Source organism: uncultured Pontibacter sp. (genome assembly GCF_947492645.1).
GTDB lineage: Bacteria > Bacteroidota > Bacteroidia > Cytophagales > Hymenobacteraceae > Pontibacter.
In genome coordinates this window covers 229,264-285,411 of the sequence record NZ_CANLMZ010000009.1, presented here as the reverse complement: position 1 = coordinate 285,411, position 56,148 = coordinate 229,264, and the positions used below count along the sequence as shown (strand labels likewise).

Here is a 56,148-nt window from a genome sequence, read left to right as displayed (position 1 = left end):
GCTATAGCGTATTTTTCAAAAGCCTCCTAAACTAATTCGGTCACCTGTTTCCTCTCTTGTACTTAAATTGCCAGAGAAGTTCAGGCCCGGGTACTCTGTGTTACACCTATAAAGTATAAAGCTATACTGTATATGCATTAAGGGCGATTGGAGGTTTACTCTTTCAATGACTTTATCGCTATCCCGTGGATCTTAAGTGCAATGTATTTATCAATGCTTGTGAAACTATATCTTTTCTGCTTGGCCTGCTTGATGAATTCTTCATTCACGCCATGAATCCTGGCTTCCATCACCTTCTTCATACTAAGGTCTTTGTAACGCATAGCATGTACCTCCTTTACATATTCCTCGCTAACACCGTGAATCTTAGCCTCCAGTACTTCCTGCATGGTAGGCTTCCTGTTGCTATACTTCTGATAAAGTCTACATAACTTAGGTAAACCTTCTCCGAGTTGCAATGAAAATTCTGTATGTATGAAAGACAGGAAACAAGACTTTAAACTCAGGACTAGTATTTATTCTAGCCCTGAGTTTACCATTAAAGACCTGATCTAAATCAATTGAAACTAACTAGTTATAATAAGCGGCTTTTACCACTACTCGAACCTCAAATTAAGTATAGGGTTAACTCTTGCTGCCTTCAAAGCCTGGTAGCTGATCGTGAGAAAGGCGATAATTGCAGCTATCAGGCCGGCTACCAGGAACACCCAAATAGGAATCTCAATGCGATAGGCAAAATCTTGCAGCCATAGGCGCATGGCGTACCAGGCAAGCGGAAAGGCTACAATGGCTGCCACTACAACCAACTTCAGAAACTCCTTCGAAAGTAAGGCTACAATAGTAGCATTGTCAGCACCCATTACTTTGCGAATTCCTATTTCTTTTTTTCTGCGTTCTGCCGCGTATGCAGCCAAGCCAAACAATCCCAGGCAAGCCACAAAAATGGCGATACCGGTAAAAATCAAAAGCAGGGTTTTAAGTTTATCTTCTGCCTTATACATCTTCTCAAAGTTATCATCCATAAAAATGTATTCCAGCGGGTAATCGGGTACGAACTTATTCCATACTTCTTCCACTCCTTTTATAGATCCAGCCAGGTTACCAACGTCCATTTTCACGGCAACTTTCCAGTAGGCACCCGGGAAAATCTGAAGCACTGTTGGCTCCATTTTATCGTAAAGGCTTTTGAAATGGAAGTCTTTCACTACGCCAATAATCTTACCTTCTTTAGTAGAGTCAGGGTTGATGTTATTCCATACTTTCCATAGCAAGGGCTGCCCTAAAGCGTTTTCAGGCGTACCGTAGCCTAGCTCCCTAACGGCAGTTTCGTTTATCATAAAGCCATGGTCAGCATCGGTAGGGTACTGCCTGGAGAAGGGCCGCCCTGCCACTACCTGCACGTTTAGTGTATTGATATAATCATGATCCACCATTAACTGGGTTACCGAATGGCTTACTGTTTTCCCATCTTTCGGTACAATAATACCGTCTCCGGCAGTTGCGTCACCCGGGAAGCCATACCCTATCGACACGTTTTTAACTCCTGGTGTCTTTAAAACTTCGCTTTTAAAAGCCTCATAATTCTCGTACAGGTTATCTCCCCTCATCTGGAAAAACATGATCTGTTCTTTATCAAAACCCAGGTCTTTGTTGTGCAGGTAGGATACTTGTTTATAAACAACAAATGCGCAGATAATCAAGAACACAGACAAAGAAAACTGCACCACAATCAAACCATGGCGCAGCCATTGTATTCTGCCAATGCGGCTTTCGCTAACAACGGCACCTTTAAGCACCCGCACCGGGTTAAACCCTGAGAGCACCAGCGCAGGATAAAAGCCTGCCAACACACCAACAACTAACGTTAAGGCAAGCAGCACCAGCAGTAGTTCAGGTTGTGCAAACACATTAAACGTCATTTGCTTGTCTGTAAAGGCATTAAGCAATGGCAAAAGCAAAGAGGTAAGTGCTGCAGAGAAAATAACGCTGATCAGCGTAAGCAGAATTGTTTCGGCTAAGAACTGGAAAACCAACTGCCCTCGGTGGGCTCCTATTGCTTTACGCACCCCCACTTCCCGGGCTCGCTGCATCGACTTGGCAGTAGCCAGGTTAACGAAGTTAAAGCAAGCAATCAGCAGTATAAACACAGCTATCACACTAATGGCATTTACATAGGTAATGTTGCCCTTGTAAATCTGGTCGTGTTTAAAGCCGGCAGAGTATAAGTAAATTTTATTTAGTGGCTGAAAAACAGGTGTGTATTCATAGGCTTTATTTGTTTCAGCGTCTACCTGTTTCTGTATTACTTTAAGCAACTTGGACTGGGCTGATAGTGCATCAGCTCCTTTTTGCAGTTTAACATACGTATAAAACTGCTGCCAGCCCCAGCTTTTCATTCTTTCTGGCGGCAGCTCTGCAGCTGCCATCGGAAGTATAAAGTTTACAGGTAAGTGAAATTTATTTTCGCTACTGAAAACACCTTTTACCAGGAACACCTGCTTATTTACAGCTACCTCTTTTCCTACCGGGTCTGTATTACCAAACACCTTTTCCGCAAACTTGTCTGATATGACAATAGATGATGGGTCTGCCAGCGCTTTTTCCGGAGAGCCATATACAAATGGCAGCTGAAACACTTCAAAAAAAGTAGGATCTGTAAAGAAACGCCCTTTCTCGTACATGCGCTTCCCTCCTGCCTCTATCAGGTTATTTGCATCAAACTGAAGCATCAGAATACGTGCAACAGTCTCTACCTCTGGTATACCTTGCTCCAGGGTGGTGCCAAACATAGGAGGTGTAACTGCTAAAACCTCAGCGGACTCAGTAGCCGACATGTCGTTATAAATACGGTAGACCTGCTCTCCCTCTGGCAAGAACTTGTCGTACTGCAGTTCATCGTACACAAACAACCCGATAAGCATACAGGCGGTAAGGCCCAGCGCCAAACCAGAGATATTTATGAAAGTAAACCCCTTATGCATAAAGAGATTCCGGTAGGCAGTAGTGAAGTAGTTTCTGAACATAGTTTTAAGGGGCTACAGGTCTAAGTTTTGATTTCATTTCCTCATAAAAACGGTATCAGAACATATGCCACAAGTATAAAAACCTGTAAAACAATCATTTAACGCACAAGCAATTAATTGAGCATGTGCAGAATCGCGCATAAGGTGTGCGATTTTGCACACCCTTCATTATAATAAATCCCTAAAATAGTTGTGTTACAGCGTATTGCAAGTATGGCATAATTATAGTTTATTTAGCTACTATACATACCGCCCTATGCAATTAAAGAAAGCATCCATACTTATCATAGACGATGACACAGACGTGTTGACTGCAGTACGCCTGTTAGTGAGGCCGTATGTAAAGGAAATCGTAGCTGAGAAAAACCCGGAGCAAATTCCGTCTCTGCTAAAAAATAACAGCTTTGATGCCGTTCTGCTGGACATGAACTTTAAAAGCGCCTTGAACACCGGCAACGAAGGCTTGTATTGGCTAAAGAAGATAAAAGAGCTAAAGCCCGAAACTGCCGTAATTATGATCACCGCTTACGCCGATATAGACCTGGCTATCCGCTCGCTGAAAGAAGGAGCATATGATTTTGTGGTAAAGCCCTGGCATAACGACAAGCTACTGAGCGCACTCACAAACGCTATCAGTCAGAAGGAAAGCAGCGTGAAAGGCACTACCAGCGCAAAGGCAGCAGTAAAAGGAAATGGCACCGAGCTGCTTGGAGAATCTGAGGCGATGCAGGACATCTTTCTGAAGATTAAAAGAATAGCCCCTACTGATGCAAACATACTTATACTTGGTGAAAACGGCACCGGCAAAGAACTCATAGCAAAAGCCATACATGAGCAGTCGTTGCGTGCAAACAAGCCTTTCATCAAAGTAGATGTCGGCGCGCTGACAGAGTCGCTTTTTGAAAGCGAGTTGTTCGGGCATAAAAAAGGAGCCTTTACCGATGCCCGCGAAGACCGGGCAGGCAGGTTTGAGGCAGCACATGGCGGCACCATTTTCCTGGATGAAATTGGTAATATATCGCTGCACCAGCAATCTAAATTACTGAGTGTGTTGCAGAACAGGCAGGTACTACGCCTGGGCTCTAACGAACCCATAGACATAGATGTGCGCCTGCTTTGTGCTACCAATGTACCGCTGGCAGAACTGGCAAATGAGGCCCATTTTAGAAAGGACTTGATTTATCGCATCAATACAGTAGAAATAATGGTGCCACCACTCCGCAAACGTGCAAACGATGTGTTGCTGTTGGCGAAGCACTTTATGGGCGTGTATGCAGCAAAGTATATGAAATCTGTTCCGGAGCTTTCGCAACAGGCAATGCAAAAGCTTAAAGCTTACCACTACCCAGGCAATGTGCGCGAACTGCAATATGCCATAGAGCGCGCTATCATTATGGCAGATGGCTATGTTCTGGAGCCACAGGACATACTTTTCTCCCCCATAGAGTCTGCCCCGGCTAACGAAGCCATACTACAGGAATCGAACCTGGAAGAACTGGAGAAAGCTACCATACACCGGGTTATGGAAAAGCACGGCGGCAACATGACAAAAGCAGCTAAAGAACTCGGTATTACCCGTACTGCGTTGTACCGTAGATTGGGCAAGTATGAAATATAAGTCTTTCGAAGCAAAGCTAATTTTTAGGGTAGTCCTGCTCCTAGTCACGCTCAGTTTGCCTGCCCTCGTTATACTTAAACGTTTGCCAGAGTTGCTGGTGTTTCTGCTACCGGTAATTATATTCCAGGTAGTAGAGCTTATTAAGTTTTTAAGGCAGGTACAAGCTGAATTTAACCAGTTTGTAGAGTCGGTGCATTACCGTGATTTTTCGAGGTTTTTTAATGAGAAGCATGCACCCATCCAGTTGGAGATGCTGCGGAAAGGATTTAATGAGATCAACTCAACTTTAAAGGCAATCAGCACCGAAAAAGAGAGCCAGTTCCAGAACCTGCAGAAAGTAATGGAGTTGGTAAATACCGGTATTATTTCTTACAAGATGGATACCGGGGAGATGGTTCTGATGAATGAGCCCTTGAAAAAACTACTGCACCTACCTTTTATGCAGTCCATTCATTACCTGGCTAAGCGCGACCCCACTTTGTACGAAGACGTGGTGCATTTACAAACAGGGCGCAGTAAGATAGCCACCGCCAATACGGCTCACTTCGAGAAAAATTCCTTTAAAGTGCTCTTAGCTGCTACTGCCTTTCAGCATGAAGGAGAAAAGTATAAATTGGTAGCCTTCCAGAATGTGAATGAGGCCCTGGATGAAACAGAAGCACAGGCGTGGCAAAAGCTACTTAACGTGATGACCCACGAGATTATGAATTCCGTGGCACCCATCTCGTCGCTTGCGCAAACGCTGAAGGCACGACTACAGGAAATAGAAAGCAGAAACCCCACACCAGAAGATGTAGAAGACATGCAAGTTGGCATAGAAACAATAAAACGCCGCAGCGAAGGTTTACTGCGTTTTTCGGAAACATACCGCAACCTGAGTAAGATAAACCAGCTCAGGCTCGAGACGGTGTCAGTACAGGAGCTTTTAGCAAATCTGCAGCAGCTGATGCAACCCACCCTGGCTCAGAAAAACATCCGTTTGGTTATACTTGTAAAAGACCCTGCCTTAAAAGTACAGGCCGATACTAATTTGCTGGACCAGGTCCTGATCAACTTACTCGTTAATGCCATGGAGGCAGTTAAAGATAATCCCGAACCTGAAATCATACTTGCCGCTTACCAGGATTCGGAACAGAGAACAGTCATAAAAATAACCGATAACGGCATTGGTATGTCCAAGGAGGTGCAGGAAAAAGTATTTATTCCTTTCTTCAGTACAAAGAAGCAGGGAAGCGGCATAGGCCTTAGCCTATGCAAGCAAATTGTGCTGCTGCACAAGGCCACCATACAACTACAATCCGCAGAGGGCGAAGGCACCGCCTTTACACTAAGATTTAACAAAGCCTGACCCAACAATTAGGTTTTATATTGGCGCCTCAGAAAATAAAAACCAGTTTAATGACTTTAATACAAGAATTGTAAACTTTTTATTGTATCTTGTAAAAAATAATGAACAAATACACCCCTACAAATGTAGTAAGTGTATAATAAACAACATCATATGAATAACGGAACAGTAAAATTCTTCAATGACCTGAAAGGGTTCGGGTTCATCAAAGAAGAAAATTCAAATCAGGAGTACTTTGTGCACGTTTCTGGTTTAGTTAATGAAATCAGAGAAAACGACAAAGTTACTTTTGACCTACAAGAAGGTAAAAGAGGACTAAATGCAGTAAATGTTAAGCTTGCTTAGTCTGGCGATATAACTCATTTGAAAAAGCCTTACGTTCTGTAAGGCTTTTTTATTTGTCTTATCAAGCCCCGGATGCGCCTCTAACAATCTGATCCGCTATCATAGAGCAATTTTAAAAAAAACCTGAGATGAACAGAAAATATTTAGTTGACACAACAACCCGTGAATACCTGTGCGTTGCATTGCAAAAAGGACAGGAATGGGAGCCAAATAACCAGGACTCTCTATCAAGTTTCATGGACTCCAGATCCAACAAAGATAACCCTGACTTCGAACTGGTGTCGGGTGAATACAATGACAATTCCTTCTTCGAGAAGTGGATACGTAACGGCACTAACTTCCTATTTCGCTATTAAGCGGTGTTTTCCGTATAGTATATAGTGCCAAATAATTAATAACTTAAAGCAAACCATGGGTAGATCGCAAGAAACGTTTAGTAAAAAAGAAAAAGAGAAGAAAAGACTTAAAAAGAGACAGGATAAAGAGGCCAAAAAGGAAGACCGCAAGGCTAACTCAAACAAAGGCCAGGGCTTAGATGATATGCTTGCCTATGTTGATGATAACGGCAACATCACCTCTACTCCTCCAGATCCTACAAAGAAGAAGAAAGAAATTAAGCAGGAGGATATCCAGATTGGCGTGTCCAAGCAAGAGGAGCCTGATCCGGCTGATCTGATCAGAAAAGGAACAGTAACTTTCTTTAACACATCAAAAGGCTATGGCTTTATCAGGGACCATGATACACAGGAAAGCATTTTTGTGCACCAGAACGGTTTAACATGCCCGATAAAAGAAAACGACAAAGTTACATTTGAAGTAGAGAAAGGCCAGAAAGGCTTGAATGCTGTTAATGTAAAAGCCGCTTAATACTACCTGGCATAATTGTTAACCCGGCTTTTCCCGCCTTCGGTAACAATTATACTTATCCTATTCGCTTATACTAACATACACAAAGGTACTTACTTCTCAGTAAGTGCCTTTCCTGTTTTATAGATGTGCCATTAAGTGTATTGATGCAATCAGTTGGGGGGAGGGTAGCAAGCGCAAATGCGTCAGGTGTGTTCTCAGAATGCTTAAAAAAAGAAAAGGGCTCCCGTAAAGGAGCCCTTTCTATATTATTGAAATGAATTATCTAGTAAAACTTTTCAACTTTTTAGCCACCCTTTTTTACGGGGTAATTCACACCAAGGTTACAGAATGTATAAAAAAAGATGCAATTTTTTTTCTGACCCTCTAATTTTAAGTCTCTATAGGGCATAACCGTAGCTAATCATATCCCTGTTAAGGTTACTATACTTTAAAATAACGGGTTTCAATAGCTAACAGCTCCTTCTATAGCTATTTAAGGCAAAGGTAGAAATTCATGAGCTTTTCCGCTATTGGTTAGCAACAAGTCTACTATAAAGTCGATAGGTAGCAATTTAAGGTCAGGCTATAACTGACAGACGTCTTACTCTGGCTCTTTCAACTCTATACTGCCCAATCTTCGTACAATAACTCCCGACACAACCGACAGCTATGGCGAAGAAAAAGAATAAAACAGCATCTAAGAAACTGACTGCAAAAGACCTGATGAATATTGGCTTTCCTTCTGGTAAACCATTGAGCACAGCACTAAATATCGTTCATACTTATTTTACCGAGTTAGGCAAGAACCACCAGATAGAGCTGGTCCAGGATGTACTGACGGCTCCGGAACAATATAAAATGCATGTAACACTTGGCCCGCTGGCACAAGCCATACTTGCGCACAAAGAAATTGCCCCCATAAACCTTATATCAGAAAACATACCCTATAAAATTTACGGAGCCGAGGGAATTGAAGAAGGAGCATTAAAACAAATGGAAATAGCCATGCGCTTGCCAGTTACCGTGGCTGGAGCCTTAATGCCTGATGCACACCAGGGCTATGGACTTCCGATTGGCGGGGTGCTTGCGGTTGAGAACGCCGTGATTCCTTATGGTGTGGGCGTGGATATTGGTTGCCGCATGAGCATGAGTATTTATAACATACACCCGGGTTACATAGACAAAAAACGGGACGAGCTGAAAAAGATTCTCCTTGATAACACACGTTTTGGCTTTACCTCATTTAAAAGGCCAATGGAGCATGAGATCATGGAGCGTCCGGAATTCCAGGAGATACCGATCATACATGAATTAAAGGACAGAGCTTATAGCCAATTAGGCACATCAGGGGGCGGCAACCACTTTGTAGAGTTTGGCATAGTGGAAATACAGGATGAGCAGAATGAATTTAACCTGCCACTTGGCTCTTATTTGTCGGTACTCTCCCACTCCGGCTCACGTGGGCTGGGTGCCAATATTGCTGGCTACTATACCAAGGTAGCCATGGATAGCTGTAAATTGCCGCAGGAGGCTAAACACCTCGCCTGGTTAGACCTGGACTCAGAAGCAGGTCAGGAATACTGGCTGGCCATGAACCTGGCCGGCGATTATGCCTCTGCCTGTCACCACCAGATACATGCCCGTATGGCTACTGCCTTGGGAGAAACTCCCCTGGCCACAATCGAAAACCACCACAACTTTGCCTGGAAAGAAAAGAATGCCAAAGGCAATGAATATATCGTGCACCGTAAAGGAGCTACACCAGCCGGTAAGGGAGTGCTTGGCATCATTCCGGGCTCTATGGCTACACCGGGCTTTATAGTGCGTGGCAAAGGCGAGGCTGCCTCCATTAACTCGGCTTCGCATGGTGCCGGACGTGTTATGTCCCGAACGCAGGCAAAGAAGACACTAACCAAACCGGAGGTGCATAAATTTATTCAAAAGGCAGGCATAGAGGTAATAGGTTCGGATCTGGACGAAGCGCCAATGGTATACAAAGACATACACCAGGTGATGGCAGCCCAGCAAGGCCTGGTAGAGGTTGTTGGCACTTTTCACCCGAGAATAGTGCGCATGAACGGCGATGAAAAGTATATGGAAGTAGATTGAAGTATAACACACGTGGATGGCTGCCACCTAAGCCATGCCTTTGAAACTACTTATGGCTGTAAATTGAGCTGTAAAAAAGTGCATCAGGAGGGTATAAAAACAATAAGGGATCCCGCCAAGGATCCCTTATTTTATATTGAAAGGTTAATTAGGTAAAATTAAACTTTTCAACTTTTTAGCCACCCTTTTTTACGGGGATAAGTATGGCAAGGTTACAAAGTGGTAAAAATTAATGCAATTTTTTTTCTGGCATTCGCGCTTTCATCGCATATTAGGCTCTAAAAGGGGTTTTTAGCCCTAAAAGAATTTAAATTATATTTATAAACGAGTGCAAATTAAAAATCCTACCCTTCAGCCCCTGCACCACTTCCCTCCTTTACTTAAAGCGTTACTAAACTACACTTCTTGCAATTAGTGCAAAAAGAGAATTGGAGCAATGCGCTGCTTAGTAACATGGAGATCAGCTTAAGCCATACTTTACTGGATGCATGCGGTTGATGACTCGCCATAGCACGAAGTATGATTCAGGTTTTGATCAGGAAACTCCCTTTTAATAAGGCGGCTTGGCAGCAGCAAATGACCGGAACTTGTTTTAAAACCATGAGAATATGAAATATTTCCCTTATTTTGAAGGACACAAACCTTACCTAAACTAAAACAAAGCAACCAGAGGCCCTGCTACCCTCTTTCTACCTTATGGAAAAACTCATTAGTACGATTAACGACATTGTCTGGAGCGAAGCGCTCATTTTTCTTTGCCTGGGAGCAGGCGTATATTTTTCTATTGTTACCAAATTCCTGCAGGTTCGCTACCTCCGCGAAATGGTACGCCTGCTTTTCAAAGGCGAATCATCAAACAAAGGCGTTAGTTCGTTTCAGGCTTTCTCGATAGCAATTGCCGGCCGCGTGGGCACTGGTAACATTGCCGGTGTGGCAACAGCCATAGCCATGGGCGGACCAGGTGCTGTTTTCTGGATGTGGATGATCGCTTTTCTGGGTAGTGCCTCCGCTTTTATCGAAGCCACGTTAGGCCAGATATACAAGCAGGTAGAACATGGCGAATACAGAGGCGGCCCAGCCTATTACATCGAAAAAGGACTTGGCGTGAAGTGGTATGCCGTAGTTTTTGCGGTGGCTACTATTATAAGCATGGCACTATTCCTGCCCGGCGTTCAGAGCAATAGCATTGCCACCGGCATGAACACAGCCTTTACCATACCTACTGCAGTAACCGGCGCAGGCATATGTGTATTTTTGGCGCTTATTATTTTTGGCGGTGTAAAGCGTATCGGTAAGGTAGCCCAATATGTGGTTCCGTTTATGGCCGGCGCATACATCCTCATGACCATCGTTATTATTGCGATGAATATAACAGAAGTACCCGCTGTGCTCAGCCTGATCGTACGTTCTGCGTTTGACCTGGAGCCTGCTTTTGCCGGTGTATTCGGTATGGCTATTTCGTGGGGCGTGAAGCGCGGTATTTACTCAAACGAAGCCGGACAAGGCACAGCACCACATGCCGCCGCCGCCGCCGAGGTAAGCCACCCAGCCAAGCAAGGCTTGGTGCAAGCGTTTTCGGTTTACGTGGATACGCTGTTTGTTTGTACAGCAACAGCTTTCATGATCTTGTTTACGGGGCAGTATAACGTGGTAAACCCTGAAGGTGGTTTTATAGTGGAGAACCTGCCTAACGTAGCCTTCGGGCCAGAATATACGCAGCAGGCAATTAATACCTATTTCCCTTCCATGGGTAGCGGCTTTGTGGCTATTGCCCTGCTGTTCTTTGCGTTTACAACCATTATGGCCTATTACTACATCGCCGAAACTAACCTGAGCTACCTGGATAAAAAAGGAAACAAGTGGTTGCTATGGACTTTGCGCACGCTGCTCCTGGTAGCAACTTTCTATGGTTCAATAAAAACGGCAGAGTCAGCGTGGATGCTGGGTGATATCGGGGTTGGTATTATGGCCTGGTTAAACGTGGTTGCCATTATCTTACTCCGAAAACCGGCACTTCGCGCCTTAAAGGATTACAGCGAGCAACGCAAAGCAGGTAAAGACCCCGTATTTAATGCCAAAAAGTTAGGAATCAAAAATGCGGAAGAATGGCAGAAGGAGGGGCAGCCCGAAAAAGAGTTATTGACGGTATAAACTATAACGGCATGCAATTATTTGGTAAAGCAGGTTCAGCAGAACCTGCTTTACTTTTTTTAGCAACCGGGCACATGCATGCGCCAGACTTATACTTATACTGTTAAAACACTATTCGTGCCGCCGTACTCATTCGGGTTTTCGCTGTCGGCATCCGGGTCGTTTCGCCATTCGGTACCATTTACGAGATATTTAAATTCATGTATACTGTTCTTGGGCAGCGTCTGAACACATTCAAAAATGCCATTCTTTTTCCTGCTCATGGCAAGTGGTTTATCCCAATCGTTGTTCAGGCCTAAAATTTCAACTCTATCCGCATCTTCTATACTTACTGCAAACTTTACCTTGCATTGGTCTTTTGTTTTCAAGTATGTTTTCTGAATCATTTTCTTTCGGGTTATTGCATTAAGGTTTACTTCAATTTAACTTACTGATGTTGCCAGCGGTATAGTACAGGTGTAACCAAACTGCAGTACTCCTGCCGTGGTAAAAAATTGCTGGCAGTTACCTTTACTCTAACAAGCGCTTTTTTGTTAATGTCTTATGCAGTAAAGCTTTAAAAAGAAAACGCTAACGTACACAAGCAAGTCTGCAGGCAAGGGCTACAGTATAAGTTGTCCTTAGCTTCGCCTAATTATACGCAGGCTAAACTTCTGCTGCTTTACGCCAACTTATCCTAGCAAATCACCCACCTGAAGTATAAGCTTTGAGAGGGACCAAACTAGGTTTAAAGTATACCCGATTTAGAGGGAACAGGTGGCTAAATGTAACTTTATCAATCTCTTACCTCGTAAACAAAGTATATTTTATGCTCTCATCCCAACTGATATTGAGGGCATAATGATTTTTAATTTAAATACTTTAGATAATGAAAAAGTTAATTTTAGCAGGAGCCGTAGTATTTGCATCATTTGGTTTTTACGCCTGTGGGGGTAACGAAGGTACCACTCAAGGAGAAATGGACGGTACTGTAATTGATTCGGATACGACTGTATCTGAGTTAGAAGTAGAGCAAACTGTCCGTGATGTGGATACAACCGTTACAACAGAAACTGAAACAATAGACCCAAATCAGAACCAGCAATAAACTGTAGTTCTCCTGAATAAGAAATAAAAGTTGATCACATAAGGTGGAGGAAAGGCTGAAAGGTCTTTCCTCCATTTTTTAAAGCTTAGAATACTTCACAAACTACAGCTCTCCTGCTATCAGTTCGTTTAAGAATTTAAGCAACGGATTTTGTTTTTTGACAAGTGCCTCCTTTTTTACTCCTGCTCCAGTTCTTCAACTGCTTTTCGCGGGCAATCGCATCATCCGGGGTAGTATGTCGCTCGTAATAGATTAGGGTTTAACAGTTATACCTTCCAGCAAAAGTTTTACTATCTCCGGAGTTTTGATAATGTTCATCCAAACGCCGAGGCAGCTCATTAGTGACTCCTATATAAAAGGTAGAGCGGGTAGTGTTGGAAGTAATATAAACGAAGTATTTGCTGTTGAACATAGCTGTAGGTCGAGCTTGGTGAACTATACAAATATTACAGTAGTTCCTTTTGCATAACATGAGTAACTACAAATCAACCATTCTATAAATTGATGTCATCCCGAGCGCAGCCGAGGGATCTTATGTGTCTTCAAAACAAAGCTATACTACATTACCTCATTATTCCTGGTAAAGAAAATCGACAATGTAACACTCAATTATACTGCTGTATAAGATCCCTCGGCTGCGCTCGGGATATCAAAAAAGGTCTGACACTCTAATATTTTCTAAACTATCTAACTAACTCCCCTCTCCCACTTCACATCCGGAAACACCACTTCCAGTTGCCGCTTGATCACTCTATAATTGCCTTTCCAGAAAGTAGCCAGGTCAGATACGGTGGTGATCGGCTTCAGGTCCGGCGTAAGCAGATGCAGCTCTACTGTCATCTCACCCTCATCTACGGTAGGGCTTTGCTCCCACGCCAGTATATCCTGCAGGCGTATCTCCAGCTTAGGCTGCGTGCCGTCCGGTTTATACGCCAGTTCTATACTTGATCCATCCGGCAATATTATACTTGGTGGTGCCAGTACATCCAATCTTGCCAGTTTAGTCTCTTCTACAAACTTCTGAAGTATAGGCAACAGCTCCAGTTCCATCAGTTCATCCGGGTGCTCGATGTCAAACAAGTATGATTTGAGCCAGTCCCAGTTGGTCATCAGCAACGTAGCTGTGCTTACATCTGGCCATCCTTCTGCCGGACGCCATTTGCGCAGACTCAGCACGCGGTTTTGCCATTGCGTTACTTCCTCGTTAAAGTCCAGCAGGTGCTCGCCTTCCAGCTTAATAGCCTCCGATATGGCCGGTACGCGGTGCTTCTCATCAGGTGGCGGCAGCGGCTTGCTTTGCAAAACGATGCTACCAATGCGTGTATCCATAGAAGCGGTGAGTTCGCCGTCGTTTACGTCCCAATGGTATACTTCCTGCTGCTTTACGAGTGGTGCTAAATCTCTTGGGTTGAGTGGTGAGGCCAGGAAAATACGGCCCGGGTTATCTTCATTGCCAGCGTGCAGGTGCGCAATGGCCAGCCAGGGTTCGTGCGCCAGGTCGTCGCGGTGGCCGGCAGACGCATACTTGCCGTTTGCCAGCTGGAACTGCGCGTTGTTTCCCGGCCGGGCGTAGGCGATGCGCTCGGGATAGCAATGCGTGAGCAGCACTCCGGTTTCATATTCATCAAAGGTGCCGTTATCAGGCTCAATCGTAAACAGCTGACGGTACGAACGGGCAATCTTTTCGATCTTGCCGAAACGCTTGCCCTGCCCCTGCTCTTTTCTATACCTTCTAAGGGCTTCAATTCTTAAATTAATATCGATGCCGGCGTTGCGGTCCAGCGGGTCGCGCTCTTCCAGGATGGCGGCAATATCGCTTGCCAATGCCACCTGGTCGGTTTCTTCGGCTTTAAGCAGCATGTGCGCGATGCGTGGGTGGCAGGGCAGCGTGTGCATGCGCTTGCCATGCTCGGTTATGCGGCCGTTCTCCAGCGCCTGCAACTGGTGCAGCATTTCGGTGGCCGATTGCAGGGCAGCGCGCGGTGGCGGGTTCAGCCAGGTAAGGCCACGGATATCGGTGATGCCCCATTGCGCCATGTCGAGCACCAAGTTGGCCAAGTCGGCTTCCATGATCTCGGGGGTGCGGTGCGGGGCCATACGCTCCTGCGTAGTTTTACTCCACATGCGGTAAGCCGTACCTGGGCCCAAACGACCGGCGCGACCGGCACGCTGGTCGGCGGCGTCTTTGGAGATGCGCACCGTTTCGAGGCGCGACAAACCGGACTTCGGATCGAAGCGGGAGGTTTTGCCGAAGCCCGTATCCACTACCACCGAAATGCCTTCTATGGTTAAGCTGGTCTCGGCTATACTTGTGGCTAGTACCACTTTGCGTTTGCCTTCGCGGTTGGGCATAATGGCGGCGTATTGCTTATTAAAAGGCAGCATCCCGAACAGCGGGTGTATCTTAAAATCGCGAAGCTGCCTGCGTAGTAACTCTTCTACTTTCCGGATGTCGTTTTCGCCGGGCAGGAACACGAGGATATCGCCTTCCTGCTCCTTTGCTGCCTGCTGAACCACTTTGGCTGTCATTTCGGGCAGCATGCGGTCGTCGGCGTCGCCGGTGTAAAAGGTTTCGATGGGGTATTGCCGCCCCATACTTTGCGCCACCGGGGCCTTGAGCAGACTCGTGAGCTGGGGCATATCCAGGGTGGCCGACATCACCATAATGCGCAGGTCCGGGCGAAGCGTGTGCTGCGCTTCCCGGCTCAGGGCCATGGCTACATCGGCATGGATGCTGCGCTCATGAAACTCATCGAAGATCACGATGCCCACACCCGTAAGCGAGCGGTCGCTGTGGATCATGCGGGTAAGGATGCCTTCGGTTACGACCTCGATGCGGGTTTGCTCGGAGATGCGCGTCTCGAAACGGATGCGGTAACCGACGGTCTGGCCTACCTCCTCGCCCAGCAGCTGTGCCAGGCGCTCAGCAATGGTTTTGGCCGCCAGTCGCCGGGGCTCCAGCATCACGATCTTCTGATCTTTCAGCCAGGGCTCGTCGAGTATAGCCAACGGCAGCAAGGTGCTTTTACCGGCTCCGGGAGGTGCATTTACGATCAGCGTATTCTGCGCCGCCAGGTGCTCCCTAACAGCAGGTATAATTTCCCGAACGGGTAGGTCTATGGTAAATGGATTGAAGGGCAAAGCTTGATTTGATACGTTCAGCTAAAGATGTTACCTGAAATTATTTATTTTATATTAACTAATAATAGCAGGTATAACATTATTAGATTCATTATATATTCTAATCCTTGAATCAGAAGTTATTAAAGGACAATTATGTACCATAGCTGTTGCTAAAATGATTTTATCATGATTGTCAAAATTGAATTGGATATTATCAATTATAATAAATTTCTCTAGAACTTCTTTATCAATTTCTAAAATTGCTATATTATCCTTTCCCCTAATTAACTCATAAATCTCAAGTCTAATTTCTGCAGCCAGCTCTGCATCTTTAAACCATTTATGAAATATTTCCACAAAAACTATGCTCGGAATAATCAAATTAAACTTAGAATGATTGATAGCTTTATCAATAATATCTAAGCCTGATTTTGAAATTGTCTTAGGAACATTGAATATGTGTGAGAAATACGAAATAAGGGAATTTGTATCAAGGACAATTTTATTTTTCATAGTAAAAACAAACAGCTTGAAGTAAATCTTCTTCTAAGCTTGAATTCGCATTACGTGGATGTTTTGTCATTAGTAAATGAATAAAGTCCGAATCAAATTCTTGTCTAGAGAAATACATTTCATCACTTAAACCATAAACGAAATCAATAATATCAGCACAAGCATATGATTTCTTCAAGTATGTTTCTAAAATTTTAGAAAAGAAGTAATTAAATCCAACAATCTCCACATCCCAATAGTTACAAGTACTATTGATAACTTCTTCTAAAAGTTCGTGATCCACAGGATAATTTTTGTTGAATAATCTATTTTCTATCAGTTGCTTAAACTCATCCTTTCTAAGAAAATAATATTTCATAATTGACTATTCTTGCTGCGCTTTATCCCAAAGATTAGTTGTCTCTTCGTCTTTTATATTTTGTATTAATGATGAATCAGCACTTGTAACCACTTCATTTATTTCATTTACAAATAATTCATCTATAACATCTCTATCCACTTCACTAGCTTTATCTAATAAATGGCTAGCTCTTCTAAGTATCCCAGCTGCATTCAACTCGGCTAATTCTGCGATTCTTAAAATAGCTTCTTTTGTAAAAGGCGTATAATCTTCTGAATTAGTTTCCGTTAATCTATATTCTGATAAATACTTTTGTACTAGTAACAATGCATCCTTGCCTTCTAATTTGTTAAAATAAATAACATGGTTTGCGTTATTATTAATAGTAGAGATGGGACTTCTCTGTTCCATCCCAGTATCACTCCAAGCTTTTTCTAATAGTCGTTGGACGCCAGCGTGTAATACAAGAATTAGATTATAAAATCCAACCTTAGCATTAGTAGAAATACCATCAAAAAAATTTGATCTAAGTTCTAAGGCAAATTCCCTTTTTTGCCTATCACTTTGAAAGTCTGGAATTCTTTCAAAATCATCAATAATCACATAGGCGCCATTAAAGCCACATCCTATAAAAAAGTTTACTAAATGTGTAAAAATGAACTCTAGTCTTTCTCTTCCAACTTTGAGGCTTTTATAATAGTCTTTAAAGTTTTGTTGAGTGATTATAAAATTTGCATTATAATTATTCAAATCTTTATAAAGGGGAAATTCTCTAGGTATAGAAACTAGAGCATCTCCTTTAAGTATCTTATTAGTTACTTTATTAATTTCAATAGAATTATTATTGTACCATTCTGCATCATTTAACAATTTAACCACTATTGCTTCATCTTCTATTTCTTCAAATATTTGCTCTTTGTCAGGATACAATTCGAGTATAGCTTGGAGCCTTAAGGTAGCTAAACAGTAGTTTATTATGTTAGAATTAAGCACAGACTCAAAGAATAAGTCCAGCACACTATAGAATGTGCGTGTTCTACCACTAGGCTCAGGGCTTATATAAATTCCAAAACACTTGTTTACATCATTAGATAAATCAAGGCTATATTCTTTATTTATCTTCTTAAGTAAATTAAGGCAAAATGAAGATTTGCCATTTCCTCTTCCTATATAAGATGTATCTAGTATGTAGCCTATTCTCTGATGATTTGGATCTGATTGGGGAACATTTAAAAAGTATTTCTTTACTTTCTCAAATTCTTCGTCTCTTATTCTGCTTTCAAAAATTTCCCCATTATATCTACTGTCAGTATTTTCTTTATTTACAGATGGGTTGGTAGGAAATGGATTTTCTTTAAGATTGTATTTTTCATACCGACTTAATGTCTGTAAAACTGGTGATTTAGGCTTTTTTAGTAAGTTCTTCATAATTTATCTACTGAAATCAATAGCAATAATATTTTTATATTTACCATTCACAAGTACAGGTTCTCGTTTTAGATACATTGCATTTGTCTCATAAGGTAAACGGTCTGCTTCCAGAGCTATCTGAACCCGTGTGCTTCCTTTTAAGCTCATCAAATATGCTTTCTCAAGGAAGTCATTAAATATATAACTAGCAATTCTCATACGATAACATACTTTCTCTCTAATATCAGGCAAGCTTACAAAATGGCTTCTTTGTATTGTTTTTATATCATAATATGCTTCGCTGAGCAATTTAACAAACTGGTCCTGATTCTCTTCTTTATTCCAATTTGGTTTATGAATGTACAATTTTTCGTCATTAGGATAATCAAATGCACATACGAAGTCATTACTTCTTATTTTATTAATAATTATTGATGTTGGATATACAATCCTACCACTTACACCAGGAAAAAAGTCTGAAGTATGTATGATGCCTATTTGTTTTGCTCTTTCAACCCAAATATTGAATGTATCAAAAGAGTATTCATACTTGTATATTTGTTTAAGAAAATAATTAAGCCAGTAGTTTCTAATTTTTGTTATTGTTTCATTAAACTTATTGTGTTCAAATTTATCATTCTTATCTAGTCCAATTAATGACAAGTTTGTCAATTCTGAAATAAGTTTTTCCTCTGCTTCACGTAAGCTTTTTCTTTTACTTAAATATTTAACTATATCATCTTGAAGTCTTATAGTTAACGATTTTATGTAATCTAAAATATGGCTATTCGTAGTCATTTTAGGTTTCTCAAAGCCTAACTTTAATGGCGAATAGACTGGAAAAATCATTAAACCATTTTTATTCTTATTCTCTTTATAGCAAAGGCTAACTAATTCATAAAAAGCATATGTATGCGACTCCATTAACTTCAGTAGATAGTTATAAAAGTGAAGGTTTGACTTCACGAATTCACCTAAAGCATATCTACCTTTTTCAGAAATGGTATAGTGACTTTTAGTTTCTCTTATTAGATCATAATTTATTGCTTCTATCAGAACTTGATCAAAAGTATAATGATACCTATTCAATTGCTGGGGTGAAAAACTAATACTTTCATCGAGAGTGAGTTTCTTATATTTTGATTCTCCAAGCTGAAATTTATCCTTTAAAACCCTAAACTCTTCAAATGCTTGAGTCTTACTACTATACTTATCGAAACTCTTGAGAACAATATAAAAATATTCTAAAAGGTAAAACTTCTTAGCTAAACCTGGTTGAGATTTAAACAGCCTAAGCTTATTATCCATTACATTTTATAAATACAGTAATTATTTTTCTTCAATTATACACAAATATATAATTATGAATATTAAAATTTTAAAGTATTAAATTTCAGCACCCGCTTGCGCGAGCTTGTAGCTGATGTTTTCAGAGTATCAGTATTAGCAACAAGAACACACTAGAAGACGATGAATGAATACTATAAAGTATTAAAAGCGGGGCTACAAGTTTATGCACTAGCCCCGCTTTTATAGTATGTTTTCTGCAGCTTACAGCCCTTAGGCCTCCTGTTTCTGAGCAGCCAATAGTTGATCGAGATTTTCCATGGCCGCAGTCAGGCCTTCTTTAAAGCCCATCTGGATGGTGGTTTCGAGTTGTGACAGGTCATCGAATGTGATCAGGTTCTCTACTAAGGTAACCTCCTCTTTGGGTGTAAAGCTTACCTCCCAATCTGATTGCGGCATTTGTGTGTTTACCACGCCTTCGGCATTTGCAAAACCATCCATTGCGGTAAAGCGCCTTTTAGGGTCAATGGTCTTGTAATTCGCCAATGCCCAATGCTCTTCGCCTTCGGGGCCAACCATGGCATAGTGCCAGTAGCCACCTTCCCTGAAGTCCATCGTTTTGGTGCGGGCTTTCCAGGGTTTAGGCGCCCACCATTGGTCCAGGATCTCGCTTTTTGTGTAAGCATCCCACACAAGCGGGAGCTCTGCTGCAAACTCTCTTTTAACGGTGATCGTGTTGTTTTCTTTGTTCACAGAGAACTCGAATGCAAGGTCGTGTTTCATGGCTTATTTTGTTTTATGTTAGAAAATATCGTGTCGAGTTGGTTGAAGCGGTCTTCCCAGATTCTCCGGAACTGTTCCAGCCAGTTGTCTATTTCTTTCATTTTAGTAACTTCCAGCTGGTAGTAAATTTCGCGCCCCTGTTGTTCCTGTTTTACAAGCTGGCATTCCACAAGTATCTGTAAGTGCTTTGAAACAGCCTGCCTGCTGGTGTCAAAATGTTCGGCTATAGCATTCGGCGTCATAGCCTGCAAGGCAATTAAACCAATAATGGCCCTTCGGGTAGGGTCTGCTATCGCCTGGAAAACGTCTCTTCTCATCGCTGGATTAAAATATGCAACCGTTTGTTTGCTAATATACGTGCAATTATTCGGTTGCATTATTTATTTTTGATTTATTTACATGGTAACATACTGTATATGGGGTTGTTATACCTTAAAACCTTTGATGTTTGTTTGATTTGAATGTACCCTTCCGTTGGCAGCATCTTACAGGGCCTGCGCTATTCTACGCGCTGTATCTTCAGTATAAGTTGCGCTGTAAGTGTAAGCCTTCCCGCTGCCCCAGGGTTGTCAATTTAAACGAGCACTATCTGTAACGTTTACAGTCGAGGCTTTACAAGTATAGAGGTATGCATTAAAAGCCAGCCTTAGCGGTAGCCGCATGTATACGTATCCGGGAGGTCTCGCTCTAAATATCCTTGTTTGTCTGAACAAAAGTACCCCAGGAATGCCACAACCTGGGCTATCGTAAAAGAGTAAACGGTAGATAAACTTTTATTACCCTGGCCCCACAGCATACCCCGGAAGAGATCAACTCTTATTTTATTGAGCAAATAAAAGATTATGCCATATTCGCGATGGATACAACAGGTATTATTACCACCTGGAATATGGGCGTACAAAACCTGAAGGGGTATGAAGCAGACGAGTTTATTGGCGAATATTATGGCATGCTGTTTCCGGAGGAGTACCAGAAAGCGGGGCTACCGGAACAAGAGCTCAAGTTGGCTTTGAAAGATGGCGTATATGAGGCAAAAAACTGGCGCAGGCGTAAAGACGGCTCCTTGTTCTGGGCTTCAGTAAAGCTTACGACTATATATGCCGATGGGAAACACATTGGCTATACAAAGATAACCGGCGAACTGAACAGAAAAAGTTGCAGGACCAGCTGGCCGAACGGCAGCAAAGCGCCCTCGAAAATAAAAACACCGAACTGAAGCGCATCAACCTCGACCTCGACAACTTTATTTACACAGCCTCGCATGATCTCCGGTCCCCGATCACGAACATTGAGGGTTTAATGGTGTTTCTGAAGGATGAGCTTACTGCGGCGGATGCGCTGAATGAAGATACAGAAGAACTGCTGAAACGGGTAGTAGATTCCGTAGACCGCTTTAAACGCACCATCGCCGACCTGACTGAGATCAGCAGAATGCAGAAAGGGTTTACCGAAAGCGCCGCAGACGATATCATCAACATACAGGACGTATACGATGATATTGTAGCCGACCTGGCCATACCGGCGGGCCTTAAAACCTGTTCGATACATACCAACCTGGAGGTGCACCAGCTTAAGTTTTCCCGCAAAAATTTCCGGAGCATCCTGTTTAACATGATCAGTAACGCTGTTAAGTTTCAGCACCCGGACCGGGGATGCATGATCACGCTATCCACCCGACTGGAAGAACCTTATGTTGTACTAAGTATAAAAGACAATGGCATGGGCGTAAATGAGAGCCAGCAGGAGCAGCTGTTTACCATGTTTAAAAGGTTTCATGACCATGTGGAGGGCACAGGTGTCGGGCTATACATGGTAAAGCGCATCCTGGAGAACGCAGGCGGCAAAATTGAGGTTACAAGCACCGAAGGAAAAGGTTCTGAGTTTAAATTATACTTTAAGTCTGCTATGTGAGTTATCCATTTAGCAAAAAAGCACTCCTGTTCTATTTACCACGCTTTACGGCTAACAAGCAGCTTATACATGACAGAAACTGAACCCGCCAAATATCGCCAGGTAAACACTATCCTGGTGGTTGATGATGATGAAAACTGGTGCTTTATCTCTAAAAGGCTACTGCGCCAGGCAAACGCTTGTGATAAGATCATAACGGCCCAGAACGGTTTAGTTGCCTTATCAGCGTTGAAGGACCTGGCTGCACAAGGCGGTAAAATGCCAGCTATTATTCTGCTCGATATTAAAATGCCCGTACTGGATGGTTTCGGATTTCTGAAGGCCCTGGAAAGCGAAACCCACCTGGACCTAAGCGAAACAAAAGTTTATATCTGCAGCAGTTCCTTGCACCCCAGAGACAAACAGACAGCGGAGGACTTTGCAGTTGCCGGCTTCATCACCAAACCTTTAACAAAAGAAATGTTAACGGATATCCTGCGATAAACCCTCTGCCCTTAGCAGCTTTTAGAAAGTATGGAGCAGCCTCCGCAGCACCACTACCTGGCCCAGGTGGTAAGCATTGTGTTCGGCTACCAGGGTAGCTTCGCGCAACAGCGTTTGCCCGCTGCCATGCGCAAACGGTTTTAAAAGATCGTTCTTGGGGTCCTGTACCAGTTGTATCATTTCTTCCAGGTCGGTGGCCAGGGCGTCGATGGTGCGGTGCAAATGGGCTTCGTTTTCGGGAGCAGTTTCCTGGGGCCAGTAGTCGTCGGGCCAGTTAGGTTCCTGGTAATTGGGGTTACAGCAAAAGTCCAGTATGTCGTGTTGGGCAAAGCGCAGGTGCCCGAGTAATTGCCAGATCGTATAAGGGAGCCCTTTCACTTTTTTACCGGCATCTTCTACAGAGATTCCCTCCAGCAACTCTGCCCGCGTCCGGAAAGCCTGGCCACCCCGGAGCAGCGTTACTACTTGCTCCCGCAGTTGTTTTTCCTGTTCCATTGCTTGTGTTTTATACTTCTATCCTACTCAAACCAGGTGGTAAAAGTTAAGCCCCATTGGCAGCTGCAAGGCCAAAGTATGGCTCCGGTAAAGTATAAAGTCATGCCTGTGCTGCGCCCTTATTCCTTAACAAAAGCCTGTTCCGCTTATATGCGGGCCTGGTAAGTATACAACTGGTAGTACCGTCCTTTCTTTTCCAGGAGCTCTTCGTGTTTTCCCTGCTCGGCAATGTGGCCCTGCTCTATTACCAGAATCTGGTCGGCCTGACGTATCGTGCTCAGGCGGTGTGCGATCACGAAGGTAGTGCGGCCCTGCATCAGGGTTTTAAGGCTGGCTTGGATTAAACTTTCGCTTTCGGTGTCGAGGTTCGAGGTGGCTTCGTCAAGTATAAGGATGCGCGGGTCGGCAAGTATGGCCCGCGCAATGGCGATGCGCTGCCGCTGCCCTCCTGATAATTTTACGCCCCGCTCCCCGATCAAGGTATCCAGCCCGTCCGGAAAGCGGTCGGTAAACTCCTGCACGTGCGCTGCCTGCACGGCCTGCATCAGCTGCGCCTCCGTTGCGTGCGGCCTCGGAAAAAGAATGTTGTTCCGGATACTGCCTTCAAACAAAAAATCATCCTGCAACACAACACCCAACTGGCTTCTGTAGCTTTGCAAACTGATGGTCTGCAGGTCGTGGCCATCTACTGTGATCAGGCCGCTGTCGGGGTTTAGGAAAGATGCAGCAAGACCCGCTATTGTTGTTTTACCGGAACCGGATGTACCTACCAGGGCGGTAACAGAACCGGCAGGCGCTGTAAAACTGATCTCCTTCACTACGTCCTTCCCGCTTTCGTAGGCAAAAGCTACTTTATCAAAAACAATGGCCCCATGCAAGGGATTCAGCTGTAAGGTGCGGCTTCCGTACTCGTCTTCGAGGGGCGTGTTCAGGATTTCCTGCGTGCGGTCCAGGCCTGCGAAGGCCTCGGTAAACTGGCTCCCGATATTGCTCATCTGCAGGATAGGCGCAATCATGAAACCCAGGTATAACGTAAAGGCCAGGAAATCGCCAAAGGTCAGCTCATCGTTCATAATCAGGTAACCCCCTATCCCCATAATGCCGGCCGAGGCAAACCCCAAGAGCAAGGTAGCCGCGCTGGTTACCATACTTGTTGTTACCAGGCTCTGCTTCACATTCAGGAAAAGCCGGTTTACGCCGGCCTCAAACGTTTTTATCTCCTGCTCTTCGGCGTTAAAACCTTTTATCACGCGTACGCCTCCCAGGGTTTCAGTCAGCCTGCCAGTTACTTCGGCATTAATCACCCCGCGCTCCCTGAAAATGGGCCTGATCTTACCAAAAGCCTTTGTCGAGATGATCCCGAAAATTGCCACCGGTATAAGCACAAAACCCGTCATTAAAGGGCTGATGTAAATAAGCAGCACCAGGCAGATAAGCGACGTAAGTACCCCGCCGATCATCTGTGCAAAGCCAGTTCCTACCAGGTTCCGCACGCCTTCTACATCCGTCATGATGCGCGACACCAACTCACCGGTTTTGGTGTTATCGAAGAAGCGGATAGGCAACTGCATGATGTGCCTTTGTACTTTGGCCCGCAGCTGCGAAATCAGGTGCTGTGCCTCCACGCTGAGTATCTGGGTAAGGGCAAACGATGTAATGGACTGGATGATGATGGCCACCAGCACCGCCCCGATAAGCCACTTCAGCATGGTGCTGTCGCCGTTCGGTATCACATCGTCTATCAGAAACTTACTTGCACCCGGCAATACAAGCCCGGCCAGCCTGCTGATGATGATGAGCACCAGCCCTATGCCAAGGTATTTCTTGCGCGGCCAGATAATAGTCTTGAAGACCTGGGCTATAGTTACGTTTTTAAGTTTCTTAGATTTTTGCATCGTATTTATTTGAAACCTCGCTTTATAAAGTAGCCTGGTTTGCCATGCGAGAAGTATGGTCAGTTTTTGTTAAAGTGCAAGTTAGCGCTTTTCAGGCTTAGTTGTAGGGAATGCCGGTTTTTCGGGTGATAGCGCCTCAACTGTAAGCATACTTTATTCCACCGGATGCTGGGCGCTGGTTCACAGATTTATTACTATCCACGATGAGCGTACTCGCTGCACAGTAAGCAGGTTTATAGTTCCCCGGTTAGTTTTCAGCGAACATGAAGGGTGCAGCTTACAGGCTGAAGAGTAACAAATAAATCCTGCACCTGTTTGCCTCCGTTACAAACAAAAAAGTATACACGTTAAGTATGAAACCAACTTACATCAGAAAACTTACGGCAGCATTGTGTTTGGCGGCAGGCCTGTGGTTGAGCGGCTGCCAGGCCAGTACTACACCAGCTGCCTCCTCCGATACCGTTACAAGCGCTTACAGAAGTATGGCTCCCGAACGGGTGGATATACGGGGCAGCATCATACAAAGCAGGTATGACCAGGGGCAGGTAATGCTGGAGGTGGAGGGCTTTTCTACAACACCGGATTCCCGCTATACCAGGGCGTATGTGCTGGTGCTGCCCACTACCCAAATGCTCGACAGCAAAGGCCAACATATCAGCCTGAGCGAATTACGCCAAGGGCAGAACGTAGCTATTTTGTTGCGCGGCGGTGGCCGTGGAAACGCTGTGGGATTGGGTGTGGCACGCAAGCTATGGCTGGAAGAGCCTTTTTAAGGTGTCACCAGTTAGGGAATTTGCACAAGTATGAAGATGTCATACGAAGTAGTCACGCCACGTTATAAGCGTGCAGTTAAGGTTCAGACTCGCGCAGAAAGGCAAGTATTTCCTGGTTTACTTTGTCGGGTTGCTCGTGGTGCAGCCAATGGCTTGCCTCGTCCAGAAAAATAAGTTTGCCCTGCGGGCACAGGCTTATACTTGGTTCAGCCATTTCAGCACCCAGCGCTGTATCTTTCATGCCCCAGAGCATAAGGGTAGGCAGGTTGATTTTACGCCTCAGGTTGAGATGCGTGTGCTTAAAAGCCCTGTACCAGTTAATCATGCTGGTTATAGCTCCCGGCTGCTTCCAGGCTTCTTTGTAGGTAGCAAGCTCTTCTTCAGAAAAAGCGTTTGCGTTTGCGGTGCCCGTCATACTTTTTTCGAGCATCGTGTAGTTTAGCACCTTCGCCGCTTGCTCAGGTAATACGGGCACTTGAAAAAAGGCGGTATACCAGCTTCGGAGCATTTGCCGTGGGTTGTTCCGGAGGTGCTGCAGCATAACGATAGGGTGCGGCATGTTCAGGATTATGAGTTTATGCAGCAGGTCCGGGAAATGCATTGCCACAGACCAGGCTACCACGCCACCCCAATCGTGCCCCACCAGCACTACTTTTTCTTTACCTAAAGCTGCTATTAGACCAACAATATCTTCGGTAAGTTTTTCCAGGGTATACTCCTCCACCGCCTGCGGCTTGCTGCTAAGGTTGTAGCCCCGCTGGTCTGGTGCAACTGCCATGTAACCCTGCGCAGCAAAAAAGTCCAGCTGCTTTTGCCAGCCAAACCAAAACTCCGGAAAGCCATGCAGAAACAATACAAGCTCTCCCTCCGCCTCACCTGCCATTGCTACATGCAGGGTTACCTCGCGCAAGTCAAAGTATGTAAATGTTCGCTTCACCATCGAGTGCCGTTTACGTTACAAGCATCATTTCAAAGATTCCCGATGGATAGCACGGGTAGTTCAGGGGCTTATACTTTCTTTAAAGTTTTCAGGTAAGGCTTGTGCCGGTTTATACTTGAGGCTGGCACGTAGAAGTAGCCATGAAACAGAAACAGCCGCTGCTCAAAGGCAACGGTTGTTTCTGTTTTGTTTAGCTTACGTTAAAAGCCACCTAATTCTGTGGTGCCTCTATCAGAGTTGTGTGAGGTATCTCCTCTGCCGCTGCTGCTTCTGCCGCCGTAAGTACCACCCCCCATAGCACCCGAGCCACCGTAGTTTCCCGATGAACTGCCATAGGTGCTGTTGCCGAACGAGCCGCCGCGATGATCGCTTTCGTAGCCGGTGCCGCCGCCGTAGTTTGTGCCGCCATAGGTACTGCCCATTCCGGTTCCGTAGTTATCTGCAAAATTGCGTGTGCCATAGTTCGGAATGCCACGGTCAGAGTGTGTCGAGGATTCGCCCATGCCGCCACCAAATCGGGAGCTTCTGAAACCATCCCTGTTGCCTGCGTAATAAGCCTGATCACCTTCTGAGCTGCCTCTGTTTTGGCTACTGCCTAAGGTGTTATAGCGGTCTGAGGTGCCATCAAAACTCGAAATGCCATACCCCCGACGAATGTTGCCGCGCATATCCTGGCCGCTGTCCCTGTCGCGGTTGCCCATGCCCTGGTAGCTCCTGTAGTCGTCCTGGTAGTTGCTGTACCGGTTGCGCTCCTGACTAAAATCATCAGAATAGTTTCGGTTGCGGTCCCGGTCGTTTTGCTGGTAATCTGGTTGGCTGCTGCGGTAACTGCCACGGCCCTGCCTGCTGTACCGTTCGTAGGCATCTCCCATATCGCCTTCGTGGTAAGAGCGGGGTATATTACCGCTGCGGCCGTAATCTGTATAGCCTCTTTCACGCTGGAAATCGCGCTCAAACTTATCTGTTAAATTGCGTGCCCCATGATAATGTTCATCGTTTCTGTAGCCTTCGTAGCTGCCGTAATCGTTTCGATCATAGCGATCGTTGTCTCGTCTGTCCATAGCTTTTGGTTTAGGTTATCTATAAATTAACTTTCTTTATAAACGATGCACGGGCAGTACGGTTATCAATTTTAGAACCTCCCCGATTGCGCTAAGCCATACTTTATACACCAGCCTATACTTTGCTTTCAGCTTGTTTACATGCTGGTTTGGCTTTAATGTAACGCCTATTATGGTTCAATAATTAAAAGCCAAGTATAAATTTTGGCTTTTCAAACCATCATTCAAACTACAGCGCCTAAGCAAGTATAATCTGAGAATCTGTGCAGGAAAAAACTATAAAGGCAGGTGCGGCAGGTTTCGTAAAAGTAGTGGTTACCGGTAGAACTTATACTTCAGTATCTTTAACACGGGAAGCCAGGATTTTAAAAAGTATGTATAGCAAGGCGAAAATGGCCATCAGGATAAGCGTCCAGAATTTCTTTCGGTTCATCTCCTTCCAGTAATCTCGGTCTGATGCGGTGTCTTGTAGCCGTTGCCGGATTACTGTGTTTGCCATGCGCTCAATGTCCAGTTCCCGGTGCAGGGAATCCAGCTCAAGGGTGTCCTGCAGGTAAACGGTTTTGGTTACAATTGTTGGCGGGCAGTTCAGGCAATAGGCTATTCTCTGCTCCTGCGCTTTGCTTGCTGGCATAGCCCCCTCCTGAGTTGCAATCAGCCTGTTTGGCTTTAGTGACGATAGGTTGTAAATAGCAGGCGCATACAGCCTGGGCGGGAAGTGTTTGGCAGCGTAGGTTTCTCCGTATTCCTCCGTGTAGGCTTCGTTTTTATCTACATAAGCGGCCAGTTCTTCGGGGTTTTTATCAAAGTATTTTTCGGCCTGGCGTTGCGTGGCGCAAGAGCATAGTAGCAGCAATACTAGTAACCTTCGTTTCATTTGGGCTTTTATGCTTGTCAGTTTTGGTCGGCTGTTTACGGCTTGCTCTTTAGCTCCTCCTGCTCCCTGTGTACGTACGCAAAAGTATAAACAAGGAGTTGATTTTTGCCCCGGGTTTCCTTAAAATACCACCTATCAACCCGCTCAGTTTAGCGCTTTTATCCGGTTCCCACACCTGCTTTATACTATCATTACCACCATAGTTACAGCTTGTAACTATCGCCCAAACCAAAGGTTGGCTGCTAAGGCGATTTATACTTACCGAAGCAAGCGGGTATACGCTGTTTATACTTTTGCAACTGTAAGGAACGGCTACAAAATAAAACGATGCAGAAATCTATCTCTTTGCTGATAACCTCAGGAAGCCCTGCCAGGTATAAGCCGAAACAGACTGTGTGGTTTTTGCCTGTCTTTTTTTATATTTAGGTACAATTAAATCTCATACCCTCACCTGAAACGATAAAACCATGAAATCATTTCGTTCCGTTATGCGCTTATCTCCAGCAACTGCAGACACTACTGGAAACCATACGCCAACCCTGTCAGAATACTTTGATTACTCCGGCAAAGAAGTTGAACTAAGCGGAGGAGCCCGCATGATTGACATAGCTACTCCGAGCGGAGATTTTAAAGTATGGACAAAGCGCGTAGGCAATAACCCAAGTATAAAATTGCTTTTGCTACATGGCGGACCAGGCGGCACCCACGAAGCCTTTGAGTGTTTCGACAGTTACCTTCCGAAAGAAGGCATTGAATACTATTACTACGATCAGCTTGGTTCTCATCGCAGCGACCAGCCAGAAGATACGAGTCTGTGGGAAATTCCGAGGTTTGTTGAAGAGGTGGAGCAGGTGCGGCAGGCATTAGGCCTAGACAAGAGCAACTTCTACCTGCTGGGCCACTCCTGGGGAGGCATACTGGCAATGGAATACGCGCTAAAATACCAGCAAAACCTTAAAGGCCTGATCATATCGAATATGATGGCGAGTGTGCCGGAATATAACAAGTATGCCGACGAAGTGCTTGGCCCCAAAATGGACCCGGAGGTATTAGCGGAGTTAAAGCAGCTGGAAGAGGCCAATGATTTTACAAACCCGAGGTACATGGAACTGCTGCTGCCCAATTTTTACACAAAGCACGCTTTACGGATGCCTGTTGCGCAATGGCCAGACCCCGTGAACAGGATGTTTAACCACATGAACCAAACCGTATACATGCAGATGCAGGGGCCAAGCGAATTCGGCATCAGGGGCAACGCTTCGCTCAAAAACTGGGACCGTTCCAAAGACCTGCCAAGTATAAAAGTGCCTACGCTTACTATCGGCGGCCAACACGACACCATGGACCCAGCCCATATGAAGTGGATGGCCAGCCAGTTTCCGGATGGACGCTACCTGCATTGCCCCGATGGCAGCCACATGGCCATGTACGACGATAATAAAACATATTTTGAAGGTCTGATCCGGTTTATGAAAGAAGTAGCCGGATAACTTACGGATAATCACGGATTTAAAGTATACTTCAAAAATTAAATCTAACTCTTTGCACAGGTTTAAGTAATTATGCTGTGGGTCTCAAAAGAGTACCCTGCAAGTATAATTTTACCTAGCCGCACCAAGTATAGAGATATTTGGTGCCTGGCCCTGTACAACATAATTATGGCCAAAACTGCTGAAAACACTTCTCCGCAACCCATGACTGGTTTTGTAACTGTGCGCGGTGCACGGGAGCATAACCTCAAAAACATTGATCTGGCTATACCGCGCGATGCACTTGTGGTGTTCACGGGTGTATCGGGTTCCGGCAAATCGTCGCTTGCTTTTGGCACCCTTTACGCCGAAGCTCAGCGTCGCTACCTCGAGTCGGTGTCGCCTTATGCCCGGCGCTTGTTTCACCAGATGGCCGTGCCCGAGGTTGATGCCATCGAAGGCCTGCCACCCGCTGTGGCGCTGCAGCAGCAACGCGGTACGCCAACCACACGCTCGTCTGTTGGCAGCGTGACCACATTATCTAACCTGGTGCGCATGCTATACTCCCGTGCCGGCGATTATCCTCCAAACCAGCCCATCATTTATGCCGAAGCGTTTTCTCCGAACACCGCCGAAGGGGCCTGCCCTACCTGCCACGGCTTAGGGCGGGTATATGATGTAACTGAACAGTCGATGGTGCCCGACGACTCCTTAACCATACGCGAACGCGCCATTGCCGCCTGGCCAACAGCCTGGGGCGGGCAAAACCAACGCGATATACTTGTAACACTTGGCTATAACGTTGATATTCCCTGGCGTGACTTACCTCAAAAAGACAGGGACTGGATTTTATTTACGGAGGAGCAGCCTGTAGTGCCTGTGTACCCGGGCTATACCCCGGAACAAACGCAACGCGCCCTGAAAAGGAAAGAAGAACCAAACTACATGGGTACCTTCACCAGCGCCCGGCGGCACGTCTTTCATACTTTTGCCAATACCAACAGCCCGCTCATGAAAAAACGGGTAATGCAGTATATGCTAAGTACCGACTGCCCCAACTGCCATGGTAAGCGCCTCCGCCCTGAGTCCTTGGCTGTTACCTTTGCCGGATACGATATCACAGAACTCTCCCGCCTGCCTCTGAAACGCGTAGCAACCATACTTAAACCTTTTGCAGAAGGCACAGCTACCGGGCACGAGCATCAAGAGGCGGCGCATCCTGAACAAACCATAGTGGCACAACGCATTGCCGAAGATCTGGTGGCGCGCATACAGGTACTCCTAAATTTAGGGCTTGGATACTTATCCCTGGAGCGAAGCACGCCTACCCTGTCGCCGGGTGAGTTGCAAAGGCTGCGACTTGCCACACAGCTATACTCCCATTTGTTTGGAGTAGTGTATGTGCTTGATGAACCGTCTGCAGGACTTCACCCTTCCGATACCCTGGCCTTGCTAACAGCCCTTGAGGGGCTAAAAAAAGCAGGTAACTCCCTGTTTGTAGTGGAGCATAACCTGGACGTGATCAGGCATGCCGACTGGCTGGTTGATGTAGGCCCTGAGGCTGGCGAGAAAGGCGGCAGCATTCTTTTCAGCGGCCCACCGGAAGGCCTGCGGCAGGTAAGCGAATCACGGACCGCAACATACCTCTTTAACAGCAACCCATTACCTGCCCGCACCCCACGCACGCCTGTCAACTGGCTACACTTAACCGGCATCACCCGAAATAACCTGCACAACCTGGATGTATCGTTTCCGTTGGGTGTTTTTACAACAGTAACCGGCGTTTCGGGTTCTGGAAAGTCCAGTTTGGTTAGCCAGGTGCTGGTAGAACTTGTGGCCGACTACCTGGGCCATGCTATGCCTGCTGAGGATGAGGAAAGCGAGGAACTTGAAAAGGCTGCCCCTCTGCAGACAGGTGGCCAGATAACAGCAGGTATAGAAAGTATAAAAAGGCTTGTTCGGGTAGACCAGAAGCCCATTGGCCGAACGCCACGCTCTAACATGGCTACGTATACCGGCCTCTTTGACCATGTACGCAAGCTTTTTGCTGCTACCCCTATGGCACGTGCCCGCAAGTATGACGCCGGGCGCTTTTCGTTTAATATGGCTAAAGGCCGATGCGAAAACTGCCAGGGCGAAGGTTTTGTGATGGTGGAGTTGCTGTTTTTACCAAGCGTATATGCTCCCTGCCCTGTGTGCCATGGCGCACGTTACAATGCCAGCACCCTGGAAGTAACCTATCGCGACAAAAACATTGCAGATGTATTGGCCATGACTGTTGATGCTGCCTGGGACTTCTTTACTGAAGAACCGCAGGTGCAGCGCGCGCTCACCGTTCTACGGGAAGTGGGGCTTGGCTATTTAAGGCTGGGGCAACCAGCAACAGAGCTATCAGGTGGTGAGGCACAACGCATCAAACTGGCTACTGAACTGCAAAAGGCGCAGCGGGGCAATACCCTGTACATACTCGATGAGCCTACCACAGGCCTGCACCCTGCCGACGTTGAAAAACTGATGGTTCAGCTGGATAATTTGGTAGAGGCAGGTAATACGGTAATTGTTGTAGAACATACGATGCGGGTTGTGGCTGGTAGCGATTGGGTAATCGATATCGGACCGGGCGCCGGAGAAGAAGGCGGTACCGTTGTAGCGGCTGGCACTCCTCCAGAAGTGGCAAACTGCAGCGATAGTAAAACTGCGCCCTTTCTAAAACAGGCGCTAATGCAAAACTAAACGTTTATACTTACCCTAACCTGCTGCACAGCGCTAAACTGATCAGTAGAAAGTAGTATCTTGTGCATCATTTTCAGGTTAAAAAAATAACAAGGCATTGCGATACTTTTTCCATATCGGGTACAACGGGGCAAACTACAGAGGCTGGCAGCGCCACCCGTATGGGGTAAATGTACAGCAAACAATAGAGGATTGCCTGCAGCGGGTTTTAAAGGAACGGGTATCGATTGTGGGGTGTGGCAGAACGGATGCGGAGGTGCATGCAAGTCAGTTCTTTTTTCACCTGGATGTTGCGCAGCCCTGGGATTTTGACCTGCTTTTCAGGCTAAACAAAGTACTGCCACCCGATATTGCAGTTTACGATATACTGCCCATGCAAGGGCTGCCACACGCCAGGTTTGATGCAGTAAAGCGAAGCTACGACTACTTTATTCATACCTACAAAGATCCGTTTCTGAGCACAGGCAGTTCCCTTTATCTGTTACAGCATTTAAATTTTGACCAACTTAAAGCCGCTACTACCCTGCTCCCACAGTACAACGATTATAAGTCCTTCTGCATCACGCCCGCTGAACATGACAGCACCATTTGCTACGTGACAGAGGCCAGGTGGCTGGCTGATACAAACGGCGACAGACTTCGATTTCAAATCTCTGCCAACCGCTACCTGAGCAGGATGATTCGGATTATAGTAGGAAAGCTGCTGCAAGTAGGAACCGGCGCCCTTAGCCTGGATGAATTTGAAAGCTACCTGGCCACGGAGAACAAACCCAAAGCGCTCAGCCCGGCTTACCCGCAGGGGCTCTACCTTTCCAAGGTAACGTACCCTTACCTCGACCTGGCTCCTCGCAGTTCTTTTCTAAGTAGGTTTCCAATCGAGGGGGCAGCAACATGGCAGCCAGTTTAAACTTGTAAACGCAAAAAGCTTATCGCTGCCGCGCGGTACCTGCAGGCACCAGCCGTACAGCTAACCGCAGAGACAAATTAAATTTATACTTATACCTATGAACCGATTTCTCTCAAAGTCAAGCTCAATGGAGCTGATTCGTGCTGTACAGGCATTGCCCATACAAACAGTATATGACCAGGAGAAACACCGGTTGGCGCTATTAGATGCAGCCGGGAATGAGCAAGTTTTCTTCCGTTTACCCTTAACGCTCTCCTACTCAGCAGAAGGCCAGTTGCAGGACGATGCTGTGGTAAATTACGTGATTCTGCTGATACAATCCGGCAACTGTGCTTTGGGGTATTTCGAGGATGGCGTGAACCTGGATCATAAGGTATTCCGGTCGTACATGGTGCGAAAAAAGCAGGGCAAAAGCCAGATAAAGTACCTCAAGACGAAAGGAAAATCCAGGGCTGGCTCCAGGGTGCGGCTCGGAGAAACAGTTGAGTTCTTTGAAAACATCAATGAGCGGCTGCAATCATACTTTGAGGAACACGAGGTGCACCGCATCGCCATCAGCTGCTCCAAAACCCTTATTCCCTACCTATACAGTTCTAAAGTTGCTACTCCCTTTGCTAAAAGCGACCCGCGCCTCTACAAAATCCCCAAGCATATTCATACACCCATTTATGAAGTGATGCTGGACGCAAATAAGTTTCTGCAACGCGGCGAACTGATTTACGATGAAGCACAGCAGCAATTTGTAAGTGAACTCCTCAATGATGATACCGAATATATAGCACCGGAGGAGGAAGAAGATGATTTCTGGGACTAGCTATTATCCTATCCCTGTCTGCTGCTATACTTTCCGTTTCAGCTGATTCCATCGCTCAGGATAAACTGCCTTGCCTCGGTCTTTTAGGTTTTCCAAATCTATAAAATGGTTGTTTGTCTCCGCCATAAATGCACTTGCGTACGTAAGTATGGCAAACGTATCAGCAATTGCAATGGATAACCAAAAAGACAACCACCTGGCGCTGTTTGAACAGATATGCAACATAAATGCGCTTAACCCGGAAGCTATAAAAGAAGAGGCACAGCAGCGTTTCCCGGATAAGTTCGAAAATGGCCTAGACGTTGAGCGGCTCATCTGGACTGCTTTTGACCACCGTGCAAAAACCCTGATGGATGGCATAGGCAATGCCACGCCTGCGGATGCCGGGAAAGCAGCTTATACCATTGATGCAGATCCGGCAGCTCCAGCTTTTATGGTAAACGAGCGCAACATCCTCAGCCAGTACAACCCTGAAACTGCCCGTAACATAATTGATGCGCTAGGCCAGGTACAAATGCCTGTCACGGGGTAAGGCAACACGCTCAAAGCTATCTTTCAGTATAACTTCGCATAGCCTGCTCGCATCGCAAGTGTACCCCCAAATTTAAAGCTCATCCTAGCTAAGAGGCATATTTTATGTGCTCGCAGAGAGATTTTATGCGCATCTTTGCGCTTATTTTTAAAATCAATGCAATTACTAAATCAGCAGCGCCTTTCGCTCAGCATATTCTTTTTCTTATCCGGCTTTAATTTTTCCAGCTGGGCATCCCGCATTCCAACAATTAAAACAGCCCTGGATTTAAACGAGGCCGAACTGGGAACCATCCTGCTTACTATGCCGGTGAGCTCGTTAATTGGATTGCCATTATCTGGTTGGCTGGTGGCGAAACTTGAGACCCGCGTGCCTTTAACCGTTGCGTTTCTGATGAACTCCATCTGCTTATCGTTTATCGGTTTAGCTAACTCTACCCTAACACTTATCATGTCGCTGTTCCTGTTTTCGTTAAGCATGCGCATTTTTAACATCGCTGTAAATACGCAAGCCATTACCCTGCAAAAGCAGTACATCCGTAAAATTAATGGCTCTTTTCACGGGCTCTGGAGCACCGGCGGTATTGTGGGCGTAGGTGTTACAACCCTGCTTATAAAATTAGATGTTGGCATTGTGGCGCATCTGCTGTCGGTGTCGGCGGTTACGGTGCTGGTGGCTTTCATATTTTACCGTTACCTGCTACGCAACGACAAATCCACTACAGGTAATAAACTGGCGCTTGGTAAGCCAGACCCTTACATTTTATACCTGGGTTTACTTGTGTTCTTTGCAGCGGTTTGCGAAGGTGGCATGTTCGACTGGAGTGGCATCTACTTTCAGCAGGTTATAAAAGAAGAAGTGTTTACTGCTGGCTACCTGGTGTTTATGTTTTTTATGGCGCTTTCCAGGTTTGTGTCGGATAGGGTTATTGAGAAGCTGGGCTTGCCTAAAACTTACCTACTAAGTGCATTACTTATTTTCTTCGGGATAATGCTGGCTATACTTTTCCCTAGCTACTGGCCTGCCATGGTTGGCTTTGCATTGGTTGGATTTGGCACCGCCGCTGTTATCCCCATGACTTATACTTTGGCAGGCGCATCCACTAAATATTCACCAGGGCTTGCCATCTCACTCATTGCCACTTTTGGTATAGTGGGTATGCTTATTGCCCCCCCCATGATCGGTTACCTGGCACATGCCTTTAACCTTAAAATATCGTTTGTCGCCTTTGCTCTGGCTGGCATTATGCTGATACCCATATCAAGGGGATTCTTCAGGTTGGAGCGTACAGGCGAATAAATTATAAAGCCTTAAGGCCCGCTTTTTGCTCTTAATGCAGGAAGCGGGCCTTAAGGCTTTATAGTTTATACTTCGCTTCAACAGAAAATCCAGTAAACTCCTGCACCACCACGGTATACTTATCGCGCAGGCCCGGTAAACAAAACTCCTTTTGCAATAAAAGTGGCAATAAGACTGAGTTCGGGTTTATACTTATCATTTTCTCCGCAGGCAGTACGCATACCCAGCGATAGTAGTAGGTAGTATAACTACTTCATGTAAACGATTAACTTCACGATGATACTCCAATGCATCACCTATGTAGCTTATGCTTTTGCTCGGAAAAGAATGCCTTGCCTGTTATACTTGTAAACTAATCCTGTATACACAAAAAATGCACAGCAAAAGGCATAACATACCCTCTGCTGCGCATTTCCTACTATTACTTACTAGCGCAACACCATACTCTGTTGCTGCTAAAGCTTAGTCTCTGTCTCTGCGGGCCAGCATTACAATGGCGGCCGTGATGCCAGCCACTATTGCCACCCGTGCAAGTAACCCGGTTTTGTTGTGCTGCAAGTCTGCCTTATACCCTTTTTCGCCTAAAATATTAGGGAACTTACCCTGCACAAAGTCCTCAATTATACCTTCTACCACGTTTACGCGGTCTGCAAGTATCAAAGGGAGCCAATGCCCGTAATCGTTCTCGCTTTTCTTAAAGGCCAAGCGACGGATCATACCGCTAAGGCCGCTTGGTGGCACCGATGTACCGAACACGGCTGTAACGTTTGGGCGCTCTATGGAGTGCAGCACTTCAATGTTAATCGGTTGCTGCGTAGGCCTCTCCCAGGTATAGCCTTTGTGTTCTTCGTTGGTGCGTTTTTTCATGGGGTAGGTAGGATCATTTTTCGGATCTGCGTCTATGCCCCACCCTTTTATATGCGTGGGGTCTGTACCCCGGTTATTTTCAAATGGTCTGTTATCTTCCATGGTGTTGTAATTTTAAAGTTTGGCTGATGGTGGAATAAGAACCGGTTTGATGCAGTTATCTAGTTTCGTTGCAAAAAGACGATAGCCTTCGGCAACTTCTTCTAGTGGCAGGCGGTGCGTGATAAGCGCTTTCGGATCGAGCACTCCGTCCTGCACGTGCTTGATCAGTCTAGGAAGCAAGCGCTTAACAGAAGCCTGATTTGCCCGAATGGTGATGCCCTTGTTTACCACGTTGCCAATTGGCACGAGGTTGTCTGTAGGCCCGTAAACACCTACAATAGAAACAATACCACCTTTCTTTACGCAGTTGATAGCCCAATGCAACGCTGTGGCAGAGCCAGCCTGCAGCAGCATTTTTCTGCCGGTTATGGTCTGCATGGCATTACCGGCTGCCTCAGCTCCTACAGCGTCTATACACACATCAACACCCAACGAGTCGGTTGTCTTTTTGGCAAATACTGCCGGGTCGCCTATTTCGTTGAAGTTATATGCTTCGCATTGCGCGTAATTCCTGGCAAACTCCAGTCGGTACTCTACATGGTCGATAATGATCACGCGGCCTGCACCAAAAAGCCAGGCGCAGCGCGCAGCCATAATACCAACCGGGCCAGCACCAAACACCATAACGGTGTCACCTTTCTGTATACCACCCATTTCGGCGGCCTGGTAGCCTGTTGGCACCACATCTGTGAGCATCACGGCATCATCCAGGTCCATGCCCTCAGGTATGACGGTAGGCCCTACGTTAGCGTAAGGAACACGCACATACTCTGCCTGCCCACCATTATAGCCCCCTGCAGTATGCGAGTACCCGAAGATACCACCTACCGCAGTAGCCTGAGAGTTTGCCTCGTGGCAGTTACCGTACAGTTCTTGGCGGCAAAAAGCACATTTACCGCAAGCTATATTAAATGGCACCAGCACATTGTCGCCTACTTTTAGTTTCGTAACCTCAGCACCTATTTCTACTACTTCTCCTGTAAATTCATGCCCGAAGGTCATCCCTACCCGCGTGTCCGGAACGTTGCCATTATACAAGTGCAGGTCTGAACCGCAGATGCAGGAACGAGTTACGCGTACGATTGCATCTTCTGGATGCAAAATCTCGGGCATGGGTTTGTGATCGATGCGGACCCGCTTTGGCCCGCGATAGTTCATTGCCAACATAAGTTTGTTATCAAGTTATTGTAAGACATAACATCTAAATCTGTGAGAGCTTCTACTGAACTTTAAATACTGTTAAGGTTTGGTAAATTCACTCATGATTTACTTCTAAACAGATACTGAACTGCACATTCAAAGTTTCATAAATCATTACTATTCAGAATACTTATATATTCATATTAAACTATTCTAAAGCACTTATACTAGTTGTTTAAACTGCAGTTAAAGCAATCCTGGTAGTTAATACTTTAGGCAGCAAGAGCCGCCGCAAACGGCGGTGCAGCGGTTTAATGGCGCTTTGTTACAGAACTTATAAACCTGTATCGGTTGAACCCGAGCATCCATTTTCTCTTTTATGCTTCTGAAAGCTGCACTTATCAAAAAGAACTGTTATTTTAGTTACGAAGCGTTACTAACGTATACTTTAGCAATAACTTAACCTAAGAGAAACAGCTGATGCAGCACAAGTTTATGCACTTCAGAAACAGCCTTGGCCGCAGGTACTGTACCCTGAGGCACCGCAGGATGTATAATTTGATTGGAGTTAGCTGGAAAGGAACAGCGCCTGAGGAAAGTATAAAAGATGTAAAAGCAAGCATATTGCAGATGGTAAAGCACCATAACTGCAACGCTATTTTAAACGATGTCCAGGATTTTTACAGCGCACCAACAGAGATATTAGCCGAACTAACCAAAATAGAATGGGATGAAGAAGCATACAATGCAGGGGTGCAGTATCTAGCCCATGTGCTTAAACCGGACTCGGACAGCCCTCTTGCCGAAGATGTAACGGTAAAAGGGCTTGAGATAAAGTTTTTTACTACAAAACTGGACGCCCTGGATTGGTTAAAAAGTAAACTGAAAGTTAACTAACCTGATCGAATGGTGAGGCGAATACCGTATTTTCTGGTGCCGCTGCCTAAAACTGCTGCATTTTTAAAAACCTGCCGCTGCATCGTCCCCCCTGGGGTCGGCTCCGCCTTCAAGTTTGCCATCTGGTAAAACCAAAATTCCGGCTGCCCTGCCTATCCCGCCGGTTTTAGGCACCAGCTTATGACCTTTAAGCCATAGCCTCAAGCCTGTAACTCCACCTACTGCACCCCACTCTGTTAGTACCCAATCTGGTTTCCATTGGTGGTGAAAGCGCCCTGCATTTATGGCTCCTTGCATGCTGTGGCCATGCGCTGTTACATTAAGTATGATCTGGTAAACCGTAGTGATAATGGTAGAGCCTCCCATACTACCGACTACCATGTATAGTTCTCCCTCTTTTTCAAGAATGGTGGGGGTCATGGAGCTTAGCATGCGCTTGCCGGGTGCAATGGCATTGGCTTCTCCGCCCACTAAGCCGTAGGTGTTCGGATAACCAGGCTTTATACTGAAGTCATTCATCTCGTTATTCAGCAGAAAACCAGCGCCTGCCACAAACACCTTAGCGCCAAAGCTGCTGTTAAGCGTGGTGGTAACAGAAACAGCATTGCCTTGTGGGTCTACAATCGAATAGTGCGTTGTGTTGGGGCTTTCTGCCGGTGCAGGAATACCTGCAGAAACAGCATCGCTGTCTGTAGCTTCACTCTCCGAAAAATCCTTCATCCGGCTTTTTATATAAGCCGAGTCGAGCAGCGCCTGCAGCGGTACCTTGTAATAAGCCGGGTCGCCGAGGTGCTTTGCCCTGTCCGCATAAACCCGCCTCTCTGCCTCAATCATAAAATGCGCTGCTTGTAAAGAATTCCATCCCCAGATTTTCAGAGGGTAATCTTCAGCTAAAGTAAGCAGCTGCACCAGGGCTACACCTCCGCTGGAGGGCGGCGGCATGGTTATCACTTTATAGTCACGGAGGGTGGCAGTAAGTGGTGCCCGCCACACAGACTGGTATGCTTTCAGATCTTCATAACTGATGATTCCGCCACCGCGCTTCATTTCGGCCACAAGCATGTCGGCGGTGGTACCTTCGTAAAAGCCGGCCCTTCCCTTATCCCGTATTCTGGTAAGGGTTTGTGCCAGGTGTTTCAGGTACAGCGTATCGCCTTCGTGCCATTTATCTCGAAGTATAAAAGTTGGTTTAACGGGATTATACTTGATAAAATCTTTCCGTTGCTGGTTAAGCTTTTTGGCTTCTTTTTGAGTTAGCGCAAAACCATTTGCGGCCAGTTCTATTGCCGGCTGCACCAGCTCTTGCCAGGGCAAACTGCCATACTTCGCGTGTGCCTGTACCATGCCATCAACTGTGCCGGGCACACCAGCCGCCAGGTGCCCTTTAAAACTGAGGTTTTCCAGCACTTTGCCATTTTTATCCAGGTACATGTCGCGGTGCGCTGCGGCAGGTGCCCTTTCGCGGTAATCAAGGGCATCTATACTTCCGTCCTGTTGCCGCAACACCAGAAAACCTCCCCCTCCAATGTTTCCGGCATCGGGGTACACTACTGCCAAAGCAAACTGCACGGCAACAGCCGCATCCATGGCATTACCTCCGCGCCTGAGAATTTCTGCGCCTACTTCAGAGGCAAGCGGATGCGCCGTTACCACCATCGCCTTTTCTGTAACAAGCCCTCTATCGGTCAGGCTTCTGCTGTTACAGCCTACAACACTCAGGAAAAGAAAAAGGAAAGCAATTTTTTTAAGCATTAGCGGATAAAGCGGTTGAATTGTAGTCTTTACCCTTTAAACCAAAAGCAGGTTTACCTCAGGCAGAATTTTGTGCAAATACCCGCACGGCAAAACGGTTTATGGTCTTTGTCGTTTTTAGAATAGCATCAGCAACACACATGTATGGTATTTAAACAACCGCCGCAAATATATAACGCCCAAGGGCAGGTACGCACCGTAGGGTTTGAACTGGAGTATGCCAATCTTGGTATTGAGGAATCGGTACGGCTAGTGCAGCAGCTTTATGGCGGCAAGGTGGAGAAAGAGAACAGGTTTAAGCAAAAAATAACTGGTACTGCTTTAGGTGACTTTACAGTTGAGTTTGACCTGACGCTGCTAACGGAGAAGCGTTACAAGAAACCATTGGATACCTTAACCATACACCTGGAGGATTACAAGATAGGCGAAAGCTCTTTAGAGGAAGAAGTAGAAACGGCACTTGAAAACCTGATCGGGAAAGTTTTTCCGTACGAGATTGCCTGCCCTCCCGTACCTTGCACGCAGCTTAACGAGCTCGAAAAGCTAAGAGAAGCCTTATACCTGAACCATGCCGAAGGCACAGAGGAGTTTCTGACAAATGCATTTGGAACGCACATTAACGTAGAGGCACCCAGCACCGACACCGAAACGCTGCTGGCATACCTGCGTGCTTTCCTGCTGCTTTACCCCTGGCTGTTGCAGGTGGGCAACACCGATTTTGCCCGCAAGGTAAGCCCCTTTATAAACCCTTACCCGGATGCCTACACCGCCCTCGTTCTAAACCCATCCTATCAGCCTGCTTTACCAGACTTTATACTTGATTACCATACGTTTAACCCAGACCGGAACAGACCATTGGACATGTATCCCCTTTTTGCGGCACTACATGCAGCGCAACTGGAGCAGTTTAAAGGCTTGGGAAAAGTTAAGGCGCGTACCACCTTTCATTACAGGCTGCCTAACAGCTCTATAGCACAACCAACCTGGACGCTGGCACAGGAATGGAACAACTGGGTGGCAGTAGAAGAGCTTGCAGCAGACCGCACTAATATGAAGCAGTTGAGCCTGGAATACCTCTCTTTAAAAGAGAAAACGATTATTGGCTTTGATGCTAAATGGAGAAAACAAATAGCGCAATGGGTAACCTGAGACGTAAATTTAAGATAAACCGAAACAGGCCTACTATTGGCATTACCGGACCAGATAAAGGTGGCGAGGCAGCATGGCTTTTTACCGCCCTTGGTGTTTGGCTTGCCGGCGGAAAACCGGTGCATGTTACACCTGCCAGGCCCAGAACTGCAGATGGGTTGCAGGCTCTAATAATTGGTGGCGGAGCAGACGTAGACCCCAGCACTTACGAGCAGGAACACGTGCTGAACGACTACCTGCAACAAACGATAAACCAGCCAAATAAAAACCTCTTTAAGCGCGTGGGCAGGTTTCTGCGGTGGTTATACTTTCCGGGTTTGTTTTTTGTGCGCAAGCTACTAAGCCGCAAGCTTACTTTTAACCTGGATAAAGCCCGCGACCACCTGGAGTTGCAGCTGCTAGACCAGGCCGTAAAAAAAGACTTACCCGTAATGGGAATTTGCCGTGGCGCACAACTGATGAATGTTTACTTCCGGGGCACACTTTACAAAAGCATTCATACTTTTTACACAGAAGCCCCTAACCCTGCCAGCATTTTTCCGGTGAAGGAAGTAAGCATTACTGCTGGAAGTAAACTGGCAACCATACTTAAAACACAAACTTTACAGGTAAATGCGCTGCATAACCAGGCCGTAAAACTTCCGGGCCATCACATACAGATAGCGGCCACAGAACCTAACGGTGTCGTGCAAGCCATAGAGCACAAATTACTTGACTACATGATAGGTGTGCAATGGCACCCGGAATACCTGCCTCAGAAAAAAGAACATCGCCGTTTGTTTAAAGAGTTGGTGCGGCAGGCAAAAGAAGTTAAACAACAGATAGAAGAGCAGGACATGCAAGAGGCACTTACCTCAGAAGCAGAAGCGCTACAGGAACTCCAAAACCAGGTAAAGTAAATTGTGCATTAGTTAGTAACTTGTTTTACCAATCTGTTCCGGTCAGCAACATATTAGACTTATCCTTAACCCCAATTTTGCAATGTGATCAGGACCTTACTTTTTGCAGCAAGTATACTTTTAAGTTTATACTTTATACTTATGGCCATGGCATTTTATCAGCAAGAGAAACTTATCTTTTTCCCGGAGAACCTGCCTGCCAACCACGTTTTTAATTTTGAGCAGGAGTTTGAAGAGCATTTTATACCCGCCAGCGATGGCGTTACTTTGCATGGCATGCTTTTTAAAAGCCCAACATCATCCAAAGGGCTATTCTTTTATTTACATGGCAATGCAGGTTCTGTAGATTCGTGGGGATGGGCTACCAAAACGTACACAGACCTGGGCTACGACATTTTTATACTTGACTACCGTGGCTACGGAAAAAGTGAGGGCTCCGTTACCAGCGAAAAGCAATTTTACGAAGATGCACAGGAAGTTTACAATTACGTTAAAAACCACTACAGCGAAAGCAAAATTATAATTGCAGGCTACTCGATAGGAACAGGTGCCGCTGCCATGCTGGCATCAGCCAATAACCCGCAATTGCTTCTGCTTCAAGCGCCGTACTATAGCCTCAGCGATCTGATGAAAAGCCTTTATCCGTTTGTGCCCTCTTTTCTGCTAAAGTATAAGTTTACTACTTACCAGTACATTGAGAGAACCCGCGCGCCTATTGTTATTTTCCATGGCGATAAGGACGAAATCATTTATCCTGGATCAACTGAGAAACTAAAGCGACACTTAAAACCAACCGACCAGGTTTTTATACTTAAAGGCCTGGGCCATAACGGCATGAACGAAAGCCCGGAGTACAAGAGAAAACTAGCAGCGGTATTGCAAGTTGAAGCATAAGATTCAGGTTTAGCGCATGCCACCAAAGCAGCTTTATACTTGCCTCTTTTTAGAAAGTAAACCTGTTTTGCCTCACCTACAGCTTATGTGTTCGCGTCCATACTTCTTGCCATTTTACATAGAATTATCCGTATCTGTCACTTCGTATTAGGCACTATCTTTTAAAAACCACGCTACAGCACGCGCTGCTATGGGCTCCGGAACTGTATGGCCACCAGCAAATTCCATAAAGGTAATATCCAGGCCCTCCTTTCTAAGTTCCGGTGCAATACGCCGGCTACAGGGGGCAATAGGCAGCACAGGGTCAGCAACGCCATGCGATATAAAAATTGCTGGCTTGCCTTTGCGGACCAGGCTGTAGGCAAAGCCCGGCGAGAAAGCGATGATGTGTGTAAAAATCTTACCGTTCGCTAAACCTAAACTAAGCGCATAAGAAGCTCCATCAGAAAATCCACCAATGGCCACATGTTGCGGGTTGATGGCAAATTTCTCGAAAGCGCATGCAAGTGCAAGGTCAATTTTTGTCACATCAGGCCCAAAAGCTTTATTTACGATAATGTCCCAGGTAGTGGCACTTGCTGCAGGGGCTATAAGCAGTATATTGGCGCTATCGGCGTAAGGCTGCAACAACGATAAACCTTGCTGTGCAGCGGCACCTGCACCATGCAGCAAAACCGCTAAAGCAACCGGCTGGCTTTCATCATAACTTGCAGGCACATACAATAATCCATGTTTTTCGCCTGCCAGGGTTAATGGCTGCATGCCTCGCTGCACCTCACCGGCAGGCTTAAAAGTAGCTGCGCCAGCCGTAAGCAGCCCTGACGCATGCTTCGCTTTGAGTGATGTCATTACACGCTCCTGTTAAAGTATAAAAGCTACATGCTTATACGACGACCTGCCAATTTATACTTATTGCTAAAGGCTGTGTTTCTGCAAATTACAGTAGATCGCTTACCGATTAAAGCCCTCAACAGATTACCTAAGGTTAACCCTATACTTGTATTCGCTCGTACAAACTAAAACCTCTGACTAACCAAGAGGTGGAAACCTATTATCTAACATTTAACGGAAACAAACGATGAGTACTAACAATAGAAATATTCAGAACCAGGGAGATTTTGAGCAGGATAAGAATGTAAGCGGACGTCCGCAAGGTACAAACACAGGCCCTGTAGCCGGTGGTGCCGACAATACGCGCGGCGAAAACAAACCAAGCAGAGAAGGATCGAGTGGTGGTGCAAAAAAAGGAAAAGACACCCCGAACAACGACAGCCCGCAAGGCTCTAATGCCAACTTAACAACAACCAGCCGCGGCGCCGACAGCACCGATAAGGAGTTTCGCAATAACCAGCCTAATGCCAGCACACTAAAGGGGCATAAAAGCAATGTAAACTTAGGAAACGAGAAGGAGTAGTTTTAGAGTAAATTCAAAATCCTTACACTTAAAGCCACAGCTATAGTTATTAAATACGATGGCTAAGCTTCCTTTTATTAACAGATTTTAAGGAAGCCCTTCGAGGCGAAATCGTAACAATAGTATATCAATGTATTAGAGGCCCGGCACAACCGGGCCTTTTTATGCTAAAAACTCAAGGTAAAGTATAGAACCCTGCAGCTGCCCAACTGTGTTTTGAGATTAAAATTAGTATATGATGCGCTGGATAGACGTAATTACCTATGCAAAGTATAGCAACCCGGAGCCTCCGCGCAGCGTGGATAAAAAAGAAGAAGAATGGCAGCTGTTGCTAACGCCGGCGCAATACCTGGTAACACGACTCAAAGCCACTGAACCGCCCTATCGCAACGCCTACTGCCGATTTTACGGGCCGGGCACCTATACATGCGTATGCTGCGGCAGTATCCTTTTTAATGCCACAGCAAAGTATCATGCTATATCGGGCTGGCCAAGCTTTATGCAACCTGCACATAAAAATGCGCTGAAATATCTCTTCGACGATAGCCATAACATGAACCGCGTTGAAGTGCGCTGCAACGTTTGTGATAGCCACCTAGGGCATGTATTCAACGACGGGCCAGCTCCTTTTGGCTTACGTTACTGTATTAACTCTGTAAGTATGGATTTATCTAAACCAGATGAAGTATAAGTTTCCGGAAAATATCCAGATAGAGAAAAGAAGCGACATGTGCTGGAAACAGTTACAAAAAAAACAGCAGCCTACGTTTACGTAAGCTGCTGTGTAGTTACTCTCTTAAAAAATCAAAATTTTACCAATCGTTTTGGTGGTTAAAACGGTTACGGTCGTTGTAGCTTCTGTCACTATCATCCCTGTAGCCACGGTTCTCGTTACGGTAGTCTTGATTTCGGTGAGTGCTACGCTCGCGGTCTACATCGCGGTTGTTATAGCCTGTTGCACCATAACCTGTATTCCTGAAGCTGTCGTAGCCACGGTCATATCCTGTGTTTTCACGGCCAGCATAACCCGACTCGTAGTCGTTTCTGCTGTAATTCCTGCTATCACGGTTACCGGTGTTTCTGTCGTTGTTAGTATAGCCGCCATCACGGGTATGACCAAATTCGTTGCCGTAGTTGCGGTTCATAAAACTATCATAGTCGCCGTATCCGTCATATTGCCTGCTTTGGCTACGGTTTGTGTTGTACTGCGTCATACCTGGCCCGCGGTTGCCCGACAGGCCGTAATAAGAGTGGCCATAAGCTGTACCACCACCTTCGTTGCTGCCGCCTTCCCCGTAGCGTGTGCCCTGGCTCATATCACCATAGGCTCTGGATGCATTCGTTGCTCTGCCCCCTAAACGGTATTGCTGTCCGTGGTCTCGTCTTTGGTTTTGCTGCCCAAAATCACCATACCTACTATCCGGGTTGTAGCGCGAAAGGCTGTTCTTATTTCCAGTTTGTGCATTTCCGTGTTCATCAAAGTCAGCATAATGGTTTTTACGCTGCCTGTTGTTATCATCGTTTCTGTTCATAGCTTTCCATGTTAAATTAGAATTCATACTCTATAAACGAATCAAAGGCTGCCTTGTTAGGATTTCGCCAGATTTGATAACTAACCAGGCAAAGCAAGCGCTTACTGAAATAGCTTGTGCTTCACCAACTGTACTGCTGTGCCACAACCATACTTTTACTGCGCAACCTATTGGCTTTTATCCACGGATATGCGTTTATACTTGTAAACATGCATTGAGCACATAAATAATTATGGATCAAGAAAAAGAAAACGGTGAGGCAGGTGCAAGCACTTTTGTGGAGCGCCTCGCACAAAAATTCGGAGCAGCAGCTAAGGCAAGCCACATTTACGGCGAGCCTGTAGAGCGCGATGGAATAACAGTTATACCTGTGGCGAAAGCTGTATACGGATTTGGCGGCGGTGCAGGAAAAAAGACAGAGGAAGAAGGCGCTGGCGGCGGCGGAGGCATGGTGTTAACGCCTGTTGGCTACATCGAAATACAGCAGGGTAATTCAAAATTCCGAAGCATCCGCGACCCCCAAACGATAGTTAAAATTGTAGCTATCGGCAGCTTGTTCACTTACCTGGCCGCTAAAAGTATAACCAGCATTTTTAAGCGCTCATGAGCCTGAGCTTGCAAAACCAAACACAAAACTTAACAACAGTTAGTGAGTGTTATGCTTCTGGCCAACATCAGTTATACCTTTTAACATTACCTGTATGCCGCAACCTTATACCGTACCTCCGCAAACAAAAATCGGGCATGTGCACCTTAAAGTCGCTGACCTGGACCGGGCCATGAAATTTTACTGCGACCTGCTGGGCTTCGAACTGACAACCATGTATGGGAATGATGCCGCATTTATTTCTGCCGGGGGCTACCACCACCACATAGGTTTAAACACCTGGTACAGCAAAGGCGGTGCTCCTGCACCTGCCCGCAGCACCGGCTTGTTTCACACGGCCATTCTCTACCCTACCCGCAAAGACCTGGCAGCTATACTTAAGCGTTTAATAGAGGCTGGTTATCCTTTATCCGGGGCATCAGACCATGGCGTATCAGAAGCGTTGTACCTGTCAGACCCGGACCAAAATGGGGTAGAACTTTACTGGGACAGGCCAAAAGAGCAATGGCCGGCAAACGAAGATGGTTCGCTGCATATGTACACCCGCCCCTTGGATTTACAGAACCTGCTCTCAGAACTAGACGAAAATACGGATAAATAGCCTGAAGACATTGTTGACCTGAATTTTGCTAAAGGCCGTTTATTTGTAAGCGATGATGGAGGAGAAAGTTACTTTTCGCATTGTTTTTCTGTTCACCGGATTAACAGCCTCAATCACGCCATCTTTTCGCAGTTGTTCAAAAGCTTCCAGGTAGTTTCCGCGGATGTAGTTTGTGCCGATGTTATGGTGCCTGTAAATGCTGTCGAGTGGCAGGTTTGTATAGTACTGCGCTTTGTCGGAGAGTTCGGTGGTAAGGTTTTTTACGGAGTATCTGTACTGCTCCTGAAAAAGCGATAATTGGTGCTTTATATTGGCTCCGAACAAAGGCACCCCGTCTTCCTGGAAATCGCTGTACATAAGCATCAGCTCCTTCATCTTCATATAAGCCGTGTCTGTTTTGGACACAAAAAAGAGGTAGTGGCTGGTCTGATTTTTCTTGGGCAGGCTTATTTTAAACCGGAACGTCTTGTAGTCTTTTTCCTTAAAAATCTCCTCGAAGCTATCCACCATAAAATCTTCCCGTTGGCCGGCATCCTGGTAACGCTCGCAAAAGTCTTTTATCCTGGTTATGCGCTCTGCCCCGAAAATATCTGTCAACAGGTCGTTATCGCTTGCATTAAGTATGGCTGGGCGCATCTTGGCAGGGCTAAAGATCATTAATACATCCAGGCCCCACCGCTTTACAGACTGCAGCAGCATTTGCTGGGAAAATGCGTAGCCAAACGGGTCGGTATACATAAGAGCGGGCGTATCGGTGCCCAATAATTTAGCGAGCAGGCTGAAATTAACTTCCTCATTAAGTATAACCGGTTTGTAAATCAGGTTCTCGTAGTATGGCAGGCCTTCCAGGTTTTGCTTCAGTTTTTGCGTTACAGTTGGCTTCTCGTCTGTAAAAAAAGTGCGAACAATTTTATTCAGGTTAAACTTGTCTGTAGCCCCGAAAATGCTGTTCAGCACTTTAACCGGTGAAGCCGGTTTCCCTTCTTCATACTTGCCATCGCCGGCATACAAGTCTACAAAAGCCAGCGAGTGGTTTGCCTTATAACGCTGGCCCTGAAGTATAGCCGTACACCAAACCCTGAAATAATCGTTTAATAGCTGCGATTTAATTTCGGCTGTGTCGCGTTGGATGGTAAAGAAATCGTTTGTTTCGGCAGTAGACATGCTTTTGTTATGAATGCTTTTAATAAGAGGCGTCTGTTATTGTAGTATAACAAAGTTAAGCCTGAATTTTAAAGTATGGCCAAGGGTAAATAAGACACTTGCAGGTGCCCTGCAGAAATACAATTTACCCCCGCATCACTTACTTGTTTACCTGCTCCTACAGCTTATGCAACTGGAAATAACCCAAATGTATTTCGTCTGTTACCTCACTACTGGCAGGTGTAAGCTGTAGGCTATACGTTGGTTTCACAGTATCAGGAAGCATGTCTTTTACCAGTTGCAGGTCGTCTATGTCAACGCCATACTTATCATCGATGTGGGAAGCTGCCCCTTTAAAACCGGTATGCTTATAGAAAGCCGATTTCCTGGCCTCTGCCGATGCTTTGGCCATATCGGGTGCTATAACCAGCATCTTATAATGAAACTCGTCGAACTCACCTTCTTTGTAGCCGCCCAGGTTCAGGAAAAACAGTTTATTAGGTGTTGCCTCAGCTCCTGCGGCAGGTTTTGGCACAACCGTAACATCGTAGCCGTTAACATGCGTTACTTCGCGCCAGGCATCTACATGCAGGTTGTTTTTGGCTTCGGGCCAGAACGCCTTTATACCCGGCACAAGGTCTTTTATGGTTTCTCCTATCCCGAAGAAAATATCGTGTTGCTCTGTGTTGCGACCAGGAGGCCGACCGCCCAGCATCAGCATAAAAAGTTTAGGATGTTGCATGGTGTAAAAATAAACATAAAAGGGTCCCGATGCCATTTATACTTTAAACTTATGTGCTGCCAGTACTTAAATGGCAGGTTGCAGCAAGATAAATATTACCTTTGCAGCACTCGTAAACAACCGATACGCACGTATACCCTACTATATGAAGTTAAAAGGCAATATCAGCGATGTAAAGCAGAAGCGTGACAGCAAAAACGCAGGTATAGAAGTACAGATAAACAAGATTGAGTACATCACCCATAAAAAAGACGGGAAGTATTACCAGCCATTTGATTATGAAGTGGAACTGGAAACACCGCTGGTGATTACCGGGGATTGCCTGGCCCAGACAAGCAACAGCCAACCCAAAGACGGTGAGTATGAATTTGATGTATATGATATAGTGGACGGAGCATACGTGCACAACCCAAACAAACAGTTATCGCTTACTGTTGCCTATGACTATGATGCTGACCTGAACATACTTACTTCTGTTTATTATACTGTTACGATATCGAACGAGGAGTTTAAGGAGCTGAAAAGGCAAGGCCATAAGTCGCGGGTAAGCAAAAAAGGAAAAGCCCGAAGATAGAACACAAAAAAGCCCTGCCGTTAGGAAAACCTGTGGCAGGGCTTTTTCTCTTGCTTCTCGTACAAACTCGGGATAAAATCCGAAAGTTTCTACAAACTTTAATCAGGTTTAAGGCCTGTCTGTGCGATAACAAAATATGTATTACTTATACTTTTATACGTAATACATTTATTTGTGTTAGGCATTTTGCGTAAGATTTGAACCATCTCCCTGTCTGCCTAAGTAAATGCCGTAAATTACCAAACCTATACCTGCGGCCAGCAGCACATACTGTTTCTGCTTGTTAGACAGGCCGTTGTAAAAGTCCAGTCCGTTTGTAGCCGGGTCTTTGATAATATCCGCTAATTGCGAGGGGTTCTTTACCAGGTTTTCCAATGAATTTGCTGTGTCACTCATGTTTATTTTGTTTTGATTAGCGTTTGCATGTATAAGAACAAGTACGGCTATACAAAGGCATAGGATATAAAAAAGCTCTTAAAAGTATAAAAGCAGCCCATCACTTCGCTTAAGATGCAAAAACTTCGTCGGGGTTCCGGAACGCTTTAAACTCCAGCGGGTTGTTGCTAAAGTCAAGTACAAACATGGTGCGCTGCTCTCCTACCTGCCCTTCGTAGCGTGTATGCGCCTTTACCACAAACTTCACATCATGCTGTGTCAGCCTCTCCTGCAAGCTGTCGAACTGCTCGTAAGTAAGGATACAGCCAAAGTGCGGAACCGGTACACTAACCCCATCCACTTTGCCGCAATAATCCAGCTCAGGTATATTATCGCTAACGTGCCCGGACAACTGGTTCCCGAAGAAATCAAAGTCAATCCAATGTTCTGTGCTTCTGCCTTCCTGGCACCCTAAAATATCGACGTAAAATTTACGTGTAGAGGCAATGTCCTTTACTTTAAAAGCATAATGAAATGCATTCATAATTAGTATCCTTTGGTTAGTGAAACAAGGTTAAGTAGTGGCTTCTGCTGTTTCAGCCTGTCGTAGTTGGCAAGTATCTGCCTTACAGCCGAGGCAGGGTTTGTGATGCTGGCAATGTGCGGTGTTATGCTTATTTTAGGATGTGCCCAGAAGGGGTGTTCTTCCGGTAGCGGCTCCGTTCGGAATACGTCCAGGCTTGCTCCTGCTATATGCTCTGAATCGATCATCTCCAGCAGATCGGCATCTACCAGGTGCTCGCCGCGGGCTACATTTATCACGTAAGCACCTTTTGGTAATTTGCTTAAGGTGGTCTTGTTAAGAATGTTTGCTGTTTCTTTTGTTAATGGCAGCAGACAGATTAAGATATTACTGGTAGCTAAAAAATCAGCTAACCCAGCATCTCCGGCAAAAACAGGTATGCTCTCAATATTTTTTGTTGATTTTGCCCAACCCTGTACGTTAAAACCCAACGCTTTTAGCTGCCTGCCTGTCTCTGTACCCAGCACACCCACTCCCATAACTCCAACCTTTACATCTTTGGGGCGCTGGTATGTCTTTGGCTCCCAACGTTGCGTAGCCTCTGCTACTTTGTAAGAAAACAGCCCGCGCACATGGCTTAAAACTAAGGTTGTGGTAAAGGTTGCCATGTCGTTGGTCAGGTCTTCATCAACTACCCTTGTCAATTGCACACCGGCAGGCAGCTCCGGATCTCGTAAAATATGGTCTACGCCCGCACCCGTTGAGGCAATGCACCTCAGATTAGGAAACTGTTTAAAAGCACCTAACGGATGATTCCAGGATATGGCAAACTCTATTTCTTCTGGTGGGCCATCATAAGGGTAAACGTGTACTTTAAGGTCTGGGCGGCTTTCTTTCAGGGCATCTAACCAAAAGTTTAACCACCTGCTATTGTTAACAATAAGTATAGACATAAATTTTTATCAGTTGTAATGCACCCATAAGTATACTTTAACCTGCAGGCTGTTATTTAGCTTGAGATACTCCGCTTAAAATTAACTAATCTTGTACAATTATTGTTAGGTATGATACCGATAGTACCATAATAAGCGGCCCGGCAGGGTCAATTTTGAAATCTAAACCAGCTACGTATGGAGAGCCTTCTCTCAAAAAAATATAAGAAAGAATTTGTAACTGCCTTTGACGGCGACGAAAGCGGTAACCTGGAACCACGCCAAACACCGAATGTACTTTACAGCAAAGCCATCCCCACACCGGTACCCAAGCCTGCTTTACTCGCATGGTCTGATGGGCTTGCGCAAAAACTTGGAATACAAAAACCCGGCAGCCAACAGGAAATAGATGTACTAGGCGGAAACCGCGTTACCGAAACCATGTATCCTTACGCTGCCTGCTATGCCGGGCATCAGTTTGGAAACTGGGCAGGGCAATTAGGCGATGGCAGGGCGATAACTCTCGGCGAATGGGAAACAGCACCTGGCCAGAGTTGGGAATTGCAGTTGAAAGGCGCAGGCCCCACCCCGTATTCCCGGCGTGCCGACGGTAGAGCTGTTTTGCGTTCTTCGGTGCGGGAATACCTGATGAGCGAAGCGATGCATTACCTGGGTGTGCCAACTACGCGCGCACTAAGTTTAGTAAGTACCGGCGAGCCCATCTTACGCGACATGTTTTACAACGGCAACGCAGCTTACGAGCCCGGTGCTATTGTAATGCGTGTAGCACCCAGCTTTTTGCGTTTTGGCAATTTCGAAATATTGGGTGCCCGCAAAGAAACAGACAACCTGCAAAATCTCGTTAACTGGACAATAGCGCGTTATTACCCACACCACCAGGGAGAGGACAAAGTGCTTCAATGGTTTACAGAAGTTGTAGAACGCACCGCTAAACTAATGGTGGATTGGATGCGCGTGGGCTTTGTGCACGGTGTGATGAATACCGACAACATGTCTATACTTGGGCTGACGATTGACTATGGCCCCTACTCGTTTGTAGATGACTACGACCCGAACTTTACGCCAAACACGACTGATTTGCCAGGCCGCCGCTATGCATTTGGCAAGCAACCATCTATTGGCTACTGGAACCTGGGCTGCCTAGCCGGTGCACTTGCGCCTCTTTTCCCGGATACAAAGCCTTTGGTAGCTGCCCTCGAAACTTACAGGGAAGTATACTGGGCAAATTATTATGCCATGATGGGTAAAAAGCTTGGCCTCGACCAGGTTTCTGAGGATGACATAAAACTGATAAAGGAGTTAGAGCAAATGCTAACTGCACTTAAGCCCGACATGACTATTTTCTTTCAGTTGCTAATTGATTTGCCACTTGACCTGGCAGACGCCGACGCAGCTGAAGTATACTTTAAAAAAGGCCTGTATGACGACTTAAGCGGTGCAGAAAAAGAAGCGCTTTATACATTTCTGAAGAAGTACAGCACGCGCCTACTGGCAAACAGCTGCACCCGCGAGGCATCGCAGGAGCTGATGCGCCGCACCAATCCGCGCTTTATACTTCGGAACTACCTGCTGCACCAGGCCATCGAAGAAATGGAGCAAGGCAAAAGCGACCTGTTCGATAAACTACAGCAAGCCCTGAAAGAGCCATACTCATCTAAGTATGACGAGTTCTTCGAGACAAGGCCTGAGTGGGCCAGCCAAAAAGCAGGATGTTCTATGTTGTCTTGCAGTTCATAAAACCTGCTCCGTTTATACTTTACCAACCAAGAGGAAAGCTGTCGTTGCTTTCCTCTTGGCATTTATGGCCATTGCCGAAAAGTATAAATGCCGGCAGCCTGCCCCCTTTTTGGCTTTTTCCGTATGCTAGGTAGCGCTGGTAGCATCCCTACCTGCTGATGATTTGTTTAACGATACTATGGCTCAAGCTACAGAAGATATAAAAGTTATTGTTTTCGATCTGAACGGAACGTTCTATAACAAGAGCTCTAAGGATGAGTTCTTTAAGTTCGTTATCAGCAAGAAACCGAAGCAGGCCCGCTATTATGTGCAGATGGTGTACTATAAACTACTGCACAAGCTTAACCAGATCAGGCAGACAGAGTTTAAAGAAAACTTCTTCAACTATCTTGATAACATCCCGCCCAAGCAGGTAGAAGCCTATGCCGATGAGTTCTGGGAAAGGGAGTACCCTTCACAGTTTAACGAGGAACTGCTAAACCACTTCGAAACAATGCGTGCAAAAGGAGTAGAACTATTTTGCGCAACCGGAGGGCTGGAGCTTTACGTCAAACCTCTTTTTAAGCACTTTAAAGTAGATGGTTTTGCCGGAACAAGAGTAACCTATGAGGATAACACTTACAAAGTAATTGGCAAAGCCTGCAAAGATGAAGAAAAACTCTGCCGCCTAGCCGAGCACTACAAAAACAAAGCTTATACAATTGTAGAGGCCTACTCCGATAGCAAAGAAAATATACTGGATGAGGCAAAAGAGGCTTACCTGGTACAGGACGGTGATTTAGAACCTTATAAAAAGCACAAAAAGTAGAACCAGGCAGCTAACCGGCCTCAGGTTTAAACAACACATTCTAACATGGATATCATACCAAACTTATACATGGGTACCTCTGGCTGGAGTTACCGCTGGCAGGAAGTTTTGTACCCACCCGAAATAAAATCAGCAGAGCGGCTAACGTATTATGCCACACAATTTAACGCAACAGAAATAAACAGCAGTTTTTACCATTTTACGATGGCTAAAACAATAGAGAAATGGCTGGCTACCACCCCGCCCTATTTTAAGTTTGCGCCAAAGCTAAAACATGAAATCACGCACAAGCGCAAATTCCTGGAGGCGGAAGAGCCGCTGCAAAAATTCATGTCGCGGTACCTGGCCATGGCCGACCGCCTGGGACCGGTGCTGGTACAAATTGCCGGCAGTTTCCGCTACGACAGGCTGGTTGCTGAAGACTTTTACAGAACGCTCAGGAACCTTTACCCTCACACAGACTTTGCCTTGGAGGCCCGTCATGTGTCCTGGTTTACGGCAGAGGCTCTGGACCTGATGCGGGATTACAATATTACGGCGGTGATGGCAAGCGCGGGCAAACGTTTCCCGGGCACAGAAGTGAGCACAACAGGCACTATTTACCTGCGCCTGCATGGCGACGAGAAAATGTATACTTCCTCGTATTCTGATGAAAAACTGGAGCGTTACGCTTTTATGGTAAAAGATTGGCTGGAAGACGGAAAACAGGTCTGGATCTTTTTTAACAACACAGTTCTTGGGAACGCTGTTACTGATTCGCAGCGGCTTAAACGCATGCTAACAGACCTGTAAGGTTCGTAAATAACGTTCGGCCTAGGTTGAAACTACGCTTCATTAGTTCGCTTATTTAGCCGGGGGTGCCGGCGAGATCATGATGTGCGCCCCATGGGTTCCCGGATACATGATCCAGGGCATGGCGGGCGCTTCTGGCTTAAGCGGCAAACCAGTACTTTCTGAGGTAGCATAGGGTATATAAACCACGTAGCGTAAATAGCCGTCTTTTACATCGCCGGTACGGCTGTTGTAGTTTTCATCTGGGGCAGTAAAAACGAATAGCGATGTTGGTTGCGCCGGCATTTTCAGTTTGCCGCTTTTAACTTCCTGCTCCCGCATATCAAAAATCTCCTTTGTAGCCTTACCTGCTTTTTTTAACTCACGCCCACGGGCCATAAAAGGGTCCAGGTCGCGGTGGTAGCATGAGGCTGAGAAGCCTTTCTGATTCGGATCATCTGCCAGGCACACCATCTCGTTAGTACCTTTTCGC

Annotated in this window: 58 protein-coding genes (1 of these 58 only partly in view); 30 read left to right on the top strand and 28 right to left on the bottom strand. The window is 45.8% G+C overall.

Annotated features, from left to right (window positions below; all coding sequences use genetic code 11):
* Window positions 1–155 precede the first annotated feature (155 nt).
* Both Q1A23_RS15415 and Q1A23_RS15410 read right to left on the bottom strand, forming a co-directional pair.
* The gene (locus Q1A23_RS15415) at window positions 156–458 is read right to left on the bottom strand and encodes a hypothetical protein (RefSeq protein ID WP_299824865.1); all 303 of its coding nucleotides are present in this window, start codon (window positions 456–458) and stop codon (window positions 156–158) included.
* A gap of 138 nt (window positions 459–596) precedes the next feature.
* The gene (locus Q1A23_RS15410) at window positions 597–3,023 is read right to left on the bottom strand and encodes an FtsX-like permease family protein (RefSeq protein ID WP_299824863.1); all 2,427 of its coding nucleotides are present in this window, start codon (window positions 3,021–3,023) and stop codon (window positions 597–599) included.
* Window positions 3,024–3,279: 256 nt separating this feature from the next.
* On the opposite strand from Q1A23_RS15410, the gene Q1A23_RS15405 reads away from it, so the two are divergent.
* The 7 genes from Q1A23_RS15405 (at window position 3,280) to Q1A23_RS15375 (ending at window position 11,443) form a co-directional block, all read left to right on the top strand.
* Complete coding sequence (locus Q1A23_RS15405) at window positions 3,280–4,641, top strand: sigma-54 dependent transcriptional regulator (protein WP_299824861.1); 1,362 nt, start codon at window positions 3,280–3,282, stop codon at window positions 4,639–4,641.
* Window positions 4,631–5,989, top strand: coding sequence for a HAMP domain-containing sensor histidine kinase (locus Q1A23_RS15400; protein ID WP_299824859.1), 1,359 nt, complete (start codon window positions 4,631–4,633; stop codon window positions 5,987–5,989). The genes Q1A23_RS15405 and Q1A23_RS15400 overlap by 11 nt, the downstream gene beginning before the upstream one ends.
* 153 nt (window positions 5,990–6,142) lie before the next feature.
* A complete protein-coding gene (locus Q1A23_RS15395) occupies window positions 6,143–6,334 on the top strand; it encodes a cold shock domain-containing protein (RefSeq protein ID WP_299824857.1) in 192 nt (63 codons plus the stop codon).
* A 128-nt stretch (window positions 6,335–6,462) separates the two neighbouring features.
* On the top strand, window positions 6,463–6,690 hold the full coding sequence (locus tag Q1A23_RS15390) for a hypothetical protein (protein WP_299824855.1): 228 nt from the start codon (window positions 6,463–6,465) through the stop codon (window positions 6,688–6,690).
* A 55-nt stretch (window positions 6,691–6,745) separates the two neighbouring features.
* Complete coding sequence (locus tag Q1A23_RS15385) at window positions 6,746–7,201, top strand: cold shock domain-containing protein (protein WP_299824853.1); 456 nt, start codon at window positions 6,746–6,748, stop codon at window positions 7,199–7,201.
* A 651-nt stretch (window positions 7,202–7,852) separates the two neighbouring features.
* Window positions 7,853–9,292, top strand: coding sequence for an RtcB family protein (locus Q1A23_RS15380; protein WP_299824851.1), 1,440 nt, complete (start codon window positions 7,853–7,855; stop codon window positions 9,290–9,292).
* Window positions 9,293–9,988: 696 nt separating this feature from the next.
* Window positions 9,989–11,443 (top strand): alanine/glycine:cation symporter family protein, encoded by a 1,455-nt coding sequence (locus Q1A23_RS15375; RefSeq protein WP_299824850.1) that lies wholly within the window; start codon window positions 9,989–9,991, stop codon window positions 11,441–11,443.
* Window positions 11,444–11,538: 95 nt separating this feature from the next.
* Here the strand turns inward: Q1A23_RS15375 and Q1A23_RS15370 are convergent, their stop codons facing one another.
* Window positions 11,539–11,829, bottom strand: a complete 291-nt coding sequence (locus tag Q1A23_RS15370; protein ID WP_299824849.1) for an isoamylase early set domain-containing protein — start codon at window positions 11,827–11,829, stop codon at window positions 11,539–11,541.
* A gap of 482 nt (window positions 11,830–12,311) precedes the next feature.
* Between Q1A23_RS15370 and Q1A23_RS15365 the strand changes: the two genes are divergently transcribed.
* Window positions 12,312–12,530, top strand: coding sequence for a hypothetical protein (locus Q1A23_RS15365; RefSeq protein WP_299824848.1), 219 nt, complete (start codon window positions 12,312–12,314; stop codon window positions 12,528–12,530).
* A gap of 259 nt (window positions 12,531–12,789) precedes the next feature.
* Here the strand turns inward: Q1A23_RS15365 and Q1A23_RS19615 are convergent, their stop codons facing one another.
* The 8 genes from Q1A23_RS19615 to Q1A23_RS15325 all read right to left on the bottom strand — a co-directional run bounded on the left by Q1A23_RS19615 (window position 12,790) and on the right by Q1A23_RS15325 (window position 20,303).
* Window positions 12,790–12,942 (bottom strand): GIY-YIG nuclease family protein, encoded by a 153-nt coding sequence (locus tag Q1A23_RS19615; RefSeq protein WP_363322069.1) that lies wholly within the window; start codon window positions 12,940–12,942, stop codon window positions 12,790–12,792.
* A 275-nt stretch (window positions 12,943–13,217) separates the two neighbouring features.
* Entirely contained in the window at window positions 13,218–15,671 is a 2,454-nt protein-coding gene (gene hrpB, locus Q1A23_RS15355) for an ATP-dependent helicase HrpB (protein WP_299824847.1), read from the bottom strand.
* A gap of 54 nt (window positions 15,672–15,725) precedes the next feature.
* Window positions 15,726–16,166: a PIN domain-containing protein gene (locus Q1A23_RS15350; RefSeq protein WP_299824846.1), complete on the bottom strand. Its 441-nt coding sequence runs from the start codon at window positions 16,164–16,166 to the stop codon at window positions 15,726–15,728.
* Window positions 16,156–16,524: a hypothetical protein gene (locus Q1A23_RS15345; RefSeq protein WP_299824845.1), complete on the bottom strand. Its 369-nt coding sequence runs from the start codon at window positions 16,522–16,524 to the stop codon at window positions 16,156–16,158. The genes Q1A23_RS15350 and Q1A23_RS15345 overlap by 11 nt, the downstream gene beginning before the upstream one ends.
* 6 nt (window positions 16,525–16,530) lie before the next feature.
* Window positions 16,531–17,934: a hypothetical protein gene (locus Q1A23_RS15340; protein WP_299824844.1), complete on the bottom strand. Its 1,404-nt coding sequence runs from the start codon at window positions 17,932–17,934 to the stop codon at window positions 16,531–16,533.
* A 3-nt stretch (window positions 17,935–17,937) separates the two neighbouring features.
* The gene (locus Q1A23_RS15335; RefSeq protein WP_299824842.1) at window positions 17,938–19,224 is read right to left on the bottom strand and encodes a hypothetical protein; all 1,287 of its coding nucleotides are present in this window, start codon (window positions 19,222–19,224) and stop codon (window positions 17,938–17,940) included.
* Window positions 19,225–19,476: 252 nt separating this feature from the next.
* Window positions 19,477–19,986, bottom strand: a complete 510-nt coding sequence (locus Q1A23_RS15330) for an SRPBCC domain-containing protein (protein ID WP_299824840.1) — start codon at window positions 19,984–19,986, stop codon at window positions 19,477–19,479.
* Window positions 19,983–20,303: a metalloregulator ArsR/SmtB family transcription factor gene (locus Q1A23_RS15325; RefSeq protein ID WP_299824838.1), complete on the bottom strand. Its 321-nt coding sequence runs from the start codon at window positions 20,301–20,303 to the stop codon at window positions 19,983–19,985. Before Q1A23_RS15325 ends, Q1A23_RS15330 begins: the two co-directional genes overlap by 4 nt.
* A 539-nt stretch (window positions 20,304–20,842) precedes the next feature.
* Here Q1A23_RS15325 and Q1A23_RS15320 point away from each other — a divergent pair.
* From Q1A23_RS15320 to Q1A23_RS15310, 3 genes are all read left to right on the top strand, one after another.
* The gene (locus tag Q1A23_RS15320) at window positions 20,843–21,202 is read left to right on the top strand and encodes a PAS domain S-box protein (RefSeq protein ID WP_299824837.1); all 360 of its coding nucleotides are present in this window, start codon (window positions 20,843–20,845) and stop codon (window positions 21,200–21,202) included.
* Window positions 21,142–21,897, top strand: coding sequence for a HAMP domain-containing sensor histidine kinase (locus Q1A23_RS15315; RefSeq protein WP_299824835.1), 756 nt, complete (start codon window positions 21,142–21,144; stop codon window positions 21,895–21,897). Before Q1A23_RS15320 ends, Q1A23_RS15315 begins: the two co-directional genes overlap by 61 nt.
* Window positions 21,898–21,966: 69 nt before the next feature.
* On the top strand, window positions 21,967–22,380 hold the full coding sequence (locus Q1A23_RS15310; protein ID WP_299824833.1) for a response regulator: 414 nt from the start codon (window positions 21,967–21,969) through the stop codon (window positions 22,378–22,380).
* A 21-nt stretch (window positions 22,381–22,401) separates the two neighbouring features.
* Here the strand turns inward: Q1A23_RS15310 and Q1A23_RS15305 are convergent, their stop codons facing one another.
* Window positions 22,402–22,875, bottom strand: a complete 474-nt coding sequence (locus Q1A23_RS15305; RefSeq protein ID WP_299824831.1) for a DinB family protein — start codon at window positions 22,873–22,875, stop codon at window positions 22,402–22,404.
* 146 nt (window positions 22,876–23,021) lie between these two features.
* Window positions 23,022–24,770 carry an ABC transporter ATP-binding protein gene (locus tag Q1A23_RS15300; protein WP_299824829.1) on the bottom strand — a complete coding sequence of 583 codons (1,749 nt, stop codon included), beginning with the start codon at window positions 24,768–24,770 and terminating at the stop codon, window positions 23,022–23,024.
* A gap of 353 nt (window positions 24,771–25,123) precedes the next feature.
* Between Q1A23_RS15300 and Q1A23_RS15295 the strand changes: the two genes are divergently transcribed.
* The gene (locus Q1A23_RS15295; protein ID WP_299824828.1) at window positions 25,124–25,543 is read left to right on the top strand and encodes a hypothetical protein; all 420 of its coding nucleotides are present in this window, start codon (window positions 25,124–25,126) and stop codon (window positions 25,541–25,543) included.
* Window positions 25,544–25,619: 76 nt separating this feature from the next.
* Here the strand turns inward: Q1A23_RS15295 and Q1A23_RS15290 are convergent, their stop codons facing one another.
* From Q1A23_RS15290 to Q1A23_RS15280, 3 genes are all read right to left on the bottom strand, one after another.
* Complete coding sequence (locus Q1A23_RS15290) at window positions 25,620–26,483, bottom strand: alpha/beta hydrolase (RefSeq protein ID WP_299824826.1); 864 nt, start codon at window positions 26,481–26,483, stop codon at window positions 25,620–25,622.
* A gap of 200 nt (window positions 26,484–26,683) precedes the next feature.
* A complete protein-coding gene (locus tag Q1A23_RS15285) occupies window positions 26,684–27,544 on the bottom strand; it encodes a hypothetical protein (protein WP_299824824.1) in 861 nt (286 codons plus the stop codon).
* Window positions 27,545–27,872: 328 nt separating this feature from the next.
* Window positions 27,873–28,421: a hypothetical protein gene (locus Q1A23_RS15280; protein WP_299824822.1), complete on the bottom strand. Its 549-nt coding sequence runs from the start codon at window positions 28,419–28,421 to the stop codon at window positions 27,873–27,875.
* A gap of 467 nt (window positions 28,422–28,888) precedes the next feature.
* Between Q1A23_RS15280 and Q1A23_RS15275 the strand changes: the two genes are divergently transcribed.
* From Q1A23_RS15275 to Q1A23_RS15250, 6 genes are all read left to right on the top strand, one after another.
* Window positions 28,889–29,911, top strand: coding sequence for a proline iminopeptidase-family hydrolase (locus Q1A23_RS15275; RefSeq protein ID WP_299824820.1), 1,023 nt, complete (start codon window positions 28,889–28,891; stop codon window positions 29,909–29,911).
* Between the two features lie 168 nt (window positions 29,912–30,079).
* Window positions 30,080–32,623, top strand: coding sequence for an excinuclease ABC subunit UvrA (gene uvrA, locus Q1A23_RS15270; protein WP_299824899.1), 2,544 nt, complete (start codon window positions 30,080–30,082; stop codon window positions 32,621–32,623).
* Window positions 32,624–32,720: 97 nt separating this feature from the next.
* Window positions 32,721–33,530, top strand: coding sequence for a tRNA pseudouridine synthase A (locus Q1A23_RS15265; protein ID WP_299824818.1), 810 nt, complete (start codon window positions 32,721–32,723; stop codon window positions 33,528–33,530).
* A gap of 97 nt (window positions 33,531–33,627) precedes the next feature.
* Window positions 33,628–34,344, top strand: a complete 717-nt coding sequence (locus tag Q1A23_RS15260) for a hypothetical protein (protein WP_299824816.1) — start codon at window positions 33,628–33,630, stop codon at window positions 34,342–34,344.
* Between the two features lie 148 nt (window positions 34,345–34,492).
* A complete protein-coding gene (locus Q1A23_RS15255; protein WP_299824815.1) occupies window positions 34,493–34,876 on the top strand; it encodes a hypothetical protein in 384 nt (127 codons plus the stop codon).
* A gap of 156 nt (window positions 34,877–35,032) precedes the next feature.
* Window positions 35,033–36,175 carry an MFS transporter gene (locus Q1A23_RS15250; protein ID WP_299824813.1) on the top strand — a complete coding sequence of 381 codons (1,143 nt, stop codon included), beginning with the start codon at window positions 35,033–35,035 and terminating at the stop codon, window positions 36,173–36,175.
* Window positions 36,176–36,233: 58 nt separating this feature from the next.
* Here the strand turns inward: Q1A23_RS15250 and Q1A23_RS15245 are convergent, their stop codons facing one another.
* From Q1A23_RS15245 to Q1A23_RS15235, 3 genes are all read right to left on the bottom strand, one after another.
* Window positions 36,234–36,374 carry a hypothetical protein gene (locus tag Q1A23_RS15245; protein WP_299824812.1) on the bottom strand — a complete coding sequence of 47 codons (141 nt, stop codon included), beginning with the start codon at window positions 36,372–36,374 and terminating at the stop codon, window positions 36,234–36,236.
* Between the two features lie 263 nt (window positions 36,375–36,637).
* Window positions 36,638–37,144: a hypothetical protein gene (locus Q1A23_RS15240; RefSeq protein ID WP_299824810.1), complete on the bottom strand. Its 507-nt coding sequence runs from the start codon at window positions 37,142–37,144 to the stop codon at window positions 36,638–36,640.
* A gap of 12 nt (window positions 37,145–37,156) precedes the next feature.
* A complete protein-coding gene (locus tag Q1A23_RS15235; RefSeq protein WP_299824809.1) occupies window positions 37,157–38,311 on the bottom strand; it encodes a zinc-dependent alcohol dehydrogenase in 1,155 nt (384 codons plus the stop codon).
* Between the two features lie 453 nt (window positions 38,312–38,764).
* Between Q1A23_RS15235 and Q1A23_RS15230 the strand changes: the two genes are divergently transcribed.
* A complete protein-coding gene (locus Q1A23_RS15230) occupies window positions 38,765–39,181 on the top strand; it encodes a hypothetical protein (protein ID WP_299824807.1) in 417 nt (138 codons plus the stop codon).
* 63 nt (window positions 39,182–39,244) lie between these two features.
* Here the strand turns inward: Q1A23_RS15230 and ggt are convergent, their stop codons facing one another.
* The gene (gene ggt, locus Q1A23_RS15225) at window positions 39,245–40,933 is read right to left on the bottom strand and encodes a gamma-glutamyltransferase (protein WP_299824805.1); all 1,689 of its coding nucleotides are present in this window, start codon (window positions 40,931–40,933) and stop codon (window positions 39,245–39,247) included.
* 144 nt (window positions 40,934–41,077) lie between these two features.
* On the opposite strand from ggt, the gene Q1A23_RS15220 reads away from it, so the two are divergent.
* The 3 genes from Q1A23_RS15220 (at window position 41,078) to Q1A23_RS15210 (ending at window position 43,875) form a co-directional block, all read left to right on the top strand.
* On the top strand, window positions 41,078–42,082 hold the full coding sequence (locus Q1A23_RS15220; protein ID WP_299824803.1) for an amidoligase family protein: 1,005 nt from the start codon (window positions 41,078–41,080) through the stop codon (window positions 42,080–42,082).
* Window positions 42,049–42,981 carry a gamma-glutamyl-gamma-aminobutyrate hydrolase family protein gene (locus Q1A23_RS15215; protein ID WP_299824801.1) on the top strand — a complete coding sequence of 311 codons (933 nt, stop codon included), beginning with the start codon at window positions 42,049–42,051 and terminating at the stop codon, window positions 42,979–42,981. Before Q1A23_RS15220 ends, Q1A23_RS15215 begins: the two co-directional genes overlap by 34 nt.
* 84 nt (window positions 42,982–43,065) lie before the next feature.
* Complete coding sequence (locus Q1A23_RS15210) at window positions 43,066–43,875, top strand: alpha/beta fold hydrolase (protein ID WP_299824799.1); 810 nt, start codon at window positions 43,066–43,068, stop codon at window positions 43,873–43,875.
* 147 nt (window positions 43,876–44,022) lie between these two features.
* Here the strand turns inward: Q1A23_RS15210 and Q1A23_RS15205 are convergent, their stop codons facing one another.
* Entirely contained in the window at window positions 44,023–44,724 is a 702-nt protein-coding gene (locus tag Q1A23_RS15205) for a phospholipase (protein WP_299824797.1), read from the bottom strand.
* Window positions 44,725–44,953: 229 nt separating this feature from the next.
* On the opposite strand from Q1A23_RS15205, the gene Q1A23_RS15200 reads away from it, so the two are divergent.
* Both Q1A23_RS15200 and msrB read left to right on the top strand, forming a co-directional pair.
* Window positions 44,954–45,289, top strand: coding sequence for a hypothetical protein (locus Q1A23_RS15200; protein WP_299824796.1), 336 nt, complete (start codon window positions 44,954–44,956; stop codon window positions 45,287–45,289).
* 235 nt (window positions 45,290–45,524) lie between these two features.
* Window positions 45,525–45,980, top strand: coding sequence for a peptide-methionine (R)-S-oxide reductase MsrB (msrB, locus tag Q1A23_RS15195; RefSeq protein WP_299824794.1), 456 nt, complete (start codon window positions 45,525–45,527; stop codon window positions 45,978–45,980).
* Window positions 45,981–46,101: 121 nt separating this feature from the next.
* Here msrB and Q1A23_RS15190 read toward each other — a convergent pair whose 3' ends face one another.
* Window positions 46,102–46,821, bottom strand: a complete 720-nt coding sequence (locus tag Q1A23_RS15190) for a hypothetical protein (RefSeq protein ID WP_299824792.1) — start codon at window positions 46,819–46,821, stop codon at window positions 46,102–46,104.
* A gap of 232 nt (window positions 46,822–47,053) precedes the next feature.
* On the opposite strand from Q1A23_RS15190, the gene Q1A23_RS15185 reads away from it, so the two are divergent.
* Both Q1A23_RS15185 and Q1A23_RS15180 read left to right on the top strand, forming a co-directional pair.
* Window positions 47,054–47,428, top strand: coding sequence for a GerW family sporulation protein (locus Q1A23_RS15185; protein ID WP_299824790.1), 375 nt, complete (start codon window positions 47,054–47,056; stop codon window positions 47,426–47,428).
* 94 nt (window positions 47,429–47,522) lie between these two features.
* A complete protein-coding gene (locus Q1A23_RS15180) occupies window positions 47,523–48,029 on the top strand; it encodes a VOC family protein (RefSeq protein WP_299824788.1) in 507 nt (168 codons plus the stop codon).
* Window positions 48,030–48,068: 39 nt separating this feature from the next.
* On the opposite strand, the gene tcmP is transcribed toward Q1A23_RS15180, so the two are convergent.
* On the bottom strand, window positions 48,069–49,193 hold the full coding sequence (gene tcmP, locus Q1A23_RS15175) for a three-Cys-motif partner protein TcmP (protein WP_299824787.1): 1,125 nt from the start codon (window positions 49,191–49,193) through the stop codon (window positions 48,069–48,071).
* A gap of 157 nt (window positions 49,194–49,350) precedes the next feature.
* Entirely contained in the window at window positions 49,351–49,914 is a 564-nt protein-coding gene (locus tag Q1A23_RS15170; RefSeq protein WP_299824785.1) for a DUF1543 domain-containing protein, read from the bottom strand.
* A 145-nt stretch (window positions 49,915–50,059) separates the two neighbouring features.
* On the opposite strand from Q1A23_RS15170, the gene Q1A23_RS15165 reads away from it, so the two are divergent.
* A complete protein-coding gene (locus tag Q1A23_RS15165) occupies window positions 50,060–50,488 on the top strand; it encodes a hypothetical protein (RefSeq protein ID WP_299824783.1) in 429 nt (142 codons plus the stop codon).
* 177 nt (window positions 50,489–50,665) lie between these two features.
* Here the strand turns inward: Q1A23_RS15165 and Q1A23_RS15160 are convergent, their stop codons facing one another.
* The 3 genes from Q1A23_RS15160 to Q1A23_RS15150 form a co-directional block, all read right to left on the bottom strand.
* Complete coding sequence (locus Q1A23_RS15160; protein WP_299824782.1) at window positions 50,666–50,884, bottom strand: hypothetical protein; 219 nt, start codon at window positions 50,882–50,884, stop codon at window positions 50,666–50,668.
* Between the two features lie 109 nt (window positions 50,885–50,993).
* Window positions 50,994–51,407 carry a VOC family protein gene (locus tag Q1A23_RS15155; protein ID WP_299824780.1) on the bottom strand — a complete coding sequence of 138 codons (414 nt, stop codon included), beginning with the start codon at window positions 51,405–51,407 and terminating at the stop codon, window positions 50,994–50,996.
* A gap of 2 nt (window positions 51,408–51,409) precedes the next feature.
* Window positions 51,410–52,339: a glyoxylate/hydroxypyruvate reductase A gene (locus Q1A23_RS15150; protein WP_299824778.1), complete on the bottom strand. Its 930-nt coding sequence runs from the start codon at window positions 52,337–52,339 to the stop codon at window positions 51,410–51,412.
* Between the two features lie 177 nt (window positions 52,340–52,516).
* Here Q1A23_RS15150 and Q1A23_RS15145 point away from each other — a divergent pair, with 177 nt between their 5' ends.
* The 3 genes from Q1A23_RS15145 (at window position 52,517) to Q1A23_RS15135 (ending at window position 55,676) form a co-directional block, all read left to right on the top strand.
* A complete protein-coding gene (locus Q1A23_RS15145; RefSeq protein ID WP_299824776.1) occupies window positions 52,517–54,076 on the top strand; it encodes a protein adenylyltransferase SelO in 1,560 nt (519 codons plus the stop codon).
* Window positions 54,077–54,254: 178 nt separating this feature from the next.
* Entirely contained in the window at window positions 54,255–54,884 is a 630-nt protein-coding gene (locus Q1A23_RS15140; protein ID WP_299824774.1) for an HAD-IB family phosphatase, read from the top strand.
* Window positions 54,885–54,929: 45 nt separating this feature from the next.
* Entirely contained in the window at window positions 54,930–55,676 is a 747-nt protein-coding gene (locus tag Q1A23_RS15135) for a DUF72 domain-containing protein (protein ID WP_299824773.1), read from the top strand.
* A 51-nt stretch (window positions 55,677–55,727) separates the two neighbouring features.
* Here Q1A23_RS15135 and Q1A23_RS15130 read toward each other — a convergent pair whose 3' ends face one another.
* Window positions 55,728–56,148, bottom strand: partial view of a hypothetical protein gene (locus Q1A23_RS15130; protein WP_299824771.1) — the 3' portion only. The gene runs 182 nt beyond the window's last position; only the last 421 of its 603 coding nucleotides appear in the window; its start codon lies off the right edge, out of view; it ends in the stop codon at window positions 55,728–55,730.

Bases quoted from the DNA above. Each gene is read 5' to 3' on its own strand.
- Q1A23_RS15410 (WP_299824863.1), bottom strand. From the start codon at position 3,023: ATGTTCAGAAACTACTTCACTACTGCCTACCGGAATCTCTTTATGCAT.
- Q1A23_RS15405 (WP_299824861.1), top strand. From the start codon at position 3,280: ATGCAATTAAAGAAAGCATCCATACTTATCATAGACGATGACACAGAC.
- Q1A23_RS15400 (WP_299824859.1), top strand. From the start codon at position 4,631: ATGAAATATAAGTCTTTCGAAGCAAAGCTAATTTTTAGGGTAGTCCTG.
- Q1A23_RS15395 (WP_299824857.1), top strand. From the start codon at position 6,143: ATGAATAACGGAACAGTAAAATTCTTCAATGACCTGAAAGGGTTCGGG.
- Q1A23_RS15390 (WP_299824855.1), top strand. From the start codon at position 6,463: ATGAACAGAAAATATTTAGTTGACACAACAACCCGTGAATACCTGTGC.
- Q1A23_RS15385 (WP_299824853.1), top strand. From the start codon at position 6,746: ATGGGTAGATCGCAAGAAACGTTTAGTAAAAAAGAAAAAGAGAAGAAA.
- Q1A23_RS15380 (WP_299824851.1), top strand. From the start codon at position 7,853: ATGGCGAAGAAAAAGAATAAAACAGCATCTAAGAAACTGACTGCAAAA.
- Q1A23_RS15375 (WP_299824850.1), top strand. From the start codon at position 9,989: ATGGAAAAACTCATTAGTACGATTAACGACATTGTCTGGAGCGAAGCG.
- Q1A23_RS15370 (WP_299824849.1), bottom strand. From the start codon at position 11,829: ATGATTCAGAAAACATACTTGAAAACAAAAGACCAATGCAAGGTAAAG.
- Q1A23_RS15365 (WP_299824848.1), top strand. From the start codon at position 12,312: ATGAAAAAGTTAATTTTAGCAGGAGCCGTAGTATTTGCATCATTTGGT.
- Q1A23_RS19615 (WP_363322069.1), bottom strand. From the start codon at position 12,942: ATGTTCAACAGCAAATACTTCGTTTATATTACTTCCAACACTACCCGC.
- Q1A23_RS15350 (WP_299824846.1), bottom strand. From the start codon at position 16,166: ATGAAAAATAAAATTGTCCTTGATACAAATTCCCTTATTTCGTATTTC.
- Q1A23_RS15345 (WP_299824845.1), bottom strand. From the start codon at position 16,524: ATGAAATATTATTTTCTTAGAAAGGATGAGTTTAAGCAACTGATAGAA.
- Q1A23_RS15340 (WP_299824844.1), bottom strand. From the start codon at position 17,934: ATGAAGAACTTACTAAAAAAGCCTAAATCACCAGTTTTACAGACATTA.
- Q1A23_RS15335 (WP_299824842.1), bottom strand. From the start codon at position 19,224: ATGGATAATAAGCTTAGGCTGTTTAAATCTCAACCAGGTTTAGCTAAG.
- Q1A23_RS15330 (WP_299824840.1), bottom strand. From the start codon at position 19,986: ATGAAACACGACCTTGCATTCGAGTTCTCTGTGAACAAAGAAAACAAC.
- Q1A23_RS15325 (WP_299824838.1), bottom strand. From the start codon at position 20,303: ATGAGAAGAGACGTTTTCCAGGCGATAGCAGACCCTACCCGAAGGGCC.
- Q1A23_RS15320 (WP_299824837.1), top strand. From the start codon at position 20,843: ATGGATACAACAGGTATTATTACCACCTGGAATATGGGCGTACAAAAC.
- Q1A23_RS15310 (WP_299824833.1), top strand. From the start codon at position 21,967: ATGACAGAAACTGAACCCGCCAAATATCGCCAGGTAAACACTATCCTG.
- Q1A23_RS15305 (WP_299824831.1), bottom strand. From the start codon at position 22,875: ATGGAACAGGAAAAACAACTGCGGGAGCAAGTAGTAACGCTGCTCCGG.
- Q1A23_RS15300 (WP_299824829.1), bottom strand. From the start codon at position 24,770: ATGCAAAAATCTAAGAAACTTAAAAACGTAACTATAGCCCAGGTCTTC.
- Q1A23_RS15295 (WP_299824828.1), top strand. From the start codon at position 25,124: ATGAAACCAACTTACATCAGAAAACTTACGGCAGCATTGTGTTTGGCG.
- Q1A23_RS15290 (WP_299824826.1), bottom strand. From the start codon at position 26,483: ATGGTGAAGCGAACATTTACATACTTTGACTTGCGCGAGGTAACCCTG.
- Q1A23_RS15285 (WP_299824824.1), bottom strand. From the start codon at position 27,544: ATGGACAGACGAGACAACGATCGCTATGATCGAAACGATTACGGCAGC.
- Q1A23_RS15280 (WP_299824822.1), bottom strand. From the start codon at position 28,421: ATGAAACGAAGGTTACTAGTATTGCTGCTACTATGCTCTTGCGCCACG.
- Q1A23_RS15275 (WP_299824820.1), top strand. From the start codon at position 28,889: ATGAAATCATTTCGTTCCGTTATGCGCTTATCTCCAGCAACTGCAGAC.
- uvrA (WP_299824899.1), top strand. From the start codon at position 30,080: ATGGCCAAAACTGCTGAAAACACTTCTCCGCAACCCATGACTGGTTTT.
- Q1A23_RS15260 (WP_299824816.1), top strand. From the start codon at position 33,628: ATGAACCGATTTCTCTCAAAGTCAAGCTCAATGGAGCTGATTCGTGCT.
- Q1A23_RS15255 (WP_299824815.1), top strand. From the start codon at position 34,493: ATGGCAAACGTATCAGCAATTGCAATGGATAACCAAAAAGACAACCAC.
- Q1A23_RS15250 (WP_299824813.1), top strand. From the start codon at position 35,033: ATGCAATTACTAAATCAGCAGCGCCTTTCGCTCAGCATATTCTTTTTC.
- Q1A23_RS15245 (WP_299824812.1), bottom strand. From the start codon at position 36,374: ATGATAAGTATAAACCCGAACTCAGTCTTATTGCCACTTTTATTGCAA.
- Q1A23_RS15240 (WP_299824810.1), bottom strand. From the start codon at position 37,144: ATGGAAGATAACAGACCATTTGAAAATAACCGGGGTACAGACCCCACG.
- Q1A23_RS15235 (WP_299824809.1), bottom strand. From the start codon at position 38,311: ATGTTGGCAATGAACTATCGCGGGCCAAAGCGGGTCCGCATCGATCAC.
- Q1A23_RS15230 (WP_299824807.1), top strand. From the start codon at position 38,765: ATGCAGCACAAGTTTATGCACTTCAGAAACAGCCTTGGCCGCAGGTAC.
- ggt (WP_299824805.1), bottom strand. From the start codon at position 40,933: ATGCTTAAAAAAATTGCTTTCCTTTTTCTTTTCCTGAGTGTTGTAGGC.
- Q1A23_RS15220 (WP_299824803.1), top strand. From the start codon at position 41,078: ATGGTATTTAAACAACCGCCGCAAATATATAACGCCCAAGGGCAGGTA.
- Q1A23_RS15215 (WP_299824801.1), top strand. From the start codon at position 42,049: ATGGAGAAAACAAATAGCGCAATGGGTAACCTGAGACGTAAATTTAAG.
- Q1A23_RS15205 (WP_299824797.1), bottom strand. From the start codon at position 44,724: ATGACATCACTCAAAGCGAAGCATGCGTCAGGGCTGCTTACGGCTGGC.
- Q1A23_RS15200 (WP_299824796.1), top strand. From the start codon at position 44,954: ATGAGTACTAACAATAGAAATATTCAGAACCAGGGAGATTTTGAGCAG.
- msrB (WP_299824794.1), top strand. From the start codon at position 45,525: ATGATGCGCTGGATAGACGTAATTACCTATGCAAAGTATAGCAACCCG.
- Q1A23_RS15190 (WP_299824792.1), bottom strand. From the start codon at position 46,821: ATGAACAGAAACGATGATAACAACAGGCAGCGTAAAAACCATTATGCT.
- Q1A23_RS15185 (WP_299824790.1), top strand. From the start codon at position 47,054: ATGGATCAAGAAAAAGAAAACGGTGAGGCAGGTGCAAGCACTTTTGTG.
- Q1A23_RS15180 (WP_299824788.1), top strand. From the start codon at position 47,523: ATGCCGCAACCTTATACCGTACCTCCGCAAACAAAAATCGGGCATGTG.
- tcmP (WP_299824787.1), bottom strand. From the start codon at position 49,193: ATGTCTACTGCCGAAACAAACGATTTCTTTACCATCCAACGCGACACA.
- Q1A23_RS15170 (WP_299824785.1), bottom strand. From the start codon at position 49,914: ATGCAACATCCTAAACTTTTTATGCTGATGCTGGGCGGTCGGCCTCCT.
- Q1A23_RS15165 (WP_299824783.1), top strand. From the start codon at position 50,060: ATGAAGTTAAAAGGCAATATCAGCGATGTAAAGCAGAAGCGTGACAGC.
- Q1A23_RS15160 (WP_299824782.1), bottom strand. From the start codon at position 50,884: ATGAGTGACACAGCAAATTCATTGGAAAACCTGGTAAAGAACCCCTCG.
- Q1A23_RS15155 (WP_299824780.1), bottom strand. From the start codon at position 51,407: ATGAATGCATTTCATTATGCTTTTAAAGTAAAGGACATTGCCTCTACA.
- Q1A23_RS15150 (WP_299824778.1), bottom strand. From the start codon at position 52,339: ATGTCTATACTTATTGTTAACAATAGCAGGTGGTTAAACTTTTGGTTA.
- Q1A23_RS15145 (WP_299824776.1), top strand. From the start codon at position 52,517: ATGGAGAGCCTTCTCTCAAAAAAATATAAGAAAGAATTTGTAACTGCC.
- Q1A23_RS15140 (WP_299824774.1), top strand. From the start codon at position 54,255: ATGGCTCAAGCTACAGAAGATATAAAAGTTATTGTTTTCGATCTGAAC.
- Q1A23_RS15135 (WP_299824773.1), top strand. From the start codon at position 54,930: ATGGATATCATACCAAACTTATACATGGGTACCTCTGGCTGGAGTTAC.